The sequence below is a fragment of the Stenotrophomonas sp. SKA14 genome (genome assembly GCF_000158575.1).
GTDB classification, from domain to species: domain Bacteria; phylum Pseudomonadota; class Gammaproteobacteria; order Xanthomonadales; family Xanthomonadaceae; genus Stenotrophomonas; species Stenotrophomonas forensis.
Genome location: NZ_DS999412.1, coordinates 907,527 through 963,056 on the forward strand (window position 1 = coordinate 907,527; position 55,530 = coordinate 963,056).

The 55,530-nt window shown below is 68.1% G+C and carries 50 protein-coding genes and 2 riboswitches (1 of these 52 cut by a window edge); of the genes, 26 read left to right on the top strand and 24 right to left on the bottom strand.

All coding sequences use genetic code 11. From position 1 onward, the window contains the following. Positions 1 to 799: the 3' portion of an alkaline phosphatase gene (locus tag SSKA14_RS04140; RefSeq protein ID WP_040006983.1), read on the top strand. Its footprint begins 749 nt before the window's first position; only the last 799 of its 1,548 coding nucleotides appear in the window; its start codon lies beyond the left edge, outside the window; it ends in the stop codon at positions 797 to 799. On the opposite strand, the gene SSKA14_RS04145 is transcribed toward SSKA14_RS04140, so the two are convergent. After that, a complete protein-coding gene (locus tag SSKA14_RS04145; protein WP_040006984.1) occupies positions 796 to 975 on the bottom strand; it encodes a hypothetical protein in 180 nt (59 codons plus the stop codon). The genes SSKA14_RS04140 and SSKA14_RS04145 overlap by 4 nt on opposite strands. A 98-nt stretch (positions 976 to 1,073) precedes the next feature. On the opposite strand from SSKA14_RS04145, the gene SSKA14_RS04150 reads away from it, so the two are divergent. The 4 genes from SSKA14_RS04150 (at position 1,074) to SSKA14_RS04165 (ending at position 5,216) form a co-directional block, all read left to right on the top strand. Continuing rightward, positions 1,074 to 1,979: a LysR substrate-binding domain-containing protein gene (locus tag SSKA14_RS04150; protein ID WP_040006985.1), complete on the top strand. Its 906-nt coding sequence runs from the start codon at positions 1,074 to 1,076 to the stop codon at positions 1,977 to 1,979. 89 nt (positions 1,980 to 2,068) lie between these two features. Continuing rightward, entirely contained in the window at positions 2,069 to 2,758 is a 690-nt protein-coding gene (locus SSKA14_RS04155) for an HAD family hydrolase (protein ID WP_008268732.1), read from the top strand. Beyond that, the gene (locus SSKA14_RS04160; protein ID WP_008267564.1) at positions 2,755 to 4,050 is read left to right on the top strand and encodes a DUF5690 family protein; all 1,296 of its coding nucleotides are present in this window, start codon (positions 2,755 to 2,757) and stop codon (positions 4,048 to 4,050) included. The genes SSKA14_RS04155 and SSKA14_RS04160 overlap by 4 nt, the downstream gene beginning before the upstream one ends. A gap of 11 nt (positions 4,051 to 4,061) precedes the next feature. Beyond that, on the top strand, positions 4,062 to 5,216 hold the full coding sequence (locus SSKA14_RS04165; RefSeq protein WP_040006986.1) for a TIGR03364 family FAD-dependent oxidoreductase: 1,155 nt from the start codon (positions 4,062 to 4,064) through the stop codon (positions 5,214 to 5,216). 55 nt (positions 5,217 to 5,271) lie between these two features. Here SSKA14_RS04165 and phnF read toward each other — a convergent pair whose 3' ends face one another. Next, positions 5,272 to 6,018 carry a phosphonate metabolism transcriptional regulator PhnF gene (phnF, locus tag SSKA14_RS04170; protein ID WP_008268280.1) on the bottom strand — a complete coding sequence of 249 codons (747 nt, stop codon included), beginning with the start codon at positions 6,016 to 6,018 and terminating at the stop codon, positions 5,272 to 5,274. Positions 6,019 to 6,118: 100 nt separating this feature from the next. On the opposite strand from phnF, the gene SSKA14_RS04175 reads away from it, so the two are divergent. Beyond that, positions 6,119 to 7,261 carry an alpha-D-ribose 1-methylphosphonate 5-triphosphate diphosphatase gene (locus SSKA14_RS04175; RefSeq protein ID WP_040009339.1) on the top strand — a complete coding sequence of 381 codons (1,143 nt, stop codon included), beginning with the start codon at positions 6,119 to 6,121 and terminating at the stop codon, positions 7,259 to 7,261. A 136-nt stretch (positions 7,262 to 7,397) separates the two neighbouring features. Next, on the top strand, positions 7,398 to 10,010 hold the full coding sequence (locus tag SSKA14_RS04180; protein WP_008268452.1) for a TonB-dependent receptor: 2,613 nt from the start codon (positions 7,398 to 7,400) through the stop codon (positions 10,008 to 10,010). Positions 10,011 to 10,062: 52 nt separating this feature from the next. Here the strand turns inward: SSKA14_RS04180 and SSKA14_RS04185 are convergent, their stop codons facing one another. The 3 genes from SSKA14_RS04185 to SSKA14_RS04195 all read right to left on the bottom strand — a co-directional run bounded on the left by SSKA14_RS04185 (position 10,063) and on the right by SSKA14_RS04195 (position 12,813). After that, positions 10,063 to 10,779: a transporter substrate-binding domain-containing protein gene (locus tag SSKA14_RS04185; protein ID WP_008266377.1), complete on the bottom strand. Its 717-nt coding sequence runs from the start codon at positions 10,777 to 10,779 to the stop codon at positions 10,063 to 10,065. A gap of 61 nt (positions 10,780 to 10,840) precedes the next feature. After that, entirely contained in the window at positions 10,841 to 12,364 is a 1,524-nt protein-coding gene (locus tag SSKA14_RS04190; RefSeq protein ID WP_008266260.1) for a carotenoid oxygenase family protein, read from the bottom strand. 26 nt (positions 12,365 to 12,390) lie between these two features. Further along, positions 12,391 to 12,813, bottom strand: coding sequence for a DUF2141 domain-containing protein (locus SSKA14_RS04195; protein WP_008268607.1), 423 nt, complete (start codon positions 12,811 to 12,813; stop codon positions 12,391 to 12,393). 161 nt (positions 12,814 to 12,974) lie between these two features. Between SSKA14_RS04195 and SSKA14_RS04200 the strand changes: the two genes are divergently transcribed. From SSKA14_RS04200 to SSKA14_RS04210, 3 genes are read left to right on the top strand one after another with little or no spacing between them, the layout of a single operon-like run. Further along, positions 12,975 to 14,075 carry a histidine kinase gene (locus SSKA14_RS04200; protein ID WP_008267141.1) on the top strand — a complete coding sequence of 367 codons (1,101 nt, stop codon included), beginning with the start codon at positions 12,975 to 12,977 and terminating at the stop codon, positions 14,073 to 14,075. Continuing rightward, positions 14,072 to 14,710, top strand: coding sequence for a response regulator transcription factor (locus SSKA14_RS04205; protein ID WP_040009345.1), 639 nt, complete (start codon positions 14,072 to 14,074; stop codon positions 14,708 to 14,710). The genes SSKA14_RS04200 and SSKA14_RS04205 overlap by 4 nt, the downstream gene beginning before the upstream one ends. 22 nt (positions 14,711 to 14,732) lie before the next feature. Continuing rightward, positions 14,733 to 15,104, top strand: a complete 372-nt coding sequence (locus SSKA14_RS04210) for a VOC family protein (protein WP_008268448.1) — start codon at positions 14,733 to 14,735, stop codon at positions 15,102 to 15,104. 62 nt (positions 15,105 to 15,166) lie between these two features. On the opposite strand, the gene SSKA14_RS04215 is transcribed toward SSKA14_RS04210, so the two are convergent. Next, the gene (locus SSKA14_RS04215; RefSeq protein ID WP_008264824.1) at positions 15,167 to 16,006 is read right to left on the bottom strand and encodes an arylamine N-acetyltransferase; all 840 of its coding nucleotides are present in this window, start codon (positions 16,004 to 16,006) and stop codon (positions 15,167 to 15,169) included. Between the two features lie 203 nt (positions 16,007 to 16,209). Here SSKA14_RS04215 and SSKA14_RS04220 point away from each other — a divergent pair, with 203 nt between their 5' ends. Further along, complete coding sequence (locus tag SSKA14_RS04220; protein ID WP_008265568.1) at positions 16,210 to 18,762, top strand: methyl-accepting chemotaxis protein; 2,553 nt, start codon at positions 16,210 to 16,212, stop codon at positions 18,760 to 18,762. Between the two features lie 45 nt (positions 18,763 to 18,807). Here SSKA14_RS04220 and SSKA14_RS04225 read toward each other — a convergent pair whose 3' ends face one another. From SSKA14_RS04225 to SSKA14_RS04245, 5 genes are all read right to left on the bottom strand, one after another. Then, a complete protein-coding gene (locus SSKA14_RS04225; RefSeq protein ID WP_008267166.1) occupies positions 18,808 to 21,333 on the bottom strand; it encodes a sulfite reductase flavoprotein subunit alpha in 2,526 nt (841 codons plus the stop codon). A 694-nt stretch (positions 21,334 to 22,027) separates the two neighbouring features. Beyond that, complete coding sequence (locus tag SSKA14_RS04230) at positions 22,028 to 22,579, bottom strand: TlpA disulfide reductase family protein (protein ID WP_008265102.1); 552 nt, start codon at positions 22,577 to 22,579, stop codon at positions 22,028 to 22,030. Beyond that, complete coding sequence (locus tag SSKA14_RS04235; protein ID WP_040006988.1) at positions 22,576 to 24,960, bottom strand: protein-disulfide reductase DsbD; 2,385 nt, start codon at positions 24,958 to 24,960, stop codon at positions 22,576 to 22,578. Before SSKA14_RS04235 ends, SSKA14_RS04230 begins: the two co-directional genes overlap by 4 nt. Next, positions 24,957 to 25,295, bottom strand: a complete 339-nt coding sequence (cutA, locus tag SSKA14_RS04240; protein WP_008265125.1) for a divalent-cation tolerance protein CutA — start codon at positions 25,293 to 25,295, stop codon at positions 24,957 to 24,959. Before cutA ends, SSKA14_RS04235 begins: the two co-directional genes overlap by 4 nt. A 68-nt stretch (positions 25,296 to 25,363) precedes the next feature. Further along, positions 25,364 to 27,154 (bottom strand): endonuclease, encoded by a 1,791-nt coding sequence (locus tag SSKA14_RS04245; protein ID WP_008267455.1) that lies wholly within the window; start codon positions 27,152 to 27,154, stop codon positions 25,364 to 25,366. A gap of 356 nt (positions 27,155 to 27,510) precedes the next feature. Between SSKA14_RS04245 and SSKA14_RS04250 the strand changes: the two genes are divergently transcribed. Both SSKA14_RS04250 and groL read left to right on the top strand, forming a co-directional pair. Next, positions 27,511 to 27,798, top strand: a complete 288-nt coding sequence (locus SSKA14_RS04250; RefSeq protein WP_006396661.1) for a co-chaperone GroES — start codon at positions 27,511 to 27,513, stop codon at positions 27,796 to 27,798. A gap of 81 nt (positions 27,799 to 27,879) precedes the next feature. After that, positions 27,880 to 29,529, top strand: a complete 1,650-nt coding sequence (groL, locus tag SSKA14_RS04255; protein WP_006473018.1) for a chaperonin GroEL — start codon at positions 27,880 to 27,882, stop codon at positions 29,527 to 29,529. A 160-nt stretch (positions 29,530 to 29,689) separates the two neighbouring features. Here the strand turns inward: groL and SSKA14_RS04260 are convergent, their stop codons facing one another. Further along, complete coding sequence (locus tag SSKA14_RS04260; protein ID WP_008268252.1) at positions 29,690 to 29,956, bottom strand: hypothetical protein; 267 nt, start codon at positions 29,954 to 29,956, stop codon at positions 29,690 to 29,692. A 155-nt stretch (positions 29,957 to 30,111) separates the two neighbouring features. Here SSKA14_RS04260 and SSKA14_RS04265 point away from each other — a divergent pair, with 155 nt between their 5' ends. From SSKA14_RS04265 to SSKA14_RS04280, 4 genes are all read left to right on the top strand, one after another. Beyond that, positions 30,112 to 30,612: a MarR family transcriptional regulator gene (locus SSKA14_RS04265; RefSeq protein ID WP_008268533.1), complete on the top strand. Its 501-nt coding sequence runs from the start codon at positions 30,112 to 30,114 to the stop codon at positions 30,610 to 30,612. Then, positions 30,609 to 31,346: a DNA alkylation repair protein gene (locus tag SSKA14_RS04270; protein ID WP_008266930.1), complete on the top strand. Its 738-nt coding sequence runs from the start codon at positions 30,609 to 30,611 to the stop codon at positions 31,344 to 31,346. The genes SSKA14_RS04265 and SSKA14_RS04270 overlap by 4 nt, the downstream gene beginning before the upstream one ends. Before the next feature lie 113 nt (positions 31,347 to 31,459). Continuing rightward, positions 31,460 to 31,717, top strand: coding sequence for a hypothetical protein (locus SSKA14_RS04275; RefSeq protein WP_008268371.1), 258 nt, complete (start codon positions 31,460 to 31,462; stop codon positions 31,715 to 31,717). A gap of 294 nt (positions 31,718 to 32,011) precedes the next feature. Further along, positions 32,012 to 33,085, top strand: coding sequence for a 3-deoxy-7-phosphoheptulonate synthase (locus SSKA14_RS04280; protein WP_008264450.1), 1,074 nt, complete (start codon positions 32,012 to 32,014; stop codon positions 33,083 to 33,085). 278 nt (positions 33,086 to 33,363) lie between these two features. Here the strand turns inward: SSKA14_RS04280 and SSKA14_RS04290 are convergent, their stop codons facing one another. Further along, entirely contained in the window at positions 33,364 to 33,981 is a 618-nt protein-coding gene (locus SSKA14_RS04290) for a trimeric intracellular cation channel family protein (RefSeq protein WP_008264836.1), read from the bottom strand. Positions 33,982 to 34,065: 84 nt separating this feature from the next. Further along, positions 34,066 to 34,169, bottom strand: a riboswitch (glycine riboswitch). A 13-nt stretch (positions 34,170 to 34,182) separates the two neighbouring features. Beyond that, a riboswitch (glycine riboswitch) is annotated at positions 34,183 to 34,272 on the bottom strand. Positions 34,273 to 34,312: 40 nt separating this feature from the next. On the opposite strand from SSKA14_RS04290, the gene SSKA14_RS04295 reads away from it, so the two are divergent. Continuing rightward, positions 34,313 to 34,576, top strand: coding sequence for a GIY-YIG nuclease family protein (locus tag SSKA14_RS04295; RefSeq protein WP_008265293.1), 264 nt, complete (start codon positions 34,313 to 34,315; stop codon positions 34,574 to 34,576). A gap of 106 nt (positions 34,577 to 34,682) precedes the next feature. Next, complete coding sequence (locus tag SSKA14_RS04300; RefSeq protein WP_040006992.1) at positions 34,683 to 35,114, top strand: nuclear transport factor 2 family protein; 432 nt, start codon at positions 34,683 to 34,685, stop codon at positions 35,112 to 35,114. A gap of 82 nt (positions 35,115 to 35,196) precedes the next feature. Here the strand turns inward: SSKA14_RS04300 and SSKA14_RS04305 are convergent, their stop codons facing one another. Then, positions 35,197 to 36,477, bottom strand: coding sequence for an NAD(P)/FAD-dependent oxidoreductase (locus tag SSKA14_RS04305; RefSeq protein WP_008264780.1), 1,281 nt, complete (start codon positions 36,475 to 36,477; stop codon positions 35,197 to 35,199). A 123-nt stretch (positions 36,478 to 36,600) separates the two neighbouring features. Between SSKA14_RS04305 and SSKA14_RS04310 the strand changes: the two genes are divergently transcribed. After that, positions 36,601 to 37,380, top strand: a complete 780-nt coding sequence (locus SSKA14_RS04310; protein WP_005419652.1) for an NYN domain-containing protein — start codon at positions 36,601 to 36,603, stop codon at positions 37,378 to 37,380. 140 nt (positions 37,381 to 37,520) lie between these two features. After that, positions 37,521 to 38,141: a glutathione S-transferase gene (locus SSKA14_RS04315; protein WP_008265895.1), complete on the top strand. Its 621-nt coding sequence runs from the start codon at positions 37,521 to 37,523 to the stop codon at positions 38,139 to 38,141. A gap of 95 nt (positions 38,142 to 38,236) precedes the next feature. On the opposite strand, the gene SSKA14_RS04320 is transcribed toward SSKA14_RS04315, so the two are convergent. Then, positions 38,237 to 40,414: a primosomal protein N' gene (locus SSKA14_RS04320; RefSeq protein ID WP_008268453.1), complete on the bottom strand. Its 2,178-nt coding sequence runs from the start codon at positions 40,412 to 40,414 to the stop codon at positions 38,237 to 38,239. Positions 40,415 to 40,826: 412 nt separating this feature from the next. On the opposite strand from SSKA14_RS04320, the gene SSKA14_RS04325 reads away from it, so the two are divergent. From SSKA14_RS04325 to sppA, 4 genes are all read left to right on the top strand, one after another. After that, complete coding sequence (locus SSKA14_RS04325) at positions 40,827 to 41,831, top strand: hypothetical protein (protein WP_040006994.1); 1,005 nt, start codon at positions 40,827 to 40,829, stop codon at positions 41,829 to 41,831. After that, on the top strand, positions 41,824 to 42,399 hold the full coding sequence (locus SSKA14_RS04330) for a DUF3106 domain-containing protein (RefSeq protein WP_008266221.1): 576 nt from the start codon (positions 41,824 to 41,826) through the stop codon (positions 42,397 to 42,399). The genes SSKA14_RS04325 and SSKA14_RS04330 overlap by 8 nt, the downstream gene beginning before the upstream one ends. 124 nt (positions 42,400 to 42,523) lie before the next feature. After that, positions 42,524 to 43,888 (top strand): MATE family efflux transporter, encoded by a 1,365-nt coding sequence (locus SSKA14_RS04335; RefSeq protein ID WP_008264976.1) that lies wholly within the window; start codon positions 42,524 to 42,526, stop codon positions 43,886 to 43,888. A gap of 116 nt (positions 43,889 to 44,004) precedes the next feature. Continuing rightward, positions 44,005 to 45,927 (top strand): signal peptide peptidase SppA, encoded by a 1,923-nt coding sequence (gene sppA, locus SSKA14_RS04340; protein WP_040006996.1) that lies wholly within the window; start codon positions 44,005 to 44,007, stop codon positions 45,925 to 45,927. 75 nt (positions 45,928 to 46,002) lie between these two features. Here sppA and SSKA14_RS04345 read toward each other — a convergent pair whose 3' ends face one another. Continuing rightward, a complete protein-coding gene (locus SSKA14_RS04345; RefSeq protein WP_008265072.1) occupies positions 46,003 to 46,215 on the bottom strand; it encodes a hypothetical protein in 213 nt (70 codons plus the stop codon). Between the two features lie 111 nt (positions 46,216 to 46,326). Between SSKA14_RS04345 and SSKA14_RS04350 the strand changes: the two genes are divergently transcribed. Beyond that, positions 46,327 to 47,103, top strand: coding sequence for an SDR family oxidoreductase (locus SSKA14_RS04350; RefSeq protein WP_008267396.1), 777 nt, complete (start codon positions 46,327 to 46,329; stop codon positions 47,101 to 47,103). A gap of 92 nt (positions 47,104 to 47,195) precedes the next feature. Here SSKA14_RS04350 and SSKA14_RS04355 read toward each other — a convergent pair whose 3' ends face one another. The 8 genes from SSKA14_RS04355 to dprA form a co-directional block, all read right to left on the bottom strand. Next, entirely contained in the window at positions 47,196 to 47,933 is a 738-nt protein-coding gene (locus SSKA14_RS04355) for a hypothetical protein (RefSeq protein ID WP_008268095.1), read from the bottom strand. A gap of 35 nt (positions 47,934 to 47,968) precedes the next feature. Then, positions 47,969 to 48,664, bottom strand: a complete 696-nt coding sequence (locus SSKA14_RS04360) for a hypothetical protein (RefSeq protein ID WP_008265252.1) — start codon at positions 48,662 to 48,664, stop codon at positions 47,969 to 47,971. Positions 48,665 to 48,707: 43 nt separating this feature from the next. Next, positions 48,708 to 49,298: a Sua5/YciO/YrdC/YwlC family protein gene (locus SSKA14_RS04365; RefSeq protein ID WP_083797299.1), complete on the bottom strand. Its 591-nt coding sequence runs from the start codon at positions 49,296 to 49,298 to the stop codon at positions 48,708 to 48,710. 123 nt (positions 49,299 to 49,421) lie between these two features. Continuing rightward, on the bottom strand, positions 49,422 to 51,899 hold the full coding sequence (locus SSKA14_RS04370; protein ID WP_008267195.1) for a DNA topoisomerase I: 2,478 nt from the start codon (positions 51,897 to 51,899) through the stop codon (positions 49,422 to 49,424). Positions 51,900 to 52,092: 193 nt separating this feature from the next. After that, complete coding sequence (locus tag SSKA14_RS04375) at positions 52,093 to 53,025, bottom strand: RDD family protein (RefSeq protein WP_008267914.1); 933 nt, start codon at positions 53,023 to 53,025, stop codon at positions 52,093 to 52,095. 49 nt (positions 53,026 to 53,074) lie between these two features. Beyond that, the gene (locus tag SSKA14_RS04380; protein WP_008264890.1) at positions 53,075 to 53,827 is read right to left on the bottom strand and encodes a pilin; all 753 of its coding nucleotides are present in this window, start codon (positions 53,825 to 53,827) and stop codon (positions 53,075 to 53,077) included. Positions 53,828 to 53,866: 39 nt separating this feature from the next. Then, positions 53,867 to 54,340, bottom strand: a complete 474-nt coding sequence (locus SSKA14_RS04385; protein ID WP_006472770.1) for a DUF494 family protein — start codon at positions 54,338 to 54,340, stop codon at positions 53,867 to 53,869. Positions 54,341 to 54,383: 43 nt separating this feature from the next. Then, entirely contained in the window at positions 54,384 to 55,511 is a 1,128-nt protein-coding gene (gene dprA / locus SSKA14_RS04390) for a DNA-processing protein DprA (protein WP_008268052.1), read from the bottom strand. Positions 55,512 to 55,530 lie beyond the last annotated feature (19 nt).

Below are 55,530 nucleotides of genomic sequence, written 5' to 3' on the forward strand. Positions count from 1 at the left end.
GTCGCAGCAGGATTGGCAGCAGCTGGAAGCAGGCCGCACCATTGGCGGCAACCCGTCGGGGCCGTGGCGCCTGATCCGCGGCAAGGAGGAATTCGCCGCGCTGGCGCAGGGACGGCTGCCGGCCGACCGGCCGCTGATCGGCGTGCCACGCGTGGCCAACACGCTGCAGCAGGCACGCCAGCTGCAGGTGCTGGGCAAGGATGCGGCCATGCCCTCCGGCGTAAGGAAGATCGACAGCGTGCCGGATCTTGCGACCATGACCCGCGGTGCGCTGCGGTTCCTGCAGCAGCGTTCGGCCAAGGGGCTGTTCCTGATGGTGGAAGGCGGCGCCACCGACTGGGCCGCGCATACCAGCGCCTGCGGTACCGAATGGCACTACGGCCAATGCAGCGACCAGCCGCAGTACGGCCGCCTGATCGAGGAGACCGCGGAGTTCAACGACGCGGTGGCGGCGGTGGTGGACTGGATCGAGCGTAACGGCGGTTGGGAGCGCAACCTGCTCATCGTCACCACCGACCACGACAACAGCATGCCGATGGGCCCCGATGCACAGAACGTCGCCTTCCAGCCCGTGCGCAACAACGGCCGCGGACGCGTGCCGGGGATGAGCTTCCGCCCCACCGGCAACCACTCCAATGCGCTGGTGCCGCTGTGGGCCAAGGGCGCGGGCGCGGACCTGCTGGGAACGCGCGTGCGTGGCGTCGATGCCGGCTACCGCCAGCACGTGGGCTGGAACGACGGCCGCTACATCGACAACACCGACGTGGCGGCGGCGGTGCAGGAGGCGCTGCAGCGTTAGGGGCGTGCCGGGCATCGGCCGGCAGCTGCGGGCTGCCCGGTTGGCGAGGTTGCCGGCCAGCGGCCGGCACTACCGGGAGTGCTGCTGGGCGGCGGGACCGGGCTGGCCAGCTGCCGGGCCAGCTCGGCGCTGGCCACATGGCCATGCAGGAACAACAGGCTGCTGAAGATGTTCATGAGCGTGCCTCCACTTGAGTGGATTGCACGATACGGGCAGCATGGACGCGCAAAAAGCGACATTTCCGCAAGCGCGCCTTGAGAGAAATTCAAGCCTGATGTCCCGTCCGCCCCTCCATGCCCTGCAGGGTTTCGTGGCTGCCGCCCGGCTCGGCAACCTGTCGCGTGCGGCGGCGTCGATGAACCTGACGGTCAGCGCACTCAGCCATCAGATGCGCCAGCTGGAAGAGCGCCTCGGCCAGCCGCTGCTGGTCCGGCAGCCGCGTGGCGTCACCCTCACGCTGGAAGGGCAGCGCCTGCTGGAGCAGGTCGGCCCGCATCTGGACGCGATCAACGAGGCCTTCCAGCCCTATGCGGCGCGCGCCGAGCACGTGCTGACGATCAGCGCGGTGCCATCGATGGCGTCGGCGTGGCTGGTGCCACGCCTGGGCCACTTCGTGGCTGCACACCCGCAGATCGAGATCAACCTGCAGTCGAGTGAACGGCTGGTCGACTTCGAGCGGCAGCGCCAGTTCGACGCCGCGCTGCGGCTGGGCACCGGGCACTGGCCGGGGCTGGTGGTGGAACCGCTGTTCGACGAATGGCTGCTGCCGATGGCCAGCCCTGCGCTGATCGAGCGCATGGGCGGCATCGACCGCGTGCCGCTGACCCAGTGGCCGCTGCTCGGTGATCCCGATGGCGCGTGGGGCGCGTGGTTCGCGTTGAGCGGGCAAAGCCCGCCGCCGCGCTTCGTGGCGGTACTGGATGATTCGGAGGCCCACCACCGTGCGGCGCTGGACGGGGTAGGTGTGGCGTTGGGACGGGTGACGCGGGCGCGCCTGTTGCTGGAATCCGGCCAGCTGGTCGCGCTGTCCAGCCAGCGGCTGAAGACGGCGTGGCCGCATTGGCTGGTGTACCCGCAGCGCTCGGCCAGCCATCGCGGCTTCCTCGCCTTCCGCGACTGGCTGCACGCGCAGGCCGCCGAACACGTGCGGCACATGGCCGCGCAGGGATCGCCCGGCTAGACAGGTGCATAGGCCTGTCCGGGCGCTGTCATCAGGGCGTGGCCGGGCGCGGCGAAGCTGGGCACCTCCGCTCAACACCCCTTGCCGCCATGCGCTACCGCCTCGCCGTCCTTGATATCGCCGGAACCACCGTTGCCGACCCGGGCCTGGTGGCCCACGCCTTCGCCGAAGCGATGGCCGCCGCGGGGCACGCCATCGAGGTGGAAGACGTACGCCCGTTGATGGGCTACCCCAAGCCGCAGGCGATCGCGCGGCTGCTGGGCGCCACGGTGGACGACCCGCGCGTGGCACCGATCCATGCCGACTTCGTGGCACGCATGCTGGCGTGCTACCGGCACGCGCCGGGTATCGCGCCGCTGCCCGGCGCGGAGGCGCTGTTCGACACATTGCGCGCGCACGGCATCCGTATCGGCCTGGACACCGGCTTCTCGCGTGACATCGCCGAAGTGATCATCGCGCGGCTGGGCTGGCAGGATCGCATCGATGCACTGGTGGCCAGCGATGAAGTGCCTGCGGGCCGCCCGGCGCCGTACATGATCCAGGCGCTGATGCAGCGTACCGGGGTGGACGATGCCGCCGCCGTGGTGAAGGTGGGCGACACCGAGGTCGACATCAACGAAGGCCGCAACGCCGGCGTCGGCCTGAATGTTGCGGTCACCACCGGCGCGTTCACCCGGGCCGAGCTGCTGCCGCATGGCCCGGACCACATCATCGACCATCTCGACCGCCTGCCGGCGCTGCTGGGCCTGGCACGCACCGGCACGGTCGCCGCTGCATGAGCGGGCCCTCGCTGCGGGCACGGCTGCAGGGGCATCCGCTGGCACTGACCGTGTTCGCCGGCAGTGCGGCGCTGTCCACCTATGCCTGCATGTATGCGTTCCGCAAGCCCTTCGCCGCTGCATCGTTCGACGGCCAGCACCTGTTTGGCGCCGACTACAAGGTGTGGCTGGTGGTGGCGCAGGTGCTGGGATACATGTGCAGCAAGTTCATCGGCGTGCGGGTGATCGGCGAGTTGCGCGCCGAGCGCCGCGCCAGCCTGCTGCTGGGCCTGATCGGTATCTCCTGGTTGGCGCTGCTTGGCTTTGCACTGGTGCCGGCGCCCTGGAACATCCCGTTCCTGTTTCTCAATGGCCTGCCGTTGGGCATGGTCTGGGGCCTGGTGTTCAGCTATCTGGAAGGGCGCCGGACCACCGAAGCGATGGGTGCGATCCTCGCCTCCAGTTTCATCATGGCGTCCGGCGTGGTGAAGTCGGTGGGCAAGTGGCTGCTGCTGCAGGGCGTGAGCGAGTTCTGGATGCCGTTCCTGTGCGGGCTGCTTTTCCTGCCGCTGCTGCTGGTGTCGGTGCGCATGCTCGAACGCATTCCCGCACCGGATGCCGACGACCTGCGCGAGCGTTCGCCGCGCCTGCCGATGGACCGCATGCAGCGCCGCGCGTTCGTGCGCCGCTTCCTGCCGGGGCTGGTGCTGATGATCCTGTGCTACGTGTGCCTGACCGTGGTCCGCGACTTCCGCGACAGCTTCGAGGCCGAACTGTTCCGCGAGCTGGGGTATGGCGGCAGCGCCGGCGTGTTCGCCGCCATCGAAACACCGGTGGCATTCGCCGTGCTGGCGCTGACCGCCGGGCTGACCTGGTTCCGCAACAACCTCAACGGCCTGATGGCCCTGCACGTGCTGATGTTCATCGGCCTGGCCACCGCCGGCCTGAGCACGCTGGCGTTCCGCGAGGGCATGCTGCATCCGCTGGCGTGGCTGGGCCTGGTGGGCTTCGGCCTGTACCTGGCCTACGTGCCGTTCAACTGCGTGTTCTTCGAACGCCTGATCGCCACCTTCAAGGTCGCCGGCAACGTCGGCTTCGTGATGTATCTGGCTGATGCGTTCGGCTATCTCGGCAGCGTGCTGGTCCTGCTCGGCCATGAGTTCTCCGGCCTGCAGCTGTCGTGGGTGCGCTTCTTCTCCAGCGCCGTGATCCATCTGTCGCTGCTGGGCGGTGCCTGCCTGTTGTTGTCGCTGCTGTACTTCCACCACAAGGCCCTGCGCCTGGCCCGCATGCCGGCGCTCGCCTCCGTCTGAGTCCATCCCCCATGAAGAACACAACCGCCCTCGTGGTCGGTGCCGGCATCGTCGGCCTGGCCGTGGCCCGCGCGCTGGCCGTGCGTGGCTGCAAGGTCACCGTGCTGGAGCGCCATGAGCGCGCTGTCGGCGCCTCCATCCGCAACTTCGGCATGGTCTGGCCGATTGGCGTGCCCAACGGCCCGCTGTACGAGCGTGCGCTGCGCTCGCGGCAGATCTGGCAGGAGCTGATCGACGTGGCCGGCCTCTGGCATGACCCCTGTGGCTCAATGCACGTTGCCCACGCCGACGACGAATGGGCCGTGCTGCAGCAGTACGCGGTCGCCAATGCGCAGTTGCGCCCATGCCGGCTGCTGGACCGGGATGCGGCATTGGCGAAGTCGCCGGCGCTGGTCGCACGCGAACTGCGTGGCGCGCTGTTCAATGCCGATGAGCTAGTGGTCGATCCGCGCCAGGCGATCCGCGCGCTGCCGGATGTGCTGCGCGAGCGCCATGGCGTGCAGTTCCAGTGGCGCACGCCGGTGACGGCGGTGGAGAGCGGTCGGGTGTGGTCCGGCAGCCGCCTGTTCGAGGCCGACCAGGTGTTCGTCTGCAGCGGCCCGGAGTTCGAACAGCTGTATCCGGAGCTGTATGCCGCCGCGCCGCTGACCCGCTGCAAGCTGCAGATGCTGCGCCTGGCCGCGCAGCCGTCCGGATTCCGCCTGGGGGCTGCCCTGTGTGGCGGCCTGTCACTGGTGCACTACGCCGGCTTCCGCGAGGCTGCCGACGTCGCCCCGCTGCAGGCGCGCTACCAGGCCGAGCATGCCGACCTGATCGAGCTGGGCATCCACGTGATGGCGGCTCAGAACGGCCTCGGTGAAATCACCATCGGTGACTCGCATGCCTATGCCCATACGCATGACCCGTTCGACGAGCACACCATCAACCAGAAGGTGCTCGATTACCTGTCCCGCTTCATGCAGGTACCGGACGCGCGCATCGCGCAGACCTGGCACGGCATCTATCCCAAGCTGCTGGACGGCAGCAGCGAGTTCGTCGCCGAGCCCACCCCGGGTGTGACCCTCGTCAACGCCATCGGTGGCGGTGGCCTGGGCATGACGCTCAGCTTCGGCCTGGCCGAGGAACTGGTGGACGGTCGCTACACGGCATTGCGCCGCGCGGCATGAAGCCTGCGCGCGGCGGGTGCAACGCCCGCCGCGCTTCCCCTGGTGGTCGCTTCCCCTAGAGGTCGCTGCTGACCATCAGCTGCACCCAGTCACCGGCGAAGCTGGTGATGCCGAACTGCACCGGCTGTCCCTGCGGATCGACGTTGAGCGAGTGCACGCACAGTACCGGCCGCCGCGTTGACTGCCCGAGTACGCGCGCGACTTCGGCGTCGGGCAGGCGCGCCATCACCGTGGTGTGCCGGCGCAGGTAGTCTGTGACGCCGAACGCGGCCAGGGTGCGGGTCACCGAGGGCGTGCGTGCGAACACCTCTCCGAGTCCCGGGAATCGGGTGGCGGGAAAATAGGCTTCGCTGTGGTCGACCGTGCGCCCCTCCACCTGGCTGGAGTACACCACCCGATGCACGCGTTCGCCGGCAATCAGGCCGAGCGCGCGCGCCACCTGGCGGCTTGGCACCTGCACGCGGGTATCGAGCAGGGTGTAGTGGCTTTCCACGTTCAGGTCATGCATGGCCCGGCCGAAGCGCGTGCGCCGGCTGATCGGGTAGTGGTACGGATGCTCCTGCACGAAACTGCCGCGACCGGTCTCGGTGCGCACGTAGCCACGCTCTTCCAGCGCCTCGATCGCGCGCCGCACGGTGTGGCGGTTGACCGCGAAGCGCTTGGCCAGCACCTGCGCCGAAGGCAGTGCATCGCCTTCCACCAGCTGGCGTTCGCGGATCTGCCGCAGCAGCGCCTGTTCGATCTGCTGCCACAGTGGCAGCGCCGAATCGCGTGGCGTCAGGGCCGGGTCGGGCATGGTCATCAAACCTCCATCTGCGGCTGCTGGACTAGACAGGTGCACTGCACGTGCAGGCATATCAACGCGCTGCGATTGCAATGGCATGACACGGGCTATGGAAACCATGGGCGAACACATCCTCGACAACCTGAGACTGGTGCTGGCCGACGAGATCGTGCACGGCCATGTGGTGCTGGACGGGCCACGCATCCACGCGGTGGGGCAGGGGCGCGTTCGGCGGCCGGGCGCCGAGGACTGCGGCGGCGACTGGCTGCTGCCGGGGTTTGTCGAGCTGCATACCGACAATCTGGAGAAGCACCTGGTACCACGCCCAGGCGTGGCCTTCCCCGCGGCCGCGGCCGTGCAGGCGCACGATGCGCAGCTGCTGGCTGCAGGCATCACTACGGCCTGCGATGCGCTGGCCGTGGGCGACGTGGAGGCCGACAGCGTACGCGTACGCAGCCTGCAGGCCGCGCATGCGGCGCTGGCCGAGGCGCGCCGTGGCGGTGGCCTGCGCAGCGACCACTACCTGCACCTGCGCGCCGAGCTGCCGTATCCCGGGTTGGTGCCATTGCTGGAGCCGCTGCTGGATGATCCGGCGGTGCGCCTGCTGTCGCTGACCGATCACACCCCGGGGCAGCGCCAGTTCCGCAACCTGCAACGTTATGCGGCCTATTACGGTCTGCCGGCCGACGCACCGGCCCCCTATCTGGACGACCTGCTGCAGGCACGCCGTGCACAGCAGGCGCGCTATCGCCCCGCACACCTGCAGCAGGTGCTGCAGTGGGTGCGGGAACGCGGTCTGTGCCTGGCCAGCCATGACGATACCGTGCCCGCGGATGTGGACGAGGCCGTGGCCAGTGGTGCGCGCATCTGCGAGTTCCCGACCACGCTCGAGGCGGCTGCGGCGGCGCGCGTGGCCGGCCTGACGATCGTTGCCGGCGCCCCCAACCTGGTGCTGGGCGGCTCGCATTCGGGCAATGTGGCGGCGCTGGAACTGGCCCGTGCCGACTGCCTCGACGTGCTGTCCTCCGACTACGTGCCGGCCAGCCTGCTGCCTGCACTGGGCGTGCTGTGCGCGCAGCTGGGCTGGAGCCTGCCGCGCGCGGTGGGTACGGTCAGCCATGCACCGGCACAGGCGCTGGGCCTGCGTGACCGGGGCCGCATCGGTGAAGGCCTGCGCGCCGATCTTGTGCGGGTGCGTGGAACCCTGCCGGACTACGTGGCCGAGGTCTGGGTGGGTGGCCGCCGCCTGCTGGCCCAGTAGCCACCCTCGCGATCACCTAGACAGCTGCCCCGACCTGCCTAGTCGATGCCGCCTGCGCTTCACCGCGCTGATTGAAAGTGGCCGCCATCACCGCTCCCGCAGGAGCGGTCCACTTTCCCTTGCCGCCGCCATCGCCATGTCTACCCTGCCTACGCGCCATCCGCTCACCCTGGGCCTGCTCGCCCTGCTGCATGCCCCGCTGGCCGTCCAGGCCGCGTCCCCGGTCGCGACCGATACCGCACCCACTCCCTCTGCCGTCGATCTGGATACCGTCACCGTGGTCGGCAGCATCGTCAGCGGCGAGAAGCAGGCGCTGGATGCCCAGCGCGAAGCCAGCAACCTGATGAACGTGGTCAGCGCCGATGGCATCGGCAAGCTGCCCGACCACAACGCCGCTGAAGCCGTACAGCGCGTACCGGGCGTGTCGATCGAGCGCGACCAGGGCGAAGGCCGCTTCGTCGCCGTGCGTGGCCTGCCCGCACAGTGGAACTCGACCACCCTCAACGGTGACCGTCTGCCGACCGCCGAAGAGGAAACCACCAGCCGCGCCACCGCGTTCGATTTCTTCCCCACCGAGCTGATCGAGCGCATTGAAGTGAGCAAGACGCTGACGCCGGACCGTGAAGGCGACGCCATCGGTGGCCAGGTGAACTTCGTTACCCGCACCGCGCCTGCGCGCCGCACCTTCGCCGCCAGCGTGGCCGGCAACTACAACGACAAGGCCGTCGATACCGGTACCAGCGCCAATGTGCTGTATGGCGACCGCAGCGCCGATGGCCGCTTCGGGTTCCTGATCAACGGCACCTACTGGAAGCGCCCGTGGGCGACCGATAACTTCGAGCCGCGCCGCAGTGCCGATGGCCTTGGCATCTACCGCCTGGAGCTGCGCGACTACACCGGCGAGCGCACCACCCGCGGTGTCAACGGTGGCATGGAATTCCTGCCGGCCGACGGCCACCGGCTGTACGTGCGTGGCCAGTATGGCGAACTGAGCGACGATGAGACCCACTACAAGCACCGCTACCGCTTCGACAAGGATCGCGTCGAGCTGCAGAACATCCACAACGAGCTGATCACCGAGTTCAAGACCTTCGAGTTCGGCGGCCAGCACACCTTCGGCCGCGGCCAGGTGGACTGGAAGCTGGCCAGCGCCGAGAACGACTTCCGCTACGGCTGCATTCCCACCTGTGCCGACAACGCCTACTTCGTGGTCCAGTTCAACCAGGGCAAGGTCGGCTACCAGGGCCTGCAGGATCGCGGTGCAGGGCGCAACTCGTACAACACCATTGATGGCGGCAACGTCGCCGCTGATACCCCGGAGACCCATCTGCCGCCGGGCTTTTCGATGGACCCACGCAAGATGTCGCTGAGCGCCGTGGAGCTGTACCGGGTGGCGGTCAATGAGAAGGACAGGGCCGTCGCGCAGCTGGACTTCACCTTCGACGCCAGCGACACGCTGACCTGGAAGACCGGTGCCAAGTACCGTGACAAGCAGCGCCGCGCACGCTTCTCCGACGAGTTCTATGCCTGGAACACCGCGACCGGGGGGCCGGTGCCGACCCTGGCCGACTTCCCGTTGATGGACCAGCCTGGCCGCAGCGGCTATGACATCGGCAACGGCCGCGACTACGCCCGTGACTTCTCGCAGGTGGTGCCGATGCAGGCCCTGGCCGAGTGGTACCGGCAGAACAAGCAGCATCTGGTGCTGGTGCCGGGCGACTCGGCGCTGGTGGCCAACGGCGCGGCGCTGGGCCGCAACTTCGACGTGGCCGAGAAGCAGTACGCGGCCTATGCGATGGGCACCTGGACGCCGGACGAGCGCTGGGACGTGGTCGGTGGCGTGCGCCTGGAGCGCACCGCCACCGACGTGCGTGGGCAGGTGCTGGAGCGCGATGCCGATGGCAGCAGCGCACTGCTGCCCAACCTGGGTCGCAAGCGCTACACCTCGGTGCTGCCGCAGCTCAACGTGCGCTTTTCACCGCGCAGTGACCTGAACCTGCGGTTGGGCCTGACCCGCAGCTTTGCCCGCCCCAACTTCGGTGACATCAATCCGGGAGGCTCGTTCATGGAAGCCGATGGCACCTTCACTTCCGGCAATGCCGACCTTGACCCGACCTATTCGGACAACCTGGACCTGATGGCCGAGTGGTATGCCGGACCGTTGGGCCTGCTGTCCGGCGGCGTGTTCTACAAGAACATCAGCAACCCGGTGTTCCAGAGCAGCAGCACCGGCAATTTCAACGGCAACACCAATGTCACCTTCTACCGCCCGGAAAATGGCGACGACGCCAAGCTGTGGGGTGCCGAGTTCGCCTTCGTGCGTCGCTTCGATTTCCTGCCGGGCCTGTGGAGCAATTTCGGCATCAATGCCAACCTGACCCTGATGGATTCGCGCATGCGCATTCCGGGCCGCAGCGGCAACGTGCCGATCACCGGCCAGGCCGACCGCCTGTACAACGTCACCGTGTACTACGACGATGGTGCGTTCGCCGCCCGGCTGGCGACCAACCACAAGGGCGCCTACATCGAATCGCATGGCGACAGCAGCACCACCGATGCCTGGTACGGTGCCAACACCTCAGTCGACTTCAGCGCGTCCTACACGCTTGATCGCTGGACCGTGTTCGCCGAACTGAGCAATCTGACCAACGAACCGCTGAAGTACTACCAGGGCAGCCCGCAGCGGCCGCTGCAGGTGGAGTATTACGGCCGCCGCGCGCAGATCGGCCTGAAGTACCTGTTCCAGTAGGCCGCACGCGCTCTGTAGCGTCGATCCATGCTCGACTGCGTGTGCGCTGCATTCACCGCACCAGCGTGACCGCCTGCCCGGCCCGGGCGAAGGCCTCGCCCAGCAGCGGGCCTGCCTTGATGACCTGCACCTCCTCGAACAGTGCCTGCAACGCATCGGCCGGGCGCGAGGCCGGCGCCGCCACCGCCTGCCGGATCGCGGTGAAGCGATCGGCCAGCACGCGGTGGCCGGGATGCGACCGCGCCCAGGCTTCCAATGGCTGGCGCACGCCGGCAGCAGCATCGAGTTGCTGTTGGTCGAACAGGTCAATGGCCACCGCAGAGGTGCTGGCGCGTTCGATCGTGGCGTGGCGCAGCTCGCGGCTGAGGAACAGGTCGTAGGCCGCGCCCTGGCCGACCGCGATGTGCAGGCCGTCGCGGTCGAGGTCGGCCACCTGCTGCGCCGGGCTGTCCTCACGCACCAGGTAGGTGCCTTCGATTTCCACGTACGGCGCGCTGAAGGCGATGCGGTCCGCCCGCGCCGGATCGATCGCCAGGAAGGCCAGATCCCAAGCGTCTTCGGCAGCCGCAGCAACCACCGAGGCTGCCGCGTCGTGACAGGTGAAGCGGGCCTGCACCCCCATCCGTTGCGCCAATGCAGTGGCCAGTTCCAGCGAGGGGCCACGCGGCGAACGCGCATCGCCCTGTGCCAGCACCGGATTGCCCAGGTTGATAGCCACGCGCAGGAATCCCTGCGGTGCCAGCGCGTTTCGATGGTCTGCCAGGGACATGCCGGGCTCCGCTGCAAGGGGAACCCCAGCATGCCAGCGCCGGTGTCCGTGCGGCGTGCACTCAGCCGCGTGCGGCGAACGTTCCGTGGAAGCCCAGCGGCACCGCATAGGGCAGCCAGGCCTGTGCGATCGGGCCATCGTCCAGGTGGCGCGCATCGAGTACGGCCAGACCGCTGCGCTTGTTCGACGGATCGAGCAGCGTGCCGATCAGCCAGCCGTCGTCTGCGTTGCGGCTGCCCGGGCGCGGAACGAATACGTGTTCCTCGGCCATGATGTCCGGCCCGTAGTGCCACAACTGGCGGCGGCCCCGCTCGATGTCGAATGCAGCCACGGCGTTGAAGTAGGGCGCGTTGGCCGGACCATCGATGGTGGGCGCGTAAAGCCGCGCACCACGGGTGTTGGCCGAGCGCGGATCGAACAGCGGAAACTCCACCGCGCTGATGCCCAGCGACTCCCAGCGCGCCTGGCCACGGCGCAGGTCCAGGTGCAGCTCGACCAGGCTGGCGCCACTATTGGCGGCGTGTGCGCCATCACCGGCCATCGCTTCCTTCATCGGTGAGCGCGCTTCGTTGATGTCGTCGTGGCGCACCGGGCGCAGCACGATGCCGCCATCGCGGGTGAAGGCATCGCCGAAGTGGTAGATCGCCGCGAACGGCGCCTCGAACCATTGCGCCTTGTCCGGCGCATCCTTGGCGACCACCGCGATGCGCGCCGCGCGCTGCGGTGCGAACTGCATGCGCTCGAAGAAGCTGCCACCGGTACCGGTGAAGTCGAACGGCATCAGCACGAAAACGAGGTGCTGTTCGGTCATGGCGAAGGCATGCAGGTAGCCGTGCTCCGGCGTTTCAATCACGTTGGCGCTGCGCAGCTGACCGTCCTTGCCGATGTGCCAGACCAGCAGGCCGTGGCCCCCCATCAGGCTGATCGAGCCGAAGTTCCACACGCTGCCATCGCGGTCGGGCAGGGGATGGGCGGAGAACGGCAGTGCGGCCAGGTCCGGGCGCCAGGTGACCGGGCCAAGGGTCTGCAGTGAATCGGGCTCCACCTCGAACGCCGAGCCGGATTCGCACAGCGCGAACAGGCGTCCGTTGATCATTGTCACCGAGGTGTTGGCGACGTTGGCGTCGTCGTTGTTGCGCACTGCCAGTGCACCGGGGACGCTGGTGCCCGCAGCGGGGTACTGGAAACGGCCGGCTTTCTGCTCACGGCTGAACTTCGGCGTAGCTACCATGCGCCCGTGATGGGTCAGGCTGCCATCTCCGTTGAAGCGCCAGCCATGCACCATGCCGTCGCCGTCGAACCAGTGGTCATAGCGGAAGCCATCGCGCTCGGTCCAGGCCGGGCCATTGCGGTACAGCGTACCGGCCAGTCCGGCCGGCAGCCGGCCCTGCAGCTGCACGGTGGCGGGGCCGAGACTTTCGCTGCTGACGCTGCGCCAGCCGAGCAGCCACGGGTGCTCCTGCAGGCCCTGCGCGAAGTGCGCGGGGTCGCCGGCGAAGGCGGGTGCGCTGCGCAGGGCGGTGGCGCCAAGCGCCAGGCAGGCACTGCTGCTGAGCAGGGTACGAAGGAAGCGGCGACGGTCCATGATGGCCTCGGGTCTGGATGCAGGAATCAGCGCAGGGTGATGTCGATGGCGGCACCGGCGGCCGGCACGTTGACGCAGGCTTCGTCGAAGGTCGGCTTGCGCATCACCTGCGGGTTGTTGCTGAAGCCATAGCCTTCCACCGGCATGCCGACCAGGTTGGTGTCGAGTTTGCCGTTGTCATTCTCGTCGTGGGTGAGCAGCACTGCGTAGCTGCCGGCCGGCACGTTCTTGAATACGAAGTGGGCACTGTCGCCACTGGGCCTGGCCTGCTGCGCCTGCACCGGCGCAGCCTTGCCGTCCCAGGCGGTGGCGTTGTCGACCAGGGCCACGCGCAGCGTACCGGTCTGCACGCGGACATCGTGTACGGTCACGGCCAGATCGGCGGCGTGGGCGCCGCCGGCCAGGGCCAGGGCGGTCAGGACGGTGCTGAGCAGGGCGGTACGGATCATGGCAGTGGCTCCGGAAGTGGGCGGTGTGCTGCGGTGTGGGGTCAGTCTGCGCGGGGGGTGGGGCCGGTTTCAGGGCCAGTGGTCATCGATTCGACGTGCCAGAAGTCACTTTCTGCGCTGGACCCATTGCCGACGGCAGGCGCGGCCGTCAGCATCTGGCCATGCCCAGCCTGCTCCGCCACCTGTTGCGTCCGCTCAGCCTTGCCGGTCTGGTGACCGTGCTGGCGGTCGGCCTGTCATTCGCGGTGCAGCGCGGCGAGACCGGCCCCAGCCTGCTGTTGCTTGGTGGGTTCCTGTTGCTGTTCGTGCTGCACGGCTGGGCGTCGATGCCGTCGCGCGTGCGCGTCGTCGCTGCCGTGCTGCAGGCGCTGCTGGCGGTTGCCCTGGTCGCGTTGCAGCCGCGTACCGGCACCGCTCCCGTGCTGCTGGTGGTGCTGGTCGCACAGCTGGCCGAGCACTGGCCGCCGCGCTTCGTGCTGGGTGTCGCATTGCTGGCCAACGTGGCGATGTATGCGGTGCTGCGCCACAGTGGCTTCAGCCAGCCGCTGCTGGTGGTGCTGCTGTACGGCGGCTTCCAGGCGTTCGCCGCACTGACCGCACACTATGCACGCAGCACGGCACTGGCCCGCGATGACCTGGCCCGGGTCAATGCGGATCTTCTGGCCACGCGTGCATTGCTGGCCGACAGTGCGCGCGATGCCGAGCGCCTGCGCCTGGCGCGCGAGCTGCACGACGTGGCGGGCCACAAGCTCACCGCGATGCGGTTGAACCTGCGCGCGCTGGCAGCTGACCCGGCGCTGGCCGGACGCGACGGCCTGGTCCTGGCCGAGCAGCTGTCGGGCGAACTGCTGGGCGATATCCGCCAGGTGGTGCAGTCGATGCGCGATGATCGCGGGCTCGATCTGGCCACCGCGCTGCACGCGCTGGCCGCACCCTTTCCACGGCCGAAGCTGCAACTGCGAATCGGCGAGGGCGTGCGCGTGACCGACCCGCTGACGGCCGAGACCGTGTTGCGGCTGGTGCAGGAAGCGCTGACCAATGCCGCCCGGCATGGCAACGCAGATACCGTATGGCTGACGATCAACGAAGAGGATTCCCGGTTGCGTATCGATATCCGTGATGACGGCCAGCGCAGCGATCGCATCCGCGAGGGCAATGGCATCGCCGGCATGCGCGAGCGTCTGGCTGCGGTGCGCGGCCAGCTGGAACTGGCGCGCACCGCACAGGGCGGCATGCACCTGACCGCATGGTTGCCGGCATGAGCGGCACCGCGATCCGCGTTGCCCTGGCCGATGACCAGGCATTGGTCCGCGCCGGCCTGCGCGCGCTGCTGCAGGGCCTGGGGGTGGAGGTGGTGCTGGAAGCCGAAGACGGTCAGGCACTGCTGGATGCGCTGCTCACGCAGCCGGTGGACGTGGTGCTCAGTGACATCCGCATGCCGGGCGTGGATGGCATCGAAGCGCTGCGCCAGCTGCGTGCCCGCGGTGACGCCACCCCGCTGCTGCTGCTGACTACCTTTGATGAGAGCGATCTGCTGCTGCGTGCCAGCGAGGCTGGTGCACAGGGCTTCCTGCTGAAGGATGCCGCGCCGGCCGACCTGCGTGAGGCGATCGAGCGCGTCGCCGCGGGCGAGACGCTGCTGATGCCGGTCAGCACCGAGCCGGTGCGCGCGCGCTACCGCTTCCACGATGAAGCGCCGCCGACCGACACCTTCGGCGAACGCGAAGTGGCGATCCTGCGCCTGCTGGCTGGCGGCTACAGCAACAAGGAGATCGCGCGCAGCCTGTTCCTGGCCGAAGGCACGGTGAAGAACTACGTTTCCGCCATTCTCGACAAGCTCGGCACCCGCGACCGTACCCGTGCGGTACTGAAGGCGATTACCCTGCGCATCATCTGACTGCGTCGAGCGAGGAAAGCCCGTGAACCCGATCCTGCATGTCGAGATCCCCGCCCGTGACCTGGCCCGTGCCATCGCCTTCTATCAGCAATGGCTGCAGGTGGTGGTGGACGAACCGATCCTGCTGCATGACTGCCAGATGGCCTACCTGCCGTTCTCGGACGACGCGACGGGTGCCAGCATGTCGCTGGTGCAGGGGGCGGACTACCAGCCCTCCGAACAGGGCGCGCGCCTCTATATCGGTGTCGATGATCTTGAGGCCAGCCTCGACCGTGCGCTGCAGGCCGGCGCCGAACTGCGCTTCGGCCCGGCCGATGCCGGCGACTGGCGCGTGGCCGAAATCCGCGACAGCGAAGGCAACCGCATCGCGCTGCAGGCGCGCGCGATTCTGTAGAGTCGAGCTTGCTCGACTGCTGTTGACGGCGCTACCAACGCCTCCGTCGAGCAAGCTCGACGCTACGGTGTTGCGGCGCGCGAGCGCTGCAGCCAGTCATTGATCGCCGGGTCCAGCCGCGGGTCGTCCGGCAGCTGCACGCCGAAGCGCTGCTGCAGCACCTCGCGCACGTCGCCGACATCGTGCAGCGGGCGCTTGTCCGGCGCTTGCCCCGGGCGGTACTCGGTGTAGTTGCCACTGCCGATGGTGCGGCGCCAGTCCGGCCCGGTCAGCGACGCACGCAGCTGGCCCGGGAAGCTGGAGTCGGGATGGGTGCACACGTACCAGTTGCCCACCACGTTGTCGATCGGCGCAGGCGCCTGCAGGTCGAAGCGGTACATCGCCCGCCAGCCATCGCTGGATTCGGCTGACAGCACGAAATCGCCGTCATCGCCCGGTTGCTGCAGCAGATAGCGCTCGTGCGGCGTGGCCTGCGGTGCGGTGTCGTGCAGGCGCAGCGGCACGGTGGGGGTCAGGCTGCCGAAGCCGGCATCGACCAGCCAGTCCTCGCCCTCCACATGCACGCGCAGCAGCAGATGGGTCCGTGCGGTCAGTTCGCCATCCTGTGCCGCCAGCAGCACGCGCGCGCTCAGCGGCTGGGCATCGAAGCCCAGTGCCTGCAGCAATGCCAGCAGGCCGCCATTGAGTTCGAAGCAGTAACCGCCCCGGCGCTCGTCGAGCAGCTTGCGCTGCACGCTGTCCAGGTCGATCGGTACTGCGTCACGCAGCAGGCAGCTGAGGGTCTCGAACGGCAGCAGCGCGTTGTGGCGTTGCTGCAGCAGGGTCAGGCCGGCCAGGGTCAGCGGGGGTGGTGCATCCAGCTGCAGGCGCTGCAGGTAGCGGGGGACATCGAGCGTCGTCATGCGGGCACCGGGCAGGGGAGGGACGTCCACTGTGCGCCCCCAACCGGGGTTGAGGTCAAGCGCAGCGCCGGTGTCATGCCCCCGTCGCCTGTGCCCGGTACAAAGGCCGCGTCCGCCGGCGAGCGTCGCGGCGGCACGAAAACAGGCCTAAAGGTGTCGGGAGTCCAGCCGATAAAGGTGTGTCCTTCCGCCTGGAGTCTGTCATGTCGGCCGTCGTTCCCCACCTCCGGTCCCTGCGCACGCATCTGGCCCGCCTGCGCGCGTCGTCGCCCGGCGTGCTGTCGTCGAGCCTGCTGCTGTGGCTGCAGCCGCACCGGCTCAGCGTAGCCAACAAGCTCAAGGCAACCCTCTGGGTCTGTGGCCTGGGCCTGGTGGCGATCGCCGCAGTCTACGCCTGGACCGGCCACGCCAGCGCACAGGCCGCACGCAACCAGGCCAGTTACCAGCGCGGCAGCGACCTGGCCGCCAGCCTGGCCACGCGTGTGGCCGAAGCCCGGCGCCTGCAGACCCAGTATGCGCGCAGTTTCGATGATGCTGACCGCAACCAGTTGCTGGCGACGCAGAAGGCACTGCAGGCCGACCTGCAGGCGCTGCGCGCGATACCGATGGATGCCGGCCGGCGCAAGGCACTGCAGGTGCTGACCGAAGCCGCGGACGCGTTCTCTCAGGGCGTCGCGGCCCTGTTCGAACGGGTCGACGAGATGGGCCGGGGTGATGCCGGTCTTGCCGCGCAGCTGCAGCAGGCCGCCGACACCCTGCAGGCGCAGGTCGATGCGCTGCAGCGCCCCTTGCTGGCGTTGTCCCTGCAGAAGATGCGGCGGCAGGAAGCATTGCTGCTGCTCGACGGTGACTCGGCCCATGCCGACCGCGCCAGCGAAGAGAAGCTGCCGTTCGACCTCGCGCTGGCCGGCCTGTCCACCGATGTGCAGGATGCCCTGCGCAGCGGCATGGAGGCCTATCAGGTCGCCTTGCTGGGTTACACCGCCGCCCGGGTCGGCCTGGATGTCGAGGCGCAGTCGCTGCTGGACACCGCCGCCGGCGTGGCACCGGCGCTGGCGGCCTTCCAGCAGGCCCAGGTGGCGGCGCTGGCCGAGGCACAGGCGCGCCAGCAGGCCGGCACGCGCACCATGAGCGTGCTGTTCGCGCTGACCCTGCTGCTGGTCGCCGGCGTGCTGATCACCAGCCTGGTGCTGGTTCTGCGCGCGGTGCGCCAGCCGATCCAGGACACCCTGCGCTTCGCCAGCGACATCGCCGACGATCGCCTGGATACCACCCTGCGCGTGTACAACGCCAATGATGAGATCGGCCAGCTCGCCCAGCGCCTGGTCGACATGCAGCAGCGCCTGCGTGCGCGCATCGAGACCGAGCGCGCGGTGGCGCGCGGCAATACCCGCGTGCGCCAGGCACTGGACAGCGCACAGACCGGCCTGATGGTGATCGATGCCGAAGGGCTGGTGGCGTATGCCAACCCGGCGCTGCTGCAGCAGCTGGACCTGCAGGTTGAAGCGCTCGTGGGCAGCGATGCGGTGCGCCTGCATCCGGCGCTGGCCAGCCTGGCCGGCGTACGCCAGCGCGAAGAACGCGAGATCGGCCACGACGATGTTCGCTACCAGCTGATCGCCAACCCCATCACCGACGAAGGACAGTTCCTGGGTGTGGCGGTGGAATGGCGCAGCCGCGCACTGGAAACCCTGCTCGAAACCGAAGTGGGCGCACTGGTCGACGCCGCCGCACACGGTGACCTGCACGGTCGCATCGTGCTGGACGGCAAGCAGGGCTTCGTGCGCACGCTGTCGACCAGCATCAACCGCTTGCTGGCGACCTTTGAAACCAATCTCGGCGACCTGCAGGCGCTGCTGGCCGCGCTGGCACGCGGGGACCTCAGCGTGCGCATGGACGGCGACCTGCAGGGCGTGTTCGCGCGCATGCGCGACGATGCCAACGCCACCGTCGCGCAGCTGGGCCGCATCGTTACCCGCATCCAGCAGGCCACCTCCAGCCTGGATACCGGCGTTGGCGAGATCGTCGCTGGCCACCACGACCTGTCGCAGCGTACCGAGCAGCAGGCGGCCAACCTGGAAGAAACCGCGGCGTCGATGCATGAGCTGACCGACACCGTGGGCCGCAATGCCGACGCGGCCGGTCGCGCCGATGCGCTGGTCAAGGGTGCGGCAGCGGTGGCCCAGCGCGGCGGCGACGCCGTGGGCCAGGTGGTGGCGACCATGCACGGCATCAGCGAAGCCTCGCGGCGGATCGGTGACATTACCCAGCTGATCGATGGCATCGCCTTCCAGACCAACATCCTTGCATTGAACGCAGCGGTGGAAGCGGCACGTGCCGGCGAGCAGGGCCGAAGCTTCGCCGTGGTGGCTGCGGAAGTGCGCCTGCTGGCCCAGCGCAGTGCCGAGGCGGCCAAGCAGATCAAGGGATTGATCGAGGATTCGGTGGCGCGTGTCGGGCAGGGCAACCAGCAGGCCGAGCAGGCCGGCACCACGATGGGCGAGATCGTCGGCAGCGTGCAGCAGCTGGCGGACCTGCTGGCCGGCATCCGCAGCGCATCGCAGGACCAGCATGCCGGCATCGCACAGGTGAACCAGACCATCGTGCAGATGGAAGCCAGTACCCAGCGCAATGCCAGCCTGGTGGAAGAGGCCGGTGCCTCGACTGCACAGATGCAGGCGCAGGTGCATGCCCTGGCCGAAGCGGTGGGAGCGTTCCGCCTGCAGCCGGCGCGGCAGGCCCGCGCCGCGGCCTGATCCTGCCCGGTAGTGCCGGCCGCTGGCCGGCACTCCTCCTGTGACTCAGTACACGTCGCGGCGGTAGCGCCCGTTCTCCAGCAGCGTTTCCACCGCGTCATCGCCCAGTGCAGCGCGCAGCACCTGGTCCACGCCTTCGGCCATGCCCTGCAGCGAGCCACAGACGTGGATCACCGCGCCGCGCTGCATCCAGTCGCGCAGCACATCGGCGGCCGCACGCAAGCGATCCTGCACATAGCCACCTCCGCCATCGCGCGAGAACGCCAGGTCCACCCGCGCCAGATGGCCCTGCGCCTGCCAGGCCTCGATCTCGTCGGCAAACAGCAGGTCGTGCGCGCGCTGGCGCTCGCCAAACAGCAGCCAGTGCCCGTGCTCGCCTGCATGCGCGGACTCTCGCAGCAGACTGCGCAGACCGGCGATGCCGGTGCCATTGCCGACCAGCACCATCGGCGCGGCAGGCACTCGATGGAAACCGGGATTGCGATGCACGCGGGCCACGACGCTGGCGCCGATCGGCGCATGCAGCGACAACCAGCCCGAGCCCAGCCCGGCACGACCGGCGGTGTCATGCACCAGCCTGACCACCAGCTCCACCTCGCCGTCGCTTGCGGCGGAGGCGATCGAGTACTCGCGGCCGGGCAGCATCGGCAGCCCGGACAACCACAGGCAGGCATCCTGCACGGGCAACGCGGCATCGGCCTCCGGCAGCTCGCGTTCGCTGGCCAGCGCCAGCAGCGTGCGCGGCGCGCCGTCAACCAGCAGCGGCTGCAGCGGATCCAGTCCATGCGCCTTCAGCACGGCACCCGCATGCCGCGCGTTGTGGCGGGGCGCGATATGCAGGATGTCACCGGCCTGCCACTGCACATCGGCCGGTGCGGCAAGACGGATGCGCCAGATCGCGCCGCCGACGCTGCCCGGATTGAGGCGGTCGCGGCCGAGCAGGCGCCAGTCGTGCATCCGCGTCGCCGACGGCAGCACACTGTCATCGGTGGCGATGCCGGTCAGCGCGCCCAGCTGCAGCTGCCACTGGCGCAGGGCTGGCACCGAGGCGGCATCGACATCGATGCGCGCGAACAGCGCACGTGCACCATTGCCGGTCAGCCAGCCATCGACCTGGCGACCGAAGCCGCAGAAGTGCGGATACTGGCGATCCCCCAGCGCGAGCAGGCCGAACTGCAGCCCCGACAGGTGCGGTGCCTGCGCGAGCAGCAGGCGTGCCGCGCGTCGTGCTGCATCCGGCGGTTCACCGTCGCCGAAGGTGCTCAACACGAGCAGGGCCTGCGAGGTGGCCTGCAGCTTCGCGGCATCGATGCGCGACAACGGCAGCACCTGTACCGCGTAACCGGCCGCCTGCAGCTGCGCGGCCGCACGCCATGCAAGCTGTTCGGCCAGGCCGCTCTGGCTGGCATGCACCACCAGCCACGGCGCGCCATGGCCTTCGGTGGCGGCCGGCATCGGCAGCGATTGGCGCAGCCCGCGTGCCGCGCGCTGGCTGCGGCGGCGATCCAGGTACAGCATCCAGCCGGTGATGAAGAACAGGCTCATGCCCAGGCTGCTGAGCATCACCACCACACGCCCGGGCAGGCCGAAGTAGCTGCCCGAGTGCAGCGCGAACACGCTGGTGGCCAGCTGGCCGCCCGCGCCCTGGCGATCGTAGGGGCGGGAATCGAGCACCGCGCCACTGGCCGGGTCCAGCTGCAGCAGATCGTGCGCGCGATCATGGTGACCACCACGCTGCGCTGGATCACCGGCCATCACCCGCACGTTGAGCGCCTGGCCCGGTTTTTCCGGCAAGCGCAGGTCGATGAAACCGGCGCGCACGCCGGGCAAGGCATACAGCGTGGTTTCGACGCGTTGCAGGTCCAGCATCGCCTCGGTGTCCACCGTGTGCTTGGCCGCCGGCGCGACGCCCAACACGTTGTTGGCCGCGCTGCGGTACCAGTCGAATGACCACCACAGGCCGGTCAGCGCGCTCATCAGGTAGATCAGCAGCACCCAGGTGCCGACCACCGAATGCAGGCTCCACAGGAAACCGCGGCCGCTGCGTTTCCACTCCACCGCCAGCCAGCTGCGCCAGTGCCACCAGCGCCGTGGCCAGCGCAGGTAGAGCCCGGACAGGGTGAAGAACAGCAGCGCGATCGCACAGCTGCCGGTGATCCACTTGCCGCGTTCGCCGGCAGCGAGATGGCGATGCAGGTCTTCGACGAAATCGAAGAACGCCTGCCCGCGCAGGGCACTGAAGCGCTCACCGCTGTATGGGTCGAAAAACACCCAATGCTGCTTGCCGCCGGCAAAGCGCGCGACCGACGGTCGTTGCCCGGTTGCGTCGATCCGCAGGCGTTGCAGCGGGCGTTCGCTGCCGGCCTGCAGCCGTGGCATCAGCTCGCTGAGCGCGAGCGGAAGCTGGCTGTCGGCGTGGTGTTCGGCGATGGCCGCAAAACCGGGGTTGGCCGCACGCAGCAGTTCGTCCTCGAAGGACAGCACGGCACCACTGAGGCCCATCACGGCCAGGACGGCACCGGCAGTGATGCCCAGCAGCCAGTGCACTTGGAACAGGATGTTCTTGAACATCGAAGGAGAGGGGCCCGGAAGGCTGCCGCCCGCATCCTGCGCAACAGCAAATGAGAATTAGTCGCGGAATTCTCCGTGGCCCCCTGGCTGCGGTCAAGCAGGGGGTTATCGGCCGGGCGGCGCCCGGCACCCGCGGTAGTGCCGGCCGCTGGCCGGCAACCTCAGAAGCAACAGCCGAAGCAGAAGCGGGCTATCCGTGGGTTGGCGGGGTGGGTCCGGTTGCGGGGGGCGCTGCAAGTACGTCCATGTAAGCTCGGTCGCCGCATCCATGCCGCTCACGCCCCCGCAACCGGACCCACCCCGCCTTCGACAGATTCTCGCGACCTGCCGTAGATCCACGCCATGCGTGGATGCTTTTCGTTCAATTGTCGAAATATTCGATTTCGATGGAGATTCATCTCCAACAGCCGCCGGAATCTGTCGGAAGTGGGGCGGTGTCGGAGTGCGGGGTGTCCGCGGCATGGATGCCGCGGCCAAGCCCCCAAGGGTGAGGGCGCTTTGCTTGCGAAGCACTGCTTCGCAAGCGCCCGAACGCACAGCCGCCAGCGGCTGGGCCGGACCCCGGAGGGGGATTCACGGCGTCCCCGCACTCCGACACCGCCCCGCCATCCCACGGAAAGCCCGCTTTTGCTGTCGAGGTTGCCGGCCAGCGGCCGGCACTACCGCAGGTGCAGGGTGCAACCCTGCCGAACCCTCACTTCACCCAGCCGTCGATCTCGCCGTGGGCGAACGGCCCCAGCTTCGCCTTGACCATCCGCCCCTGCGCATCGAACAGCACGCTGTAGGGCAGCAGGCCCTGCGCATTGCCCAGCTGTACGCTGGCATCGCGCGGGCCCGGGGTCTCGATCACGATCGGATAGTCCACCGGAACCCGCTGCAGGAAACCACGCACGTCCTCCGGGGTATCCAGTGCCAGGCCCAGCACCTGCACGCCGTCGCTGCCCTGGAGGCGGGCGAAACGGGCCAGTTCGGGCATTTCTTCCACGCAGGGCGCGCACCAACTGGCCCACACGTTGATCAGCAGCGGGCGGCCGGCAAAGTGCTGGCGCAGATCCAGTGCGCGTCCTTCAAGGTCGGGCAGCGACAGCGCGGGCATCGGATCGCCCGCCTGCAGCGAAGGCTTGGCGGGAGCGGCCGGTGATGTAGCCGATGCCATCGGCCCCGGCGACAGTCGATGCCCGGCCCACAGGCCCAGGCCGGCGGCCAGCACCGCTGTCCACAGCAGCGCTGGCCGTTGCCACTTCATCGTGCGGTGCGCAGCAGCGCTTCCTCGACCACCGCCTGGGTCAGCAGGGTCGGCAGCACGGTCGGCGGTGCGCCGGGGCCGTACACCACGTACAGCGGCACGCCCACCGCCTTGTGCTCTTCCAGGAACGAAGTGATCTGCGGGTCCACGTTGGTGTAGTCGCCGCGCATGTACACCGCGTTGGTGCGCTTGAGCAGGTCCTTGAACTCCGGTCGCGACAGCACCGCGCGCTCATTGGCCTTGCAGCTCACGCACCAGTCGGCGGTCATGTTGACGAACACCACGCGGTTGTCGGCGCGCAGGCGGTCCAGCAGCTGCGGCGAATACTCGACCACGTTCTCGCTGGCCGCCTGTGCGGCACGCGTCGGTGCTGCCAGCTGGGTTACGCCCCAGGCCGGCACCAGTGCGCCGATGGCCAGCAGCACGCCCAGCAGTGTCACCGCGCGCGAGCCGGTCCAGCGGTTGCGCTCGAACAGCCACAGGCCGAAGGCGAGCAGCAGCAGGCCGCCCAGCACCAGCGCCATGCCGTCCACGCCACGCTGCTTGCCCAGCACCCACAGCAACCACAGTGCGGTGGCGTACATCGGGAAGGCCAGCACGTGCTTGAGCGTTTCCATCCACGGGCCCGGCTTGGGCAGGCGGCGCGCCAGTGCCGGCACGAAGCCGATCAGCAGGAACGGCAGCGCCAGGCCCAGGCCGAGGAACAGGAACACGGTCATCGCCTTCAGCGGCGGGGCAATGAAGGCGTAGGCAATGGCACCGCCCATGAACGGGCCAACGCAGGCGCTGCCGACCACGCAGGCCAGCGCACCGGTGAAGAAATCACCGGCCGGGCCGCTGCGGCTGGCCAGCGACTGGCCGAGGTTGCCGATGCCGCCGCCCAGGGTGAACACGCCGGACAGGCTCAGGCCCACCGCGAACATGATGTAGGCCAGCGCCGCCACCACGCCCGGATGCTGCAGCTGGAAGCCGATACCGACCGCGTTGCCGATCGCGCGCAGGCCCACCATCAGCGCGCCGATCACCGCGAACGCGACCAGCACGCCCAGCGTGTACCAGAGCGCATGGCTGCGCGCGCGCTGCGGGCTTTCGCCACTCTGTGCCAGGCTCAGCACCTTCAGCGACAGGATCGGCAGCACGCACGGCATCAGGTTCAGCACCAGGCCGCCGGCCAGCGCCAGCAACAGCACCCACACGAATGAACGGTCCGGGTTCGGCGTGGTCACCGGCGGGCGTGTGCGCAGCGCATTGTCACCCTGCGCATCGGTGGCGAATTCATTGCCTGCGCCCTCAGCGCCTGCAGTGGCCGGGCGGGTGGCTCCGTCGTTGGGCACGGTCGGCAGCAGGCGCAGCGGTGCGCCGCTGGCCGCTTCGCGCGGTGCGCCGTTGCCAGCGGCCAGCGGGCTGATCACCTCGTTGCGCGGCGGTGCCTGGTCGGCGCTGGCGTTGGCCTTGCCGGCCGGAATCGACAGCTTCACCCGGCGCGTCATCGGCGGGTAGCAGATGCCATCGGTCTGGCAGCCCTGGAAGGTCACCACCAGGGTGCTGTCGACCGCCTCGGTGACGGTACGGCGCAGCGGCAGCGGCACTTCCACCTGGTTGAAGTACACCGAGACATCGCCGAAATGTTCATCGCGATGCGACTGCGCGGCCGGCCAACGCGGCGTGTCGGCCAGCACGCCGGCGCTGCCTTCCAGCTTCAGCGAGGTGCGGTCGCGATACAGGTAGTAGCCCGGTGCCGGGCTGAAGCGCAGCAGCAGGGTGTTGCCATCGCTGGCGATGGCATCGAAGCCGAAGGCCTGTTCCGACGGCAGCGGCAGCGCCTGGCTGCTGCTGGCCGCACCCGGCAGGCGCAGGCCGCCCGTGCTGCCGGCACCGGCCAGCGGATTGTTGAACGGATTGCCCGCACTGGTTCGTGCCGCAGGTGCCGCAGCCGGCGCACCGCCGCCCGGCAGGGTGACCTGCACCACGCGCTTCTGCGGCGGGTAGCAGACGCCGGCATCGGCGCAACCCTGGTAACGCACTTCCACGCTGATGGTGCCGGCCGCATCGGTGGGGGTGCCGGGCAGGGTGGCCTGCAGGCGCTCGCGATAGGTCTCGACCTCGCCGAAGAAATCGTCGTGGTGCCTGTCGCCCTTGGGCATCTGCAGCGCGCCGGCATTGAACGCGGGGTCCGCCTTGACGCTGGTGCGGTGGCGATAGAGGTAATAGCCCGGCGCGATCTTGAACTGCAGCTGCAGCTGGCCACGTTCGGGGGCGCTCGCGGTCAGTGCGAACGCCTGGTCCACCGGCAGCAGGTCCTTCTCATCCAGCGCGAAGGCCGGCAACGAGAGCCACAACAGGGCGCACAAGGCGGCGCCACGCGCAAACAGAGTCTTCAATCAGTGTCCTCCCGGGTATGTGCCCGGATCCAGTCCAGATACGCCGGCAGGCCGGCCCGGGTTTCGACCGCGATGCACTCCGGGAGTTCATACGGATGCAGTTCGACGATCCGGGCAATCGCATCATCGACGCGGCTCGCGGTGGTTTTCACCAGCAGCTGCAGCTCACTGTCGGTGGTCACCTCGCCCTGCCAGCGGTAGGTCGACTGCGCGCCATCGAGGCGGGTCACGCACGCGGCCAGGCGCTCGCCGACCAGCGCGTGCGCGATGCGCTCGGCACTGGCCCGGTCCGGGCAGGTGGTCAACAGCAGCAGGACGGGATCGACGGTCGACATGACCGTCGAGTATAGGGCCGCCGCCGGGTCAGGGCCCGGCGGCGGCAATGCACCGCAGCGTTGCGCGGTCAGTTGGCCAGCTGGCAGGTGGCCGGCTTGGCCGAGGTGAACAGGGCCGGGGTGGCCCACTCGGGGTGGTCGATGAACGGGTTGCGGTTGCCCTGGAACGAGTAGATCACGTCATTGCGCGAGCGCTCGGCATCATCCGGCGGGTCGGACAGGTGCCAATCGATCAGCGTCGACAGCAGGCCCATGTAGGCTGGCGAGCTGCTGGTCTTGACGATCTTGCTGCGGTCGTCGGTCAGCTCCAGGTCCGGCTCGGACTGGCCGGTGGCCGCATCCTTGCCGCCCTCGTAGCGGATCGCCATGTACATCACCGCACGCGCCATGTCGCCCTTGCGCTTGCCCCACACTTCGAAGGTGCCGGCGTTGCCGTCCGGCGTGCGCACCCAGTTGGAGTTGCCCGGGTAGCCGCCGCTGCCGCCGCCCTGGCCGTTGTTGGCCTCGGTGGCGCGCTCGCCGCAGTTGGCGTCGCACTTGGCGAACGGCTTGTTGCCACGGTCGGCATTCCACTGCGCATCGGTCAGGTACAGCATGTGGGTGTCGGTGTAGGGCGCGTACGGCAGGCCCTTGTCACCGGTGGTGCTGGCAAAGCCCAGCGAGTTCGGCCAGGTGTGCTCGCGGTTGTACTTCAGGCCACTGCCACTGCCGGCGCGATCGGTCACCTTGGCGTAGCTGCGGTTGCGGTAGGCATCCAGGATCCTGCCGCTGTTGTTCGGATCCTCGTCAGCGATCTCCAGGATGGTCCAGGTGCTGGTGCCCGAGCCGCCGTACGGGTACGCGGTATGGCCCTTGATGGTGGCATGCAGCGAGCAGCGCAGCTGGCTGGGGCTGGAGGTGTTCACCTTCGAGTAGTAGCCGGCCGGCACGCCCGGATTGCCCGGGTCGGGATTGCCGCCGGTGCTGGCCACGGTGAAGGCGATGCGGCTGTCGGCAGCCGGGTGCGCGCCCTGCAGGTCGGTGATGCGCGCGGCGCGGATGTCGAAGCGGCAGGCTTCACCGGCCACCAGCGCGGTGTTGGTGGACAGCTTCACGCTGCGGCCGCTGGCCGGGAAGGTCAGCGGAACGCTGCCGGAGGTGCCGCAGCTCAGGGCGAAGGCGCCGCTGGCCAGGTTCACCGTCTCGCTGAACACCACTTCCAGATCGGCGGCGGCCGGGAAGGTGGTGCTGCCCTGCGCCGGCGTGGTGGTGGACACCGACGGCGGCGTGTTCGGGCCCGGCGTGCCACCGCCGCTGAAGGTCTGGCCGTTGTTGCAGCTGCCGAATGTCTGTCTGGCCGACTCGGCCCAGGTGAAGTGCGCGTACTGGCTGCCGCTGCCGGTCAGCTGCAGCGAGGTGCCCGGCGCCGTGCTGTTGGTCTCGGCCACCGGGATGTTCTGGCTGGTCATCCCGGCAGCGGGGCCACCGGAAGCGGTGATGGCGCCCTCGTAGCTGAGGAACTGGACCACCTTGCCGCTGGCATCGACCAGGGCGATGCCGTCGTTCGGGCCGTTCTGGAGGCCGTTGGTCGGGTAATTGACCACCGCGATGGTGGCGCTGCCGCAGCCGGCGGCGGTGCCGGCCGGCACCGGGTTGTTGGCGTAGACCACGGCGGCCGAGGCGTTGGCGCCGTTGTACAGGTACAGGCGGTAGCCGGACAGGTCCTCACCGGCGGTGGCGACGACCTCGATCGCTTCGCCGACGTCACCGGCCGGGGTGCTGTCGTCGTAGTGCAGTTCGTTGATGAAGACCTCGGCCTGGGCCGGCGCGGCGGCCAGCGCCAGCAGGCAGGCGGCGGCAAGCGGGGACAGCAATCGCATCGACTACTCCTTGTGATTGGGAATGCGCGGCCGAGCCTAAGGCCGATCCAGTGACACTTTGTCGTAAATGAACGTCAGATATCTGACAGTGCGACGCGTATCACCAAATGTCGAGGATTCCCCCGTGGGGGATGCCGCACCGCACGCGACGCGCGGTATTCACGCGGACGTGGATGTCCGGCTCCGGCGCGATGAAATTTTTTCCGGAGGCGGCCTTGAAAGGCCCTGGGCCAGCTCCATCTCTGTCCTGCTCCCGATTCATCGGGCTTTTTCGCGAGCAATGCTGGCAGTCACCTGGGGTGAGTGCTAACATCGCCAGACTTTTTCAGACCAATCAATAACTTAAGAGGTCTCTCATGAGCATCAAGCCGCTGCACGACCGCGTTGTGGTCAAGCCGATCGAAGCCGACGAAATCTCCGCCGGTGGCATCGTCATTCCGGATTCGGCCAAGGAAAAGTCCACCAAGGGTGAAGTCGTGGCCGTCGGCCCGGGCAAGCCGCTGGACAACGGCAGCGTGCGCGCGCCGTCGCTGAAGGTCGGCGACAAGGTCATCTACGGCCAGTACGCCGGCAGCTCGTACAAGAGCGAAGGCGTCGAGTACAAGGTCCTGCGCGAAGACGACGTGCTCGCCGTCATCGGCTGAGCCTCGGCGCGACCTGCTTTCCTGTAAGACATCCCCTTTCGTCGCCGGGCCCGGCCCGGCGCAAACATCGAGGTAATCGCAATGGCTGCCAAGGATATTCGTTTCGGTGAAGACGCCCGTTCGCGCATGGTGCGCGGCGTCAACGTTCTCGCCAATGCCGTCAAGGCCACCCTGGGCCCGAAGGGCCGCAACGTCGTGCTGGAAAAGAGCTTCGGCGCTCCGACCATCACCAAGGACGGCGTCTCCGTCGCCAAGGAAATCGAACTGGCTGACAAGTTCGAGAACATGGGCGCGCAGATGGTGAAGGAAGTTGCTTCGCGCACCAACGACGACGCGGGCGACGGCACCACCACCGCCACCGTGCTGGCCCAGGCCCTGATCCGCGAAGGTGCCAAGGCTGTTGCCGCCGGCATGAACCCGATGGACCTCAAGCGTGGTATCGACAAGGCCGTCGTGGCCGCCGTTGCCGAGCTGAAGAACATCTCCAAGCCGACCGCCGACGACAAGGCGATCGCCCAGGTCGGTACCATCTCGGCCAACTCGGACGAGTCGATCGGCCAGATCATCGCTGACGCGATGAAGGAAGTCGGCAAGGAAGGCGTGATCACCGTTGAAGAAGGCTCGGGCCTGGACAACGAGCTGGACGTGGTCAAGGGCATGCAGTTCGACCGCGGCTACCTGTCCCCGTACTTCATCAACAACCAGCAGTCGCAGACCGCTGACCTGGATGACCCGTTCATCCTGCTGCACGACAAGAAGATCTCCAACGTGCGTGACCTGCTGCCGGTGCTGGAAGGCGTCGCCAAGGCCGGCAAGCCGCTGCTGATCGTTGCCGAAGAAGTCGAAGGCGAAGCGCTGGCGACCCTGGTGGTCAACACCATCCGTGGCATCGTCAAGGTCGTGGCCGTCAAGGCTCCGGGCTTCGGCGACCGTCGCAAGGCGATGCTGGAAGACATGGCCGTGCTGACCGGCGGCACCGTGATCTCCGAAGAAGTGGGCCTGTCGCTGGAAAAGGCCACCATCAAGGACCTGGGCCGCGCCAAGAAGGTGCAGGTTTCCAAGGAAAACACCACCATCATCGATGGCGTGGGTGACAAGGCTGCCGTCGACGCACGCGTCGGCCAGATCAAGACCCAGATCCAGGACACCTCCTCCGACTACGATCGCGAGAAGCTGCAGGAACGCGTGGCCAAGCTGGCCGGCGGCGTTGCCGTGATCAAGGTCGGTGCCTCGACCGAAATCGAAATGAAGGAAAAGAAGGATCGCGTCGACGACGCCCTGCACGCCACCCGTGCAGCCGTTGAAGAAGGCGTGGTCCCGGGCGGCGGCGTTGCCCTGGTCCGTGCGGTCACCTCGCTGGCTGGCCTGAAGGGCGCCAACGAAGACCAGAACCACGGCATCCAGATCGCCCTGCGTGCGATGGAAGCCCCGCTGCGCGAAATCGTCGCCAACGCCGGTGAAGAACCGTCGGTCATCATCAACAAGGTCAAGGAAGGCACTGGCAGCTTCGGCTACAACGCCGCCACCGGCGAGTTCGGCGACATGCTGCAGTTCGGCATCCTGGACCCGACCAAGGTGACCCGTTCGGCGCTGCAGAACGCTGCCTCGATCGCTGGCCTGATGATCACCACCGAAGCCATGGTTGCCGAAGCTCCGAAGAAGGACGAGCCGGCCATGGGTGGCGCCGGTGGCATGGGCGGCATGGGTGGCATGGGCGGCATGGACTTCTAAGTCCACGCATTCCCGAAGCAATGAAGAACCCCGCCGCAAGGCGGGGTTTTTTTTTGTGCCGGTGGATCCACGCCACGCGTGGATGAACCCGAGGCATCATCAATGGCGCAACGTATCCCGCAGTAGATCCACGCCATGCGTGGATGAACCACCTGCGACCTCAACCGCGCAACGCGCGCCGATCCAACCACACCTTGGCGATGAAGAACGTCGGCACGCCGCCATACAGCAGCCCCTTCACCCAGGGCAGGCCCGACTGGTAGGCGATCAACGCCCCTGCAGCCATGCCCACCAAGCCGATGGCGGCCGCCCTGCGCTGCCGCTGCAGCTGCTGCAGCTCTTCCTGCTGGCGCGCGGCGATCTCGGCGCGCCGGTCGTCCGGCTGCAAAACGGCGCTGGCAATGGTTTCCGCTTGCGAAGGGGTCATGCTGGGATCCAGAAAAAGACTGATGTGGTTCTTATAGGGGGCCGACCGCCAAGGTCGCGTAAACGCTCTGGCGTCGCTGGCGGCTTGGCAGGCGGCTTGACCCGATGCCATCCATTCGATTTATGATTAGGCGCCTAATTATTTGAGTTTGAGGCGTGTTCGAAGCCAAGCATGGTGCCTTGCTGGACGAAGCGCAGCGCCGCGGCCTCAGCAACGTTGCGCAGCTGCGCCTGTGCTTCCAGCTGCTGTCACTCTCGACGTCGATCGACCACGACTGCGCCACCCGGTTGGCCCCGCATGGACTCAGCGAAGGGCGCTTCATCGTGCTGTTCCTGCTGCATGGAGCGGGTGGCACGCTGCCGCCGCATGTGCTGGCCGAGCGCGCGGGGGTCACCCGCGCCACCATCAGCGGCCTGCTTGATGGCCTGCAGCGCGAAGGCCTGCTCCGGCGTCGCAGTGATGCCGGGGATGGCCGCCGCCTGCAGATCGTACTGACCGCAAAGGGCACGCGCCTGGCGGAAACCCTGTTCGAACGGCACACGCAGTGGATCGGTGGCCTGTTCGATGGCCTGGAGGCGTCCGAGCAGCAGCAGCTTTCGCAGCTGCTGCACAAGGTCTGGCTGCACACCGACGCCGGGCGCGGGAGCAGGGCATGAGCGCGATGACCACGCAACGCCTGCGCGCGCTCAACAGCGGCCGCGTTGCGACGACTCATCTGGCCGAGTGCCTGGCGGTGGACTTTGGTGAGTTGCTGCGGTGCGTGGCGCCGTCGCTTGAACCGGCAGCGCTGCAGCGCATGTGCGACGCTGCAGGCAAGGGCATCACCCAGCGCATGGCCCTGGCCGCGCAACTGCTGCGTGAGGCGGGGCAGGGCGCGCCTGCGCTCTGGCGGCATCACAACTCCGATACCGTGCGCGGCTGGGCCTGCTACCTGATCGGCAGCAATGCCCGCGCGACGTTGGCAGAGAAGCTGCAGCAGATGCGCACGCTGGCCGATGACCCGCACTTCGGTGTGCGCGAATGGGCGTGGCTGGCGCTGCGCGCCGATATCGTTACCGCGCCGCTGCAGGCGCTTGAGTACCTGCTACCGTGGACACAGGAAGCATCGCCGTACCTGCGCCGGTTCGCCTGCGAAGCACTGCGTCCGCGCGGCGTGTGGGCCACGCATGTCGCGCTGTTCAAGCAGCATCCGCAACAGGCATTGCCGCTGCTGGAGGCACTGGCCGACGACCCCGAACGCTATGTGCAGGATTCCGTCGGCAACTGGCTCAACGATGCGGGCAAGACGCAGCCTCAGTGGCTGCGTGACCTGTGCGTGCGCTGGCAGCGCGAGCACCCCAGCGACGCCAACGCCTACATCCGCAAACGCGCATCGCGCTCGCTGCGGTAGCGCCGGCCGCTGACCGGCAGCCCCGGGCCATTCAAGCGGGCATGGCACATGCGCCTGTCACCCAGACACGGTAAACAGTGCATTGCCCATGTCCGTCCGCAGGGAAGTTGATCATGCAGAGCACGCTCCAGGTCACGCTGTTCGGCCCTCTGGGTGAAACCCCGGCGTTGCAGCTGCCGGAACAGGAGGGGCCGTCGGTGGCCATTCCCGAAGCGGTGCTGCGGCGGCTGGTCTCCGATCTCTACACCGCGCGCTCGCTGCTCAACCCCGAGCAGCTGGACGAGGCCAGGCATGAGCTGGGTCGGGTGCTGGAGCGCTGGGCCGACATCCATGAAGGCCTGCTGCTGGATGTGGAAGTGCATGGCAAATGAGCGACTCTGCGTGGCTGCTGCCACATAGGCAGCGCTGGCGCGCACCTCGCTGAACCGCGTCCCCAGTTGCGGATGAAACATTTTGCACTGCGCAAAAGCTGTGCTATCAATACACCCCATGAACGCAGCCGCCACCCGCTTTTACTGGTATTACTTTCCGAAGCCTCTGGCGGAGGAAGGACTGCGCTCACCCTGAAGAAAGCTTCAGACGCATTCCCGAAAGCCGCCAGCGAACCTGGCGGCTTTTTTCATGCCGCCACGCTGGGGACCCCCAACGTTCCGGAGAACCCCGCAATGCCCCCGCACACCGACGACCTGCGTATCCGCACCATCGAACCGCTGACACCGCCTGCCCAGCTGCTGGCGATGCTGCCGTGTGACGATGAAGCTTCCGACACCGTCAGCGCCTCGCGCGCGGCCCTGCACCAGATCCTGCATGGCCGCGACGATCGCCTGGCCGTGGTGGTCGGCCCGTGCTCGATCCACGATCCGCACGCTGCCATCGAGTACGCCCAGCGCCTGAAGCCACTGCGCGATGCGCTGGCCGGCGAACTGGAAATCGTCATGCGCGTGTACTTCGAGAAGCCGCGTACCACGGTGGGCTGGAAGGGCCTGATCAACGACCCCGACCTGGACGGCAGCTTCAGGATCGACAAGGGCCTGCGCATCGCCCGCGGCCTGCTGCGCGACATCAACAAGCTCGGCCTGCCGGCCGGTGTCGAATTCCTCGATGTGATCTCGCCGCAGTACATCGCCGACCTGGTGGCCTGGGGTGCGATTGGTGCGCGCACGACCGAAAGCCAGGTGCACCGCGAACTGGCCTCGGGGCTTTCGTGCCCGGTCGGCTTCAAGAACGGCACCGATGGCAACGTCAAGATCGCTGCTGACGCAGTGGGTGCGGCCTCCAATCCGCATCACTTCCTGTCGGTCACCAAGCAGGGCGGCACCGCCATTGTCTCGACCACCGGCAATCCGGATTGCCATGTGATCCTGCGCGGCGGCAAGCAGCCGAACTACGACGCAGGCAGCGTCGCCGAGGCCTGCCAGGCGCTGGCCAAGGCCAAGCTGCCGACCCGCCTGATGATCGACGCCAGCCACGCCAACAGCCTGAAGAACCCGGACAACCAGCCGAAGGTGATCGACGACATCGCCGTTCAGCTGGAAGACGGCGAACAGCGCATCGTTGGCGTGATGATCGAGAGCCATCTGGTCGGTGGCCGCCAGGAACTGGTGGAAGGCCAGCCGCTGGTCTACGGGCAGAGCATCACCGATGGCTGCATCGACTGGGATACCACCGTGACGGTGCTGGAGCGACTGGCTGCGGCCGTGCGCGCCCGTCGTGAATTGAAGGTGTCCGAAGCAGCCTGATGGAAGCCGCTTGAGTGCGGCACGTGTGTGGATGGCGGCCAGCGCCTGCGGGGGTGCGGCCGCGATCAGGGCCGGTCGGAGTTGGAGACCGGCCCATCTGCACCGGCGATGCGCCTGGCGCTGCGCATGAGCGACAGCGCCAGGTACATCGCCGGGGTGGTGTGGAGCCGCCCGCGATGCGTTTGATGCAGTAGATCCACGCCCTGCGTGGATGCCGCCCTTTGCAGCGTCGAGCCATGCTCGACCATCGCGCGAAGCGCGGGCGCCGAACGCAGACCTCAATGCACCTCGTCGTGGTACACGAACTTCGGCATTTCCCAGCGGTAGTGGATCGCCAGCAGGCGCAGCGCGAAACCGCCGCCGAGGCAGCACAGGATCGCGGTCGCGTCGGCCACGCCCCAATGCAGCAGCAACAGGTACACCGCGCCGGTCAGCAACGAAATGATCGCGTACAGCTCCTTCTGGAAGATCAGCGGCACCTCGTTGCAGAGGATGTCGCGCAGCACGCCGCCGAAGGCACCGGTCAGCATGCCGGCGATCAGCACAATGGGCGTTGCGTGGCCGGCCTCGCGCGCGATCGAGCAGCCGATCAGGGTGAAGGCGATCAGGCCCAGCCCGTCGAGCACCAGGAAGGTGCGGCGGAAGTGGTGCATCCAGCGCGCCACCCAGGTGGCGATCAGCGCCGCGCACACGGTGAAGCCGAGATACTCGGGATGCTTCACCCAGCCCAGCGGGTAGTGGCCAAGCAGGATGTCGCGCAGCGAACCGCCGCCGAGGGCAGTGACGCAGGCGATCATGACCACGCCGAACAGGTCCATGCGGCGGCGGCCGGCAGACAGCGCGCCGGTCATGGCTTCGGCGGAAATGGCGATCAGGTAGATGATGGACAACAGCATGGGGCAGGCTCCGGGCGCGGTGGGGCCGGCCATGCGCGACTACCGCCACTGCCTGCGCAATGACGGGATGACGATGACCGGTGCCGCTCCCGCTGTCCTTTTGCCTGAGAGTTCAGCGGCGTTGGCCGCGTGCCCCTTCGGCGGATCGTCCCGGGCGTGCCCGGTGACCTCTCTCCAGCTCGGCGAGTCGAATGCATGGTTGGTGGGATTCCAGCCCACCGGCCTGAGCGATCATGGGAGCCTGCGCCTTCGGCGGGCGCCAGCGCGGCGCCTCTCTCCTGCATTCGGGCGCCAGTATATCCGCTGCAGTGCAGCACGGCATAATCCGGCCATGGCCCCGTCCCTCCGCCCGTGGTTCCTGTACCTGCTCGAATGCCGCGATGGCAGCTATTACGCCGGCATCAGCACCGACGTGGACGCGCGTTTCGCCGCCCATCAGGCCGGCAAGGGCGCGCGCTACACCCGGGCCCGGCCGCCGCTGCGCGTGCTGGCCGTGCGCGAGTACCCGGACCGGGCCGCCGCCTCGCGCGCCGAATGGCAGCTCAAGCAGCAGCCGCGCGAACGCAAGCTGGCCTGGTTGCAGGCACCTTTGTAGAGCCTACGCTCGGCTGCTGCTGGGCTCTACAGAAGATCCACGCCATGCGTGGATGGGCTGCCCGGCCCATGCGATGATCGCCCCGCGCCCAGAGCTGGAGACCCGGATGTCCACGATTGCCCTGCTGTTCGCTCTCTCCGCATCATCGAGTCCCGCCGCCGACCCGGCCACGATCGCGGCCATCGAAGCCACCTGCCACGACTACGTCGACGGCCAGTTGGAAGCCGATCCGCAGCGCGTCGCTCGTTCCCTGCATCCGGACCTGGCCAAGCGTGCGGTGCTCGGCGACACGCCCGACGAACGCCTGGGCCTGCGTCGCATGTCGAAGGAAGAACTGGTCTCGCTGACGAAGCAGGGCGCGCTGAAGACCCCGAAGGATCAATGGGACCGCCGCTGCACGGTGCTGGACGTGACCGGCAACGCGGCCTCGGTGCGGCTGGAAACCCCGTGGTTCGTCGATTACTTCCACATGGGGCGCTTCGACCAGCGCTGGGTCATCGTCAACGCACTTTGGTACCCGAAGCCGAAGGCACAGTAGAGCCGAGCCTACGCTCGGCTTCTACACTCCGCGCGAAGTGCAGCCGAGCATGGCTCGGCTCCACAGGAACATGCGTGCGGCCCTAGCGCCTTGGCCGTCGGTCTTCCTGATCATCACCGAAGATGATGCGCGCGCTGCGCTGGTAGCTCCAGTACGCGACTGCCCAGTTCAGCAGCACCACGATGCGGTTGCGGAAGCCGATCAGGAAGAACACGTGCGCGGCCAGCCAGAACCACCAGGCCAGGATGCCCGACAGCTGCAGGCGGCCCAGATGCACGATCGCTGCCATGCGGCCGATGGTGGCCAGGTTGCCGTAGTCGGCGTACTTGAACGGACCGGGCGCGGGCTTGCCGTGCAGGCGCGCGCGGATCACCTCGGCCACGTACTTGCCCATCTGCTTGGCGGCAGGCGCCACGCCGGGCACCGGCTTGCCATTGGCCTGGTTCAGTGCGGCCAGGTCACCGGCCACAAACAGTTCCGGATGATCGGGCAGGGTCAGGTCCGGCTGCACCTGCACGCGGCCGGCGCGGTCCAGCGGCACGTCCAGCGTGCGCGCCAGTGGTGAGGCGGCCACGCCGGCGGCCCAGACTACGGTGCGGGCCGGCACGAACTGCTCGCCCAGCTTGAAGCCCTGGCTGTCGATGTCGCTCACCGGTGTGCCGGTCAGTACTTCCACACCGAGTTTTTCCAGCTGCCGGCGTGCTTTCAGCGAAAGCACTTCGGGGAACGAGGACAGCACGCGCGGGCCCGCCTCGACCAACCGCACCTTGGCGCTGGCCGGGTCGATGTGGCGGAATTCGTTGCGCAGCGTGTGCCGTGCAATTTCGGCCAGCGTGCCGGCCAGTTCGACACCGGTGGGGCCACCGCCGACGATGGCGAAACTCAGCCAGGCCGCCTTCTTCGCCGGGTCCGGTTCGGCCTCGGCACGTTCGAACGCCAGCAGCAGTTTACGGCGCAGGGCGATGGCATCGTCCAGGGTTTTCAGGCCGGGCGCATCATCGGCCCATTGGTCATTGCCGAAGTAGGCGTGGGTGGCGCCGGTGGCCAGCAGCAGGCTGTCGTAGTCCAGCGTGCTGCCATCGGCCATGCGGATCTGCCGGGCCTGCTTGTCGATGGCGACTACTTCGCCGAGGCGGACTTCCACATTGCGCTGGTGGCCAAGGATATGGCGCAGCGGTGCAGCGATGTCCGGCGCGGACAGGCCGGCGGTGGCCACCTGGTACAGCAGCGGCTGGAACAGATGATGGTTGCGGCGGTCGACCAGGGTGATGCGTATGCGCTCGCGGGCCAGGGCACGGGTGGCCCAGAGACCGGCAAAACCACCGCCGACAACGACCAGGTGGGGGACGCGCTCACGACTCATCGACTCACTCCAGTGGGGGCATTGGGGGAAGCGCCTGGCATCTTCGCACGGCGGCCACCTGTCACGTCAGCGCCCGCGTGGATCGGCGATACTCGGGTTCAGGCAACGTCCCGTGAGGAGCCCATGAGCGAACCGGAAAAGCGCATCGCCCTGTTGATCGACGCCGACAATGCGCCGGCTTCGAAGATCGACGAGGTGCTGGCCGAAGTGGCCCGCTACGGCGTGGCCAACGTGCGCCGCGCCTACGGCAACTGGAAGAGTCCGCGGCTGAAGGGCTGGGAAGCGGTGCTGCACGAATACGCGATCCGCCCGATCCAGCAGTTCGCCTACAGCAAGGGCAAGAATGCCTCGGACATGGCGATGGTGATCGATGCCATGGACCTGCTGTACGCACGCAACCTCGATGGATTCGCCATCGTCTCCAGCGATGCCGATTTCACCCCGATGGTGATGCGGCTGCTGACCGATGGCGTGAAGGTGTATGGCTTCGGCGAGAAGAAGACACCCGAACCGTTCGTCAACGCGTGCTCGAAATTCACTTATCTGGAGGCACTGGGCCAGACCCATGCCAGCGTGCCGGATGCCGAACAGGCCTCCAGCGAGCAGGCCTCGAACGAACCGGTGACCAACGATGATGCACGGCCGCGCAAGAGCGGTGCGGAAATGCGCAGCGACACCCGGCTGGTGAAGATGCTGCGTCGTGCGGTGTCGGCGGCCGAGGGCGAGGATGGCTGGTCGCACCTGGGTCCGGTCGGCAGCCAGATCGGCAACCAGGCCTCGTTCGATCCACGCAACTATGGTTACGGGAAGCTGAGCGATCTGTTGGCGGCGATCGGCCTGTTCGAACTGAAGAAGGACGGCAAATCCTCCTACGTACGCGCCCTGCCGAAAAAGAACAGGTAGTGCCGGCCGCTGGCCAAAAAAACCGGTAGTGCCGGCCGCTGGCCGGCAGCGCCCGGATGCCCAATCCCGCATCCGGCATGACACGCCCACACCAATCAGGCGTATCGTTGCCGCTCGCATTGCCAGCAGGGAATACCCGCATGTTGAAGATCTGGGGCCGTCGCAATTCCAGCAACGTCCGCAAGGTGCTGTGGTGTGCCGAGGAGATCGGCCTGCCGTATGAATCCATCGAAGTCGGTGGCAGCCACGGTGGCACGCAGACGCCGGAGTACCTGGCGATGAATCCCAACAGCCTGGTGCCGGTGATCGAAGACCACGGCCTGCCGCTGTGGGAATCGAACGCGATCGTGCGCTACCTGAGCGCGCGCTACGCACTGGGCACGCTGTACGCCGAAGATCCGATGCAGCGCGCCCAGGCCGAGAAGTGGATGGACTGGAGCACCTCGCGGATGGCGCCGATCTACAGTGACCTGATCTGGGGCATCATGCGCACCGCACCGGCGGACCGTGACGAAGCGCGGATCAATGCCGCCATCGTGCGCGCCGGCGATTATCTGGCGATGGCCGACGCGACCTTGGCGACGCAGCCGTGGCTGTCCGGCGATACGTTCGCGATGGGCGACATCCCGCTGGGCTCGCTGATCTATGCTTGGTTCGAACTGCCGATCCAGCGCCCGGAACTGCCGCACCTGGCCGACTGGTATGCGCGCCTGCGCGAACGCCCGGCGTACCAGCGCGGCGTGATGTCGCCGCTGACGTAAGCGGTGGCGTTGGGCGCAGAGTCGAGCCTGCTCGACTGCGTCTGGCGCACGGCAGTCGAGCAAGCTCGACTCTACGCAGTACCTGTTGCCAGACCTCAATACAGATCGGTCGGATCCACATCCAGCGACCAGCGCACCTTGCGCGCTTCCGGCAGCGCATACAGCTGCGGCACCAGTTGTGCCAGCACGCCATGCAGTGGCGGCCGCTGTACCGCCGACAACAACAGCTGCGTACGCTGGTAACCGGCGCGGCGCGGCATCGGTGCCGGCATCGGCCCGTAGGCCTCCACCACGTTCTGCTCGCCCAGCAGGTGCCGCGCCGCCAGCAGGAAGGCGTTGGCGTGCTCAACCTGCTGCGCTTCGGCCCGCATCAGCGCCAGATGGGCGAACGGCGGGAAACCGGCGGCCTGGCGCTGGTTCAACTCGGCCTGCGCGAACGGGTGGTAGCCACCGTTCACCAGGGTCTCCAGTAGCGGATGCCCGGGATGATGGGTCTGAAGCCAGACTTCGCCCGGGTCGCGTGCACGGCCTGCGCGGCCCGCGACCTGGATCAACTGCTGCGCCAGTTTCTCGCTGGCACGGAAGTCGGCCGAGAACAGGCCCTCATCGATGCCCACCACCACCACCAGGGTCAGCTTGGGCAGGTCGTGGCCCTTGGCCAGGATCTGCGTGCCGACCAGGATGCCGGGCCGGTCGCCCAGCTTCGCCAGCTGCTGTTCCAATGCATCACGGCGCGAGGTGGTGCCACGGTCGATGCGCACCACCGGGAAATCGGCGAAGGCCGCGGTGAGATGTTCCTCCAGGCGTTCGGTGCCGATGCCTTGAGGCTGCAGCGCCAGGCTGCCGCAGGCCGGGCACGCCAACGGCGCCGGCTGCCGCGCACCGCAGTGGTGGCACTGCAGGCGACGGCCGCCGCCATGCACCGTCATCGGCGCATCGCAGCGCTGGCATGGCGCGGTCCAGCCGCAGTCGTGGCACAGCAGCACCGGTGCGTAGCCGCGGCGGTTCTTGAACACCAGTACCTGCTGGCCGCGCTGCAGGTGCTCGCCGATGCCGGCCAGCACATCGGCCGAAAGGCCGTCATGCAGTGGCCGCTTGCGCACATCCAGAATGCGTACGCGCGGCGGCCGTGCATCGCCGGCGCGCTGTTTCAGGCGCAGGTGCGTGTAGCGTCCGGCATAGGCGTTGTGCAGGGTTTCCAGCGAAGGCGTGGCACTGCCCAGCAAGACCGGAATGCCCAGCGCCTTGGCCCGCACCAGGGCGAAATCGCGCGCGTGGTAGCGGATGCCGTCCTGCTGCTTGTAGCTGCCGTCGTGTTCCTCGTCGACGATCAGCAGGCCGGCCTGCGGCAGCGGTGTGAACACCGCCGAACGCGTACCGACGATCACCCGTGCCTCGCCACGCGAAGCGGCGGCCCAGACCCGCGCGCGCTCGTTGTCGTTCAAGCCCGAATGCAGTGCGTGTACGGCGATGCCGAGACGGCCGCGGAACCGCGCCAGGGTCTGCGGGGTCAGGCCGATTTCCGGCACCAGCACCAGCGCCTGCCGGCCCTGGGCGAGGCAGTGGATGATCGCCTGCAGATAGACCTCGGTCTTGCCGCTGCCGGTCACGCCATCCAGCAGGAACGGCTGGAAGCCTTCCGCGGCGTTGATCGCTGCCACGGCCTCGGCCTGGTCCGGATTGAGCGTGGGGCCGGGCAGCGGCTGCGCGTGCTGCGGTGCCACGCTCAGCGCAACGCGCTCGGCCAGTTCGCGCTTGGCCAGGCTGCGTGCGGCGGTGCGCCAGTCGTCCATGCGCTCGCCCAGTACGTCTTCATCCACCACGGCCTCGGCCAGCAGCTCGGCCAACTGGCGGGGGCGGCTGCCGGCGCGCAGTTTTTCACGCTGGGCGCGACCTTCGTGGGTCAGCTGCCAACCCCAGTGATGGGTCTCGGGCAGAGCCTCTCCATGGCGCAGCGGGCCGGGCAGGGCGGTGCTGAGGACCTCGCCCAGCGGTGCGTGGGTGTAACGCGCCAACCACTGCAGGCTCTGCCACAGCTCGCCCTGCAGCAGCGGTTGCGGGTCACACCAGGCCAGCGCCTGGCGCAGTCCCTGGCTGTCGTCGGCCTGGCCGTGGCCGACCACCACGCCGACCAGCTCACGGTTGCCGAACGGCACCTTCAGGCGGCAGCCGACGACCACCGCAGGGGCGTCGCCCTCCGGTGACAGGTAGTCGAACAGGCGCGGCAGCGGGACGGGCAGGGCGACCTGCAGGGTCGGAATCGGTGAAAGCATCGGGCCAGTGTAACGGGCCATGCGCGCACGGATGGCGGGACCCGGGGCACTCGAGCGACGCCGGTTGAATCATAAATGTCACCTAAATATCGGTGTCCATTGGAGATTCAGTCTTATCCACATGTTCTGTGGATAACGTTGTGCGTTACCGGTCGACGGGCGCGCAGGAGGCCGATGGCGACGGCCTCATGCCCGGGTTGGTCAAAAAATCGCCACATGATAAAATCAATATAAATCAATGCTTTATGTGTGAAACATTGCTGAAACAGAGTGGATTCAGCTGGATGCCCCAGTTTTGCCGGAGGGGGGCGTGGTGCTGTGCACAACCTGCAGCACGAAGTGCCGGCGGGCGCAAGTCCTACGGGCGTCGATGGCCTGCCGCTATCATGCCGACAGACCTTTGGAGTGACCGATGACGGCTGTGCCCGCCCCTGTTTCCTCGACCGCGGCCGGCGCGCTGTCGGCGTTCCTGCGAGGCGTTGAGCGTCGCGCCCTGGTGGTGGCTGAACTGCAGTGCGGCGATGCCGCCCGCGCCGAGCAGACCCTGGTGGCGGTGATGCGCGCCTTTGCCGCGGTGGCCAGCGACCTGCCGATGGCGCAGTGGCCGACCCGCTTCTGGACCCTGCTGGGCCAGCGCCAGGCACTGCGTGAACCGGTGGGCGGCCAGTGGGCGCCGCCGTTGGCCGCCCTGGGCGGGATGGACCCGCTGCCGCGCCTGGCCTTGTTGCTGCGGGTGGGCGGCAGCCTGGACGAAGGCATCGCCATGCGCGTGCTCGACCAGGACGAAGCGGGCTACCAGCACCTGCTGGCCGATGCCTGCCCGCGCGATGCACACGGCCAGCCCGATGCGTCGGCCTGGCGCCAACTGGCCGAACAGGTGCAGCTGCGCATCCGCGACCTGCCGGCCAAGCGCCTGCAGCAGCTGCAGCAGCCGGCCGCTCCGGCCGCCGCCAGTGATGCCCCGACCTCCAGCTGGCGCGCACCGCCGCAGGAAGGGCGTGCCGCCGCCAACGGCAAGCGCCGGCGTCCGACTGCCAAGCCGCGCTGGCGCGGTCCGCTGATCCTGCTGCTGACCGTAGCCGTGCTACTGGCGGCGGCATTGGGCTGGCGCTACCTGCAGGGCCGTTCGTTCGGTGCCGCGGCACCGCTGCCGGAAGGCGTGGTCGGCGAGGCAGGCCCGGTCACGGTGGAGGCGTTGCCACCGAGCACGGTCAATGCCACGCCGGATACGACGCCGTCCCAAGCCGCAGACGACGCCACGATGCTGGCCGATCGCGACTACCCACTGCTGGCCGATGCCGATCTGTATGCGTGGACCGCCGCAGGCGGTCCGTTGCCGGTGGACGAATCGCAATCCAGGCCGAGCCGGCCCGAGCCGGCCAGTGCCACGCTGGAAACCACCGCTGCCGATGAATAAGACCCTGTTCGCCAGCCTGCTGCTGGCCCTGCCGCTGTCGCTGTCCGCCGCACCGCAGACCTTGAATGTGCCCCTGCCTGCGCCTGCGGTCGGGGCAGAAGCGACAGCATCGGCCCCGCCCACCGCGCCGTCGGCCTTCGCGCAACTGGATGCAGCGCAGCAGCGCCAGCGACGTGCCGACTACGCCGCGTGGCGGGCGCTTCCGGAAGGCGAGCGTGAGCGCATCCGCCAGGCCGCGACGCGATTCAACGCGTTGCCCGCCGACCAGCAGCAGCGCCTGCGCCAGCAGTTCCAGGCGCAGGACCAGGCCTTCCGCGAAGGCTGGCGATTGGGCCCGCAGCTGGGCCTGGTGTTTCCCAAGCTGCATGGCCTGTTCGGCTACGTGCCGCCGCAACAGCGCGAGGCGGCCCTGGCTGTGCTGCGCCAGCTCAGCCCGGCCCAGCTGGCACAGCTGACCCTGGTCGCACAGCGCACCCCGCCGCAGGAACGCGACACGGTGCGCAGCGCCTTCCTCGCGGTGCCCGCCGCTGAGCGTGACACCTGGCTCAAGCGCCAGGCCGGGCAGTAAAAAAGCTGGAACCCAGCATTCACGCCGTGTCATGGGAATGCGCGCGCTGCGCGCGTAAGATGACCGGCCGCAAACCCGGTGCCTGTGCCCTTCGCGCGCAACCGTAGTTCGCGTCAAGCACCTTATGTCTACTGCAACCTCCACGCCGCGCTTCCGCAAGGAAGTCGGCGCCACCGGTCTGCTTGCCCTGCCGCTCGTGCTGGGCCATGTCTCCACCGGCCTGATCTCCTTCGTCGACAACGTGATTGCCGGTCACCACGCGACTGCGACCCTGGCCGCGGTGACCATCGGCACCGCCCTGCTGTGGCTGCCGATGCTGATCCCGATCGGCACCTTGATCTCGCTCACCGCCTCGGTGTCACAGCTGCACGGCGCTGGCCGCGAGCGCGAGATCGGCCCGCTGTTCCGCCAGGCACTGTGGCTGGCGCTGGGCCTGGGCCTGATCATGTTCACCTTCCTCACTGTGGTGCCGCCGCTGCTGCCGGCGTTCGGCATCGCCCCGGATATCGTGCCGGGCGCGACCGCGTTCCTGCATGCGGTGCGCTGGGGCGGCCCGGCGCTGACCCTGTACTTCTGCATGCGCTACCTGAGCGAGGGCATGCACTGGACACTGCCGACCATGCTGCTTGGCTTCGGCGGCCTGCTGGTGCTGGCGCCGATGGGCTATGTGCTGGCCAACGGCAAGCTCGGTTTCCCGGAAATGGGTGCCGAAGGTCTCGGCATCGCTTCGGCGGTGATGATGTGGCTGCAGGCGATCGCCTTCGCTACCTACCTGTGGTTCACCAAGCGCTTCGCCCACCTGCAGCTGTTCTCGCACTTCGAAGGGCCGCGCTGGAAGGCGATCTGGGAACTGCTGCGCACCGGCCTGCCGATCGGTATCACCGTGCTGATGGAAGGTGGCCTGTTCATCGTCACCGCGCTGCTGATCGGCCGCCTGGGCGCCAACGAGGCGGCCGCGCACCAGATCGCGATCAACGTCGCGCAGCTGTGCTTCATGATCCCGATGGGCGTGGCCGAGGCCACTACCGTGCGCGTCGGCCATGCCGTCGGCCGTGGTGACGGCTTCGGTGTGCGGCGTGCGGCGTGGGCCGGTTACGCGATCATCATGGGCACGCAGACGCTGTCGGCGGCGGTGCTGCTGTTCGGCCACGACGCCATCGTCGGGGTGTACACCAACGATCTGGCGGTGGCCGGCCTGGCCTCGACCCTGCTGCTGTACGCGGCCACCTTCCAGTTCCCGGATGGCATCCAGGTGCTGTCGGCCGGCGCGCTGCGCGGGCTGAAGGACACCCGCGTACCGATGTTCATCGCCATGTTCGCGTACTGGGGCCTGGGCATGCCGCTTGGCGCCGGGCTCGGCCTGGGCCTGGGCATGGGCCCGCAGGGCATGTGGATCGGCCTGATCGTGGGCCTGACCGCGGCCGCCATCCTGATGGGCTGGCGCCTGCGCCGCAGCAGCCTGCGCATCGGCCAGTCCACCCTGTCCTGATCCTCCCTGCTCGCCATGCTCACCCATGGCGGGCGATCCCCTGACTTGTGTCCGATGCCGCATCACACGGCACCGGCTATGCTGGTACCACGGCAAGAAGCCATCCGGAGCGTTCCATGAATCAACCCGTGCCCCCGCTGCCCCCGGCGCGTCGCAATCCCGTCGCCAGCTTCTTCATCGGGCTGTGGGACGTCATGAATTTCACCCGCCGGTTGATCCTCAACCTGGTGTTCTTCGGCCTGCTGTTCCTGCTGCTGGTGATGTTCGTCATCGCTGCCGGCATGGGCGCCGGTGCCAGCAAATCGCTGCAGGACCGCACCACCCTGGTGATCGCACCGGAAGGCCGCCTGGTCGAGCAGTTCAGCGCCGATCCGGTCAGCCGCGCGCTGGCCAAGGCGGTGGGCGACAACGGCGCCGAGGAGATCCAGCTGCGCGACCTGCTGCGGGTGATCGAGTCGGCCAAGGAAGACAAGAAGATCGAGCGCGTGGTGCTGGAGCTGGACAAGCTGCAGCCGTCGGGCTTCGCCTCGCTGCGCGAAGTGGCGTCGGCGCTGCAGGACCTGCGCGCGTCGGGCAAGCAGCTGGTGGCCTACAGCGAGAGCATGGGGCAGTCGCAGTACCTGCTGGCCGCGCAGGCCGACGAGGTCTACCTGGACCCGATGGGGTCGGTGGTGCTCGAGGGCCTGGGCCGCTATCGCCAGTACTTCCGCACCGGCCTGCAGGACAAGTTGGGCGTGGACGTGCATCTGTTCAAGGTGGGCGAGTACAAGTCCGCCGCCGAGCCGTACGTGCTCGACGCCGCCTCGCCGGCCTCCAAGGAAGCCGACCTGTTCTGGATGAACGACGTGTGGCAGCGCTACCTGGCCGACATCGCCAAGGCCCGCCGCCTGGATCCGGCCCAGCTGGCCGCCGGCATCGACACGCTGCCGGAGGGCATCGCCGCCGCCGGTGGCGACCTGGCCAAGTTCGCCCTGCAGCAGAAGCTAGTAACCGCGCTGAAGACCCGCGAGGAATTCGAGGATCTGATGATCGAGCGTGGCGTGGCCGATGACGATGCCGACGGCGGTTTCCGCAACGTCGACTTCGGGCGCTACCTGGCGCTGCTCGACGCTCGCCGCAACCCGGTGGACTCGCGTCCGCAGGTGGCGGTGGTGGTGGCCGAAGGCGAGATCAGCGGTGGCGACCTGCCGGCTGGCCGTATCGGTGGCGAGTCGACCTCGGCGCTGCTGCGCGCCGCGCGCGACGATGAGAACGTCAAGGCCGTGGTGCTGCGCGTCGATTCGCCGGGCGGTGAAGTGTTCGCCTCCGAGCAGATCCGCCGCGAAGTGGTGGCCCTGCAGGCCGCCGGCAAGCCGGTGGTGGTGTCGATGGGCGATCTGGCTGCGTCCGGTGGTTACTGGATCAGCATGAATGCCGACCGCATCTACGCCGATCCGTCGACCATCACTGGTTCGATCGGCATCTTCGGCATGGTGCCGAACTTCAGCCGCGCGCTGGACAAGATCGGCGTGCACACCGACGGCGTCGGCACCACCCGCTTTGCCGGTGCCTTCGACGTCACCCGTCCGATGGATCCGGCCGTCGGCCAGGTCATCCAGACGGTGATCAACAAGGGCTATGCCGACTTCACCGGTCGCGTCGCCGATGCCCGCAAGAAGCCGGTCGAGGCCGTCGATGAAGTGGCCCGTGGCCGCGTGTGGAGCGGTGCGCAGGCCAAGGAACGAGGCCTGGTCGATGCCTTCGGTGGCCTGAAGGATGCCGTGGCCGACGCCGCCAGCCGCGCCAAGCTGGGCAAGGCCGATGCCTACCGCGTGCGCTACATCGAGAAGGCGGCGACGCCGTTCGCGCAGTTCGTCAGCGGTTTTGCCGGCAGTCGCGCCGGTGCCTGGATGCTGTCCGACTCGGGCATGGCGCGGATGATGCTGGCCCGCACGATGCCGGAAGTGGACACGCAGTTGCGCTTCGTCGAGAACGCAGCCCGCGAGAAGGGCAATGGTGCGCCGGTGAAGGCGCTGGCGTATTGCTTCTGCGGGTTCTGATCGGAATGCCCATCCACGCATGGCGTGGATCTACTGGAAACGCCCGGCCTCGGCCGGGCGTTTTCGTTTTCGGAGTTACTGCGTCGCCTCGGCTTCGGCCTCGCGTTCACGCGCAGCGGCATTGTCCACGGTTTTCTGCACGCCCTTGGCGCGGTCCAGCGGCTCGTTGATCGCGCGCGACATCGCCCGGGGTACCGGTGGCTTTTCCGGGTTCGGCGCCGGTGGGCGCTGGCAGCCCGCCAGCAGCACGGCGGCCAGCAGGGACGAGGACAGGATCAACATGCGCATGGCGGCTCTCCGCGGTGGGCGTACGGGCAGTGTCGCACCCCCGGCAAGCGGCGGCTGTGAGCGCGTATCCTTGCGGCATCGAAACACAGCGGGCGCGGCCCCGGAGGACACATGACCCAGCAACGGTGGCGCCTGGATGGCCAGACCGCCCTGATCACCGGCGCCAGCGCCGGTATCGGCCTGGCGATCGCGCATGAACTGGCCGGCCTCGGTGCCGACCTGATGATCGTCGGCCGCGATATCGACATGCTGGAGACGGCACGCGACGAACTGCTGGACGTGTATCCGCAGCACCAGGTGCACGCGCTGGCTGCCGATGTCTCCGATGACGAGGACCGCCGCCAGATCCTGGACTGGGTGGAAGATCACAGCGATGGCCTGCATATCCTGGTCAACAATGCCGGTGGCAACGTCACCAAGGCGGCCACGGAATACTCCGAGGACGAATGGCGCCAGATCTTCGAGACCAACCTGTTCTCGGCGTTCGAGCTGTCGCGCTACGCGCATCCGCTGCTGGCCCGGCACGCGTCGTCGTCGATCGTCAATGTCGGCAGCGTGTCCGGCCTGACCCATGTGCGCAGTGGCGTGGTGTACGGCATGAGCAAGGCGGCGATGCACCAGATGACTCGCAACCTGGCCGTCGAGTGGGCCGAGGATGGCATCCGGGTCAATGCGGTGGCGCCGTGGTACATCCGTACGCGGCGCACGTCCGGTCCGCTGTCGGACCCGGATTACTACGAGGAAGTGATCAACCGCACGCCGATGCGCCGCATTGGCGAGCCGGAGGAAGTGGCGGCAGCCGTGGGCTTCCTGTGCCTGCCGGCAGCCAGCTATGTCACCGGCGAGTGCATCGCGGTGGATGGCGGCTTCCTGCGCTACGGGTTCTGAGCGTTCGAGGGTAGTGCCGGCCGCTGGCCGGCAACCGCGGGATCTTCAGATGATTGCAGTTGCCGGCCAGCGGCCGGTACTACCGGTGACTGTCACCCCGGCACCGGGCAGTTGCTGGCCTCCAGCACGCCCTGCAGCCGTTCGCGCTCGCTGCGCGCGGCGTCGCGGTTGTCCGGGGCTGCGAAACGCTCGCGGCCGCGTGCATCGCGGAAGCGCTGCTGCCAGCTGCCGCAGCGCAGCGCCTCGGGCAGCGCCTCGCAGCGGTCACGCACCACCTCGCAGCCTGCTGCATTCACCGGCGTGGCGCCGCCCAGCCCCTGCACGGTCATCAGTTCGCAGCGCCCGGGGGCGGCCTCGTACTCATGCAGGTAGCCACCGCCCTGGCTGTCGGTGCACTGGAAGATGGGTGGCAACGGCGGTTTCGGTGGTCCGTCGCCGGATGCGGCGCGGGCTTCGGCTTCGCGTCGCAGCGTCGCGCTGTCGAGAATCTGGTCGCCGCCTTCGCGTTCAACCATGCCTGCTTCCATGATCGTCCGCCCCTGGTCCGCGCGCCGTGGCGCCGCGGGCGTTGCAGGCGCTGCAGCGGGTTCGCTGACCTGGAGAACCGGTGGCGAAACCGGAGCCAGCGCCTGTGAGGGTTCAACCACGGCTGGTGGCGGGCTGGAGGGCGCCGGTATGCGCACGACCTGCTGCGTACTGCCGGCCGGGCAGGGCGTGCGCTGCAGGGTGGGGATGTCACTGCTGCTGGACATGCAGCGATAGATCACGCTTTCATCAGCGAGCGCAGCGCCGGGCAGCAGCGCCAGGGCCAGCCAGATCAATCTGTTCATGCGTACAGGGTACAGGCTGTGCTGGGACGCCGCGCTCAGCGCTGGCAATCACGCGACAGTCGCGCATCGATGCCGCGTTGCTCGTTGCTGATGGCGGTACGTTCGCTCTGCAGCGCGCTGTTGTAGCGCCGGTCCAGTTCCCAGCGGCGATCCTGCAGGCGCGCGCAGACTTCCTGTGGCGGCAGCGCGTGGCAGCTGTCGCGGACCAATATGTTGCCGGCCGGGACCTGCACGCCTACCCCCACCGCAGGCGGGCGATACCCCGCGCCTTCGCCAATGGGCGTACCGATCGGCGTGCCGATGGCCGGTCGCGGTCCGGGGTGTGCCGGGCCATGATGCCCATGCGGTAGCCAGACACTGGTCCACAGCGGGACCCAGCGCGGATTGCCTTCGTTGCTGTCGCTGGTATAACGCTGGCCATCGTCACTCACGCACTCGTACATCGGCTGCGGTGGCTGGATGTAGAGGTGGCGGACTTCGCGCTCGCGGATGACCGGCGTTTCGCTGGGCGGCGGCGGCGCGGCATCGCTGCGAACCACGCGGGGGGCGGGATCGCGCGGACGCTGCAGGTCGCGTACTTCCTGGCGGCCACTGTTGCATGGCCGGTCCTGCAGGGCGACGGCGCCGTTGCTGGCAACGCAGCGGTACACGCGCACGTCCTGGGCCTCGGCGGCGCTCGCCGTCCACGGCAGCAGCAGGCTCAAGCTCAAGGCGGCGCGCAGCAGGGTCATGGCGGCAGGGTGCGCGATTGTCCGGCGCAGCGCAATCGGCCGCTCAGGAGCGCAGCACGTTGCCGCTGAGTGCGTCGCGGATCGGGGTGGGCTGGGCCAGGCCGCCGGTCTGTCCATCGAGGATGCCGTCGAGCAGGCGCAGCAGGCGTGGGTCCAGCTCTTCGCGGCTGCGTGCCGGTGGTTCCCCGGCCAGGTTGGCGCTGGTGGAGACCAGCGGGCCTCCCCAGGCACGGCACAGTGCGGCCACCAGCGGGTGGGCGCTGATGCGCACCGCGATGCCGCTGTGCTCGCCGGTGACCCAGGGCTGCGCACGTGGGCCGGCCGGCAGGATCCAGGTGTTGGCACCGGGCCAGCTGGCCAGCACCGCGCGCTGACGCGCGTCGGGCAGCGCCTGCAGGCGCACCCAGCCTTCCAGCTGCGGCAGCTCGGCGGCGACCAGGATCATGCCTTTCTCGATCGGGCGCTGTTTCAGCCGCAGCACCATGTGCACCGCCGCCTCGTGCGAAGGATCGCAGCCCAGGCCCCAGACCGCTTCGGTCGGATAGGCGATCACGCCGCCCGCGCGGAGCGTGGCGACAGCAGAGTCCAGGGTGAGTTCTTTCATGGCGGTGACCGGCCCGGCGTGGGGCTTCATTATCCCCCTGCTGCGTGCAGAAGGGGTGGAACGGTGCCGCCCGGTGGTGCCGGCCGCTGGCCGGCATCGTTGGTGGGTGCGGGCCGTGGGTCAGCACACCCTTCATCCACGCATGGCGTGGATCTACTTGGCGGCCTTCTTTACGGCCTTCTTGGCCGGCGCCTTCTTCGCAGCGGCCTTCTTCACCGCTTTCTTGGCCGGTGCCTTCTTGGCGGCGGCTTTCTTCGGGGCCGCTTCCTTCTTCACCGCCGCCTTCTTGGCCGGCGCCTTCTTCGCCGCGGCCTTCTTGGCACCGAAGCCCTTGCGCACCGGCTTGCCGGTTTCTTCCATCAACTGCTGCACTTCGGCCAGGGTTAGCGAGGCCGGCTCGCGATCCTTGGGGATCTTGCCGTTCATCTTGCCATCGCTGATGTACGGGCCGAAGCGGCCGTTCAGCACCTGGATGTCGCTGCCCTCGAATTCCTTGATGATCCGGTTGCGCGCGATCTCTTCCTTCTCTTCGATCAGGAACACGGCGCGGGCCAGGTCGATGGTGTACGGGTCGTCTTCCTTCTTCAGCGAGGCATAGGTGCTGCCACGCTTGGCGAACGGACCGAAACGACCGATGCCGACGCTGACCGGTTCGCCGTTGTCCTCACCCAGCGCACGCGGCATCAGGAACAGTTCCAACGCGTCTTCCAGGGAGATGGTGTGCATCGACTGGCCGGGGCGCAGCGAGGCGAACTTGGGCTTTTCCTCGGCGTCCTCGGCGGTGCTGCCGATGGCCGCGTACGGCCCGAAGCGGCCCAGCCGCACGCTCACCGGCTTGCCGGTCTTCGGGTCGGTGCCGAGCTCGCGGGCGCCACTGGCCTCGGCACGGTCGACCGATTCCTTCTTGTCTTCCACCAGCTCCTTGAACGGCTCCCAGAAGCGGGCCATCAGCGGGATCCACTCTTCCTCGCCACGCGAGACGGCGTCGAGCTCGTCCTCAAGCTTGGCGGTGAAGTCGTAGTCCACGTACCGGGTGAAGTGGCTGGACAGGAACTTGGACACCGCACGGCCGACGTCGGACGGGCGGAAGCTGCGGCCTTCCATTTCCACGTACTTGCGGAACAGCAGGGTCTGGATGATCGAGGCGTAGGTCGAGGGACGGCCGATGCCGTACTCTTCCAGCGCCTTCACCAGCGCCGCTTCGGTGTAGCGCGGCGGCGGCTGGGTGAAATGCTGCTCGGCCTGGATGCGCTCCAGCGGCACGCGGTCGCCGGGCTTCATCGCCGGCAGCTTGCGGCCTTCGTCTTCGTCCTCGGCGCTCTTGCTGTCCTTGCCTTCCTCGTACACGGCCAGGAAGCCGGGCACGACCACGGTGGTACCGCTGGCGCGGAACACGTGCTCACTGCCGGCCGACAGATCGACGCTGACAGTGTTGAGCGTGGCCGGAATCATCTGGCAGGCCACCGCACGCTTCCAGATCAGCTCGTACAGGCGGCGCTCGTCGTCGGTCAGGAACCGCGCGACCTGGGCCGGGGTACGCAGCGCCGAGGTCGGGCGTACGGCTTCGTGCGCTTCCTGGGCGTTCTTCGACTTGGTCTGGTAGGTGTTCGGCTGGTCCGGCAGCGAGGCGATGCCGTAGTCGCGGGCGATCACGTCGCGGATCTCGGCCAACGCATCCTGCGACAGGTTCACCGAGTCGGTACGCATGTACGAGATCAGGCCGACGGTGCCTTCGTCACCGATCGCCACGCCTTCGTACAGCTTCTGCGCCACCTGCATGGTCTTGCGGGTGGTGAAACCGAGCTTGCGCGAGGCTTCCTGCTGCAGGGTGGAGGTGGTGAACGGCGGCGCCGGGCGGCGCTTGCGCTCCTTGCTGGCCACGTCGGTGACATGCAGCGAGCCCTGCGCCGCCTGCTGGATGCGCAGGCGGGCGGCTTCGGCGGTGTCGCCGTCGGTGATGGTGAACTGCTCGAACTTCTGCCCGTCCAGCTTGATCAGCTTGGCGTTGAAGTGCTGCGAGGGATGCGCGCACTCGGCGGCGATCGACCAGTATTCGCGGGCGATGAAGGCTTCGATCTCTTCCTCGCGCTCGACGATCATGCGCAGCGCCGGGCTCTGCACGCGGCCGGCGGACAGGCCGCGCTGGACCTTGCGCCACAGCACCGGCGACAGGTTGAAACCGACCAGGTAGTCCAGCGCGCGGCGCGCCTGCTGGGCATCGACCAGGTCACTGGCGATCTCGCGCGGCTGGCTGATCGCCTCCTTGATGGCGCGCGGGGTGATCTCGGTGAACACCACGCGCTGCATCGGCTTGTCCTTGACCAGCCCGCGTTCCTTCAGGATCTCGGCGATGTGCCAGCTGATCGCTTCACCCTCGCGATCCGGGTCGGTCGCCAGCAGGATGTCGTCGGCGCCCTTGGCGGCCTTGGCGATCGCATCGACGTGCTTTTCGTTCTTGTCGATCACGTCGTAGTGCATGGCGAACCCGTTGTCCGGGTCGACCGCGCCTTCCTTCGGAATCAGGTCCCGCACATGCCCATACGAGGCCAGGACCGTGTAGTCCTTGCCGAGGTATTTGTTGATCGTCTTGGCCTTGGCCGGCGATTCGACGATGAGCAGGTGCTTGGGCATGGCAGCAGGGTCTGTGGGGCGAACCGTGGGGAAGGGGCCGCTAGGGTGGAGCAAACGGCCGCATTAGTGAAGCGGCCACGCGCAAATCCATAAACTGAACGCCCGGTAGTGTGCCGGGCGTTCAGGTTTCACCTTATTAGAGGAATCACGCCCGGCCAGCCCATGTCAAGCAGCCAGGCGTGACGATGGCCGTTCAGGAGGCCATCTTGGCGATGAAGCCGACCGCGAAGACCAGCAGGGCCAGGCCCACCAGCGACAGCAGGCCGGTCAACACCAGCACCAGCACGGTGACCGTGCCCAGCTCGCGGCGCTGCAGCTGTGGCTGGTCGGTGAAGGCCCAGCGGTCGACCACCAGGGTGTCGCAGATCATGTCGTGCAGGCCCTGCTTGCGCTCGGTGAAGGCCGCCATCAGGAAGCCGATGCCGAGGGTGAAGCTGCTCAGCAGCATGGCCCAGTAGCGACCGAATGCGCGCGCCTTGGTCAGGCGTTCGCCATTGCTGCGCACGACCTTGATGCCGACCGCCATCTTGCCCAGCGTGGCGCCGCCCTTGGAGGCATGGAACCAGGTGTAGTACGCCATGCCGATGGCGAAGTTGATCAGTGCGCTGGACAGCTGCGCGACCACCTCGATGGCCGATTCACCACTGCCCACCGCGCCCATGCTGGCGCCGAGCACCACACCGAGGATGGCGCCGATGATGCTGCCCGGAATGAACAGCACGAAGTAGTCGATCATGTAGGCGGCCACGCGCTTCCAGAAGCCCGCGTAGACCACTTCGCCGCCCATGACCGGCTGCGCGTGGCCAGCGACGCCTGCGGCGGCAGGCGCGCTGTACGGCGAGCTGCCGACGGCGCCGGTACCGGGCAGCGGCGCGGTGCCGTTGTCGATGGCGGCATAGTCGCCGCGCAGATCGAAGCCGCCGCTGCCGGCGGCCGCCGTGGCATCGGCCAGCGTCTGCAGCTCAAGCTCGTCGACCACCTGGCGCAGCGCCGCCCACTGCGCCATGCCTTCGCGCCAGACCAGCGTGTCCAGGTTCAGTTGGCCGCGCTGGAAGCGCTGGCGGATCTCCTGGGCCGGCAGCGGGCCCTGGCGTTGCTGTCCTTCGGCGTAATACCACTCAGTCATTGCATGTTCCCTGTTGGATCGTCCTTGGGGGTGCCGGTACGCGCGCGGCTCAGCCGCGGCACGACGGCGGCAGGTACTTGTCGTCGCTTGCGCCGCTGCATTCCCAGCGGCCGCTGTCGCGGTCGTATTCCAGCCACAGCAGGTCTCCGTCGATGCTCTTGCCCGGCATCGACAGCGTTGCTTCGACGCCACAGTGGCCGTTGTTGAAGCGGCCGATGTTCACCGCCGACAGGCCGGCCTGGGTGAAGTCGCCCGGGGCCGGGAAGCCGGCATCGTTGGCGCCCGGGCAGCGTCCTTCGTCGTCGGCGAAGTGCTGCACCTGGTCCTTCAGCGGCTGCAGCGCGTTCACCGCGCTGGAGACCTTGGCGCGCACCGTGTAGTCGCTATAGGCGGGCAGGGCGATGGCAGCGAGGATGGCCACGATCGGCACCAGCACCAGCAGCAGAGCGCCCGCGATGATTGCAGTGAGGGCGCAGCCGGACAGCTTCTTCTTCGGCGGCGGCACGACGCCCGCCGGTGCGCTGGTGGAATATGGTGTGGACGGTGGCAGCACCGGTGGCTGCGGCGGCGGCGGTGCCACCGGTTCCGGCTCGGCGTCGACGATCGGCGCAGAAGCGTCCAGTGCCGGCACGATCAGGCCGAGTTCGTCGACGACGGTGCGCAACGGCTGCCATTGCGGCAGACCGTCGCGCCACACCAGGGTGTCCAGGGAGATCTGGTTGTTGCGGAACAACTCAACCAACTGTTCCGCCGGCAGCGGGCCTTGCTGCCGGTTGCCTTCTGCGTGGAACCACTCGCTCACGGGGACGCTCCTGAATGCGCTATGCCCCCAAGTGTACGGTCAGTGCAGGGGTTCTGGCTCGTCCATGAACATCTGCGTCTCCATCCAGGCATAGGCCGCTTCGGAGCCGGGCTGGTTGAACAGCACCATCAGCACGACCCACTTCAGGTCGTCCAGGTCCAGTTCGTCCTGGTCCAGGGCCATCGCCCGGTCCAGGACCAGCTCGCGCTGGTCGGCATCGAGGATGCCGTGCTGTTCCAGATACAGCAGGAAACCGCGGCATTCCACGTCCAGCTTGTCCAGCTCGGGGCCGTGGTAGACGCGCACGGGGCCGTCGACCCGGGCCTGGGACATGCTCGGCCGTTGTGCGGCCAGGGCATCGAGCCAGTCGAATGCCTTGTTGATCTCGGTAGGGCTGAAACCGGCCTGGATCAGGCCGTTCTGAAGCGAATCGCGGTCACGGATCAGGTCCGCATCTTCGCTGAAATAGTGTTCAAACAGGTACAGCAGTACGTCCAGGATGCTCTCTTTCATTGCCCCTCGGCCTGCGTCGCGCGACGCTGTGGAGGTGAAGAAACTAGGGAGTTCGACAGTAGCGGCCGTGTACGCACACCACGATTCCCGCCAGTTCCATGGCCAGCAGCATGGAGGACACCTGGGGCGCCGTCAATCCACAGCGCGTGATCAGTGAATCCATACCACTTGGGTTGTGGTCCAGGGCCCGCCACAAGCACTGGTAGTCAGGGTCGTCGGCCCAGCGCGCCGGCAGGAGCGCCGGCGGTGCCTGTTCAGTGGGGGTGCCCAGCCGCGATTGCAAGCCCGGCAGCTGCTGGCGCAGCGCGGGGGCCAGCAGCTCCAGCACCTCCTCGGGGCGTTCGACCAGCGCGGCGCCTTCACGGATGAGCCGGTGGCAGCCCGCCGCCCGTGGATTGAGCACTGAACCGGGCAGCGCGCAGACCTCGCGACCGGCCTCCGCGGCCAGGCGCGCGGTGATCAGCGCTCCCGAGCGCTGGGCGGCCTCGACCACCACCGTGGCCAGGGCCAGCCCGGCCACCAGCCGGTTGCGGGCCGGGAAGTGTCCGGGACGGGCCGCGGTGCCCGGAAGGTATTCGCTGAGCACGGCGCCCTCGGTGGCGATCCTGGCCTGCAGCCGGGCATGACTGTCCGGGTAGGCGCGATCAGGGCCGGTACCGATCACGGCCAGGGTACAGCCAGCGGCCTCCAGGGTTGCCAGGTGGGCGGCTGCATCGATGCCGGCGGCCAGCCCGCTGGTCACCGCCAGCCCGGCCTCGACGAAGCAGCTGGCAAAGCGGGCCGCCAGCGCGCGTCCACCCGGCGTTGGCGAGCGGCTGCCGACCAGGGCCACGGAGGGGCGCCAGGCCAGGCTGGGGTCACCGGCCACGAACAGGGCCAGCGGCGGGTTGGGTACCTCCAGCAAGGGAGGAGGAAATGCCGGGTCGGTGAAGGCCAGCACGTGGTGGTGGTCGTCTTCCAGCCAGCGCTGCGCGGCTGCCCATGCTCGGGCATCAGGGCGTTCCAGCGCGACGCACTGCTCCGGTGTGCAGCCGTGTGCACGCCAGTTCGCGATGCCTTGCGCGATGGCCGCGTCCGCGCAGCCCGCGTTCTGCAGCAATGCCCGTCGCGGCGCCAGTGCGCCCCCTGCCATCACCAGGCGCAGCAGCGCCTCATCAGCTTGCTTGGTCATTCCCCACTATCGACCGCAT

Excerpts from the sequence above, each read along its gene's own strand:
- SSKA14_RS04145 (WP_040006984.1), bottom strand. The coding sequence starts at position 975 with ATGAACATCTTCAGCAGCCTGTTGTTCCTGCATGGCCATGTGGCCAGC.
- SSKA14_RS04150 (WP_040006985.1), top strand. The coding sequence starts at position 1,074 with ATGTCCCGTCCGCCCCTCCATGCCCTGCAGGGTTTCGTGGCTGCCGCC.
- SSKA14_RS04155 (WP_008268732.1), top strand. The coding sequence starts at position 2,069 with ATGCGCTACCGCCTCGCCGTCCTTGATATCGCCGGAACCACCGTTGCC.
- SSKA14_RS04160 (WP_008267564.1), top strand. The coding sequence starts at position 2,755 with ATGAGCGGGCCCTCGCTGCGGGCACGGCTGCAGGGGCATCCGCTGGCA.
- SSKA14_RS04165 (WP_040006986.1), top strand. The coding sequence starts at position 4,062 with ATGAAGAACACAACCGCCCTCGTGGTCGGTGCCGGCATCGTCGGCCTG.
- phnF (WP_008268280.1), bottom strand. The coding sequence starts at position 6,018 with ATGACCATGCCCGACCCGGCCCTGACGCCACGCGATTCGGCGCTGCCA.
- SSKA14_RS04175 (WP_040009339.1), top strand. The coding sequence starts at position 6,119 with ATGGGCGAACACATCCTCGACAACCTGAGACTGGTGCTGGCCGACGAG.
- SSKA14_RS04180 (WP_008268452.1), top strand. The coding sequence starts at position 7,398 with ATGTCTACCCTGCCTACGCGCCATCCGCTCACCCTGGGCCTGCTCGCC.
- SSKA14_RS04185 (WP_008266377.1), bottom strand. The coding sequence starts at position 10,779 with ATGTCCCTGGCAGACCATCGAAACGCGCTGGCACCGCAGGGATTCCTG.
- SSKA14_RS04190 (WP_008266260.1), bottom strand. The coding sequence starts at position 12,364 with ATGGACCGTCGCCGCTTCCTTCGTACCCTGCTCAGCAGCAGTGCCTGC.
- SSKA14_RS04195 (WP_008268607.1), bottom strand. The coding sequence starts at position 12,813 with ATGATCCGTACCGCCCTGCTCAGCACCGTCCTGACCGCCCTGGCCCTG.
- SSKA14_RS04200 (WP_008267141.1), top strand. The coding sequence starts at position 12,975 with ATGCCCAGCCTGCTCCGCCACCTGTTGCGTCCGCTCAGCCTTGCCGGT.
- SSKA14_RS04205 (WP_040009345.1), top strand. The coding sequence starts at position 14,072 with ATGAGCGGCACCGCGATCCGCGTTGCCCTGGCCGATGACCAGGCATTG.
- SSKA14_RS04215 (WP_008264824.1), bottom strand. The coding sequence starts at position 16,006 with ATGACGACGCTCGATGTCCCCCGCTACCTGCAGCGCCTGCAGCTGGAT.
- SSKA14_RS04220 (WP_008265568.1), top strand. The coding sequence starts at position 16,210 with ATGTCGGCCGTCGTTCCCCACCTCCGGTCCCTGCGCACGCATCTGGCC.
- SSKA14_RS04225 (WP_008267166.1), bottom strand. The coding sequence starts at position 21,333 with ATGTTCAAGAACATCCTGTTCCAAGTGCACTGGCTGCTGGGCATCACT.
- SSKA14_RS04230 (WP_008265102.1), bottom strand. The coding sequence starts at position 22,579 with ATGAAGTGGCAACGGCCAGCGCTGCTGTGGACAGCGGTGCTGGCCGCC.
- cutA (WP_008265125.1), bottom strand. The coding sequence starts at position 25,295 with ATGTCGACCGTCGATCCCGTCCTGCTGCTGTTGACCACCTGCCCGGAC.
- SSKA14_RS04245 (WP_008267455.1), bottom strand. The coding sequence starts at position 27,154 with ATGCGATTGCTGTCCCCGCTTGCCGCCGCCTGCCTGCTGGCGCTGGCC.
- SSKA14_RS04250 (WP_006396661.1), top strand. The coding sequence starts at position 27,511 with ATGAGCATCAAGCCGCTGCACGACCGCGTTGTGGTCAAGCCGATCGAA.
- groL (WP_006473018.1), top strand. The coding sequence starts at position 27,880 with ATGGCTGCCAAGGATATTCGTTTCGGTGAAGACGCCCGTTCGCGCATG.
- SSKA14_RS04260 (WP_008268252.1), bottom strand. The coding sequence starts at position 29,956 with ATGACCCCTTCGCAAGCGGAAACCATTGCCAGCGCCGTTTTGCAGCCG.
- SSKA14_RS04270 (WP_008266930.1), top strand. The coding sequence starts at position 30,609 with ATGAGCGCGATGACCACGCAACGCCTGCGCGCGCTCAACAGCGGCCGC.
- SSKA14_RS04275 (WP_008268371.1), top strand. The coding sequence starts at position 31,460 with ATGCAGAGCACGCTCCAGGTCACGCTGTTCGGCCCTCTGGGTGAAACC.
- SSKA14_RS04280 (WP_008264450.1), top strand. The coding sequence starts at position 32,012 with ATGCCCCCGCACACCGACGACCTGCGTATCCGCACCATCGAACCGCTG.
- SSKA14_RS04290 (WP_008264836.1), bottom strand. The coding sequence starts at position 33,981 with ATGCTGTTGTCCATCATCTACCTGATCGCCATTTCCGCCGAAGCCATG.
- SSKA14_RS04295 (WP_008265293.1), top strand. The coding sequence starts at position 34,313 with ATGGCCCCGTCCCTCCGCCCGTGGTTCCTGTACCTGCTCGAATGCCGC.
- SSKA14_RS04300 (WP_040006992.1), top strand. The coding sequence starts at position 34,683 with ATGTCCACGATTGCCCTGCTGTTCGCTCTCTCCGCATCATCGAGTCCC.
- SSKA14_RS04305 (WP_008264780.1), bottom strand. The coding sequence starts at position 36,477 with ATGAGTCGTGAGCGCGTCCCCCACCTGGTCGTTGTCGGCGGTGGTTTT.
- SSKA14_RS04310 (WP_005419652.1), top strand. The coding sequence starts at position 36,601 with ATGAGCGAACCGGAAAAGCGCATCGCCCTGTTGATCGACGCCGACAAT.
- SSKA14_RS04315 (WP_008265895.1), top strand. The coding sequence starts at position 37,521 with ATGTTGAAGATCTGGGGCCGTCGCAATTCCAGCAACGTCCGCAAGGTG.
- SSKA14_RS04320 (WP_008268453.1), bottom strand. The coding sequence starts at position 40,414 with ATGCTTTCACCGATTCCGACCCTGCAGGTCGCCCTGCCCGTCCCGCTG.
- SSKA14_RS04325 (WP_040006994.1), top strand. The coding sequence starts at position 40,827 with ATGACGGCTGTGCCCGCCCCTGTTTCCTCGACCGCGGCCGGCGCGCTG.
- SSKA14_RS04330 (WP_008266221.1), top strand. The coding sequence starts at position 41,824 with ATGAATAAGACCCTGTTCGCCAGCCTGCTGCTGGCCCTGCCGCTGTCG.
- SSKA14_RS04335 (WP_008264976.1), top strand. The coding sequence starts at position 42,524 with ATGTCTACTGCAACCTCCACGCCGCGCTTCCGCAAGGAAGTCGGCGCC.
- sppA (WP_040006996.1), top strand. The coding sequence starts at position 44,005 with ATGAATCAACCCGTGCCCCCGCTGCCCCCGGCGCGTCGCAATCCCGTC.
- SSKA14_RS04345 (WP_008265072.1), bottom strand. The coding sequence starts at position 46,215 with ATGCGCATGTTGATCCTGTCCTCGTCCCTGCTGGCCGCCGTGCTGCTG.
- SSKA14_RS04350 (WP_008267396.1), top strand. The coding sequence starts at position 46,327 with ATGACCCAGCAACGGTGGCGCCTGGATGGCCAGACCGCCCTGATCACC.
- SSKA14_RS04355 (WP_008268095.1), bottom strand. The coding sequence starts at position 47,933 with ATGAACAGATTGATCTGGCTGGCCCTGGCGCTGCTGCCCGGCGCTGCG.
- SSKA14_RS04360 (WP_008265252.1), bottom strand. The coding sequence starts at position 48,664 with ATGACCCTGCTGCGCGCCGCCTTGAGCTTGAGCCTGCTGCTGCCGTGG.
- SSKA14_RS04365 (WP_083797299.1), bottom strand. The coding sequence starts at position 49,298 with ATGAAGCCCCACGCCGGGCCGGTCACCGCCATGAAAGAACTCACCCTG.
- SSKA14_RS04370 (WP_008267195.1), bottom strand. The coding sequence starts at position 51,899 with ATGCCCAAGCACCTGCTCATCGTCGAATCGCCGGCCAAGGCCAAGACG.
- SSKA14_RS04375 (WP_008267914.1), bottom strand. The coding sequence starts at position 53,025 with ATGACTGAGTGGTATTACGCCGAAGGACAGCAACGCCAGGGCCCGCTG.
- SSKA14_RS04385 (WP_006472770.1), bottom strand. The coding sequence starts at position 54,340 with ATGAAAGAGAGCATCCTGGACGTACTGCTGTACCTGTTTGAACACTAT.
- dprA (WP_008268052.1), bottom strand. The coding sequence starts at position 55,511 with ATGACCAAGCAAGCTGATGAGGCGCTGCTGCGCCTGGTGATGGCAGGG.